Annotated in this window: 37 protein-coding genes; 24 read left to right on the top strand and 13 right to left on the bottom strand. The window is 71.6% G+C overall.

Annotated elements, in window-relative coordinates; all coding sequences use genetic code 11:
- Positions 1–158: 158 nt before the first annotated feature.
- The 3 genes from prfB to ABEA26_RS09665 form a co-directional block, all read right to left on the bottom strand.
- Positions 159–1,265, bottom strand: coding sequence for a peptide chain release factor 2 (prfB, locus tag ABEA26_RS09675; RefSeq protein ID WP_345591061.1), 1,107 nt, complete (start codon positions 1,263–1,265; stop codon positions 159–161).
- Positions 1,266–1,341: 76 nt separating this feature from the next.
- Positions 1,342–2,586, bottom strand: a complete 1,245-nt coding sequence (locus ABEA26_RS09670) for a serine/threonine-protein kinase (RefSeq protein WP_345591059.1) — start codon at positions 2,584–2,586, stop codon at positions 1,342–1,344.
- A gap of 129 nt (positions 2,587–2,715) precedes the next feature.
- Positions 2,716–4,440, bottom strand: a complete 1,725-nt coding sequence (locus tag ABEA26_RS09665) for a serine/threonine-protein kinase (RefSeq protein WP_345591058.1) — start codon at positions 4,438–4,440, stop codon at positions 2,716–2,718.
- A gap of 427 nt (positions 4,441–4,867) precedes the next feature.
- Between ABEA26_RS09665 and ABEA26_RS09660 the strand changes: the two genes are divergently transcribed.
- From ABEA26_RS09660 to ABEA26_RS09605, 12 genes are all read left to right on the top strand, one after another.
- A complete protein-coding gene (locus ABEA26_RS09660) occupies positions 4,868–8,887 on the top strand; it encodes an FHA domain-containing protein (RefSeq protein WP_345591064.1) in 4,020 nt (1,339 codons plus the stop codon).
- Between the two features lie 286 nt (positions 8,888–9,173).
- Complete coding sequence (locus ABEA26_RS09655; protein ID WP_345591055.1) at positions 9,174–13,139, top strand: polymorphic toxin-type HINT domain-containing protein; 3,966 nt, start codon at positions 9,174–9,176, stop codon at positions 13,137–13,139.
- Positions 13,140–13,142: 3 nt separating this feature from the next.
- Complete coding sequence (locus ABEA26_RS09650) at positions 13,143–13,523, top strand: hypothetical protein (RefSeq protein WP_345591053.1); 381 nt, start codon at positions 13,143–13,145, stop codon at positions 13,521–13,523.
- 89 nt (positions 13,524–13,612) lie between these two features.
- Complete coding sequence (locus ABEA26_RS09645) at positions 13,613–13,981, top strand: hypothetical protein (RefSeq protein ID WP_345591051.1); 369 nt, start codon at positions 13,613–13,615, stop codon at positions 13,979–13,981.
- 156 nt (positions 13,982–14,137) lie between these two features.
- Entirely contained in the window at positions 14,138–15,535 is a 1,398-nt protein-coding gene (locus ABEA26_RS09640) for an ABC transporter substrate-binding protein (RefSeq protein WP_345591050.1), read from the top strand.
- A gap of 4 nt (positions 15,536–15,539) precedes the next feature.
- Entirely contained in the window at positions 15,540–16,922 is a 1,383-nt protein-coding gene (locus tag ABEA26_RS09635; protein ID WP_345591048.1) for a carbohydrate ABC transporter permease, read from the top strand.
- Between the two features lie 91 nt (positions 16,923–17,013).
- A complete protein-coding gene (locus ABEA26_RS09630; protein WP_345591046.1) occupies positions 17,014–17,931 on the top strand; it encodes a carbohydrate ABC transporter permease in 918 nt (305 codons plus the stop codon).
- A gap of 183 nt (positions 17,932–18,114) precedes the next feature.
- Positions 18,115–20,376, top strand: a complete 2,262-nt coding sequence (locus tag ABEA26_RS09625) for a bifunctional glycosyltransferase/CDP-glycerol:glycerophosphate glycerophosphotransferase (protein WP_345591045.1) — start codon at positions 18,115–18,117, stop codon at positions 20,374–20,376.
- Between the two features lie 208 nt (positions 20,377–20,584).
- Entirely contained in the window at positions 20,585–22,804 is a 2,220-nt protein-coding gene (locus ABEA26_RS09620) for a bifunctional glycosyltransferase/CDP-glycerol:glycerophosphate glycerophosphotransferase (protein ID WP_345591044.1), read from the top strand.
- A gap of 7 nt (positions 22,805–22,811) precedes the next feature.
- Entirely contained in the window at positions 22,812–25,112 is a 2,301-nt protein-coding gene (locus ABEA26_RS09615; RefSeq protein ID WP_345591043.1) for a bifunctional glycosyltransferase/CDP-glycerol:glycerophosphate glycerophosphotransferase, read from the top strand.
- Positions 25,109–26,416 carry a hypothetical protein gene (locus ABEA26_RS09610; protein ID WP_345591042.1) on the top strand — a complete coding sequence of 436 codons (1,308 nt, stop codon included), beginning with the start codon at positions 25,109–25,111 and terminating at the stop codon, positions 26,414–26,416. Before ABEA26_RS09615 ends, ABEA26_RS09610 begins: the two co-directional genes overlap by 4 nt.
- A gap of 113 nt (positions 26,417–26,529) precedes the next feature.
- A complete protein-coding gene (locus ABEA26_RS09605) occupies positions 26,530–28,095 on the top strand; it encodes a hypothetical protein (protein WP_345591040.1) in 1,566 nt (521 codons plus the stop codon).
- Positions 28,096–28,145: 50 nt separating this feature from the next.
- On the opposite strand, the gene ABEA26_RS09600 is transcribed toward ABEA26_RS09605, so the two are convergent.
- Positions 28,146–28,559, bottom strand: coding sequence for an organic hydroperoxide resistance protein (locus tag ABEA26_RS09600; protein ID WP_345591038.1), 414 nt, complete (start codon positions 28,557–28,559; stop codon positions 28,146–28,148).
- Between the two features lie 125 nt (positions 28,560–28,684).
- Between ABEA26_RS09600 and ABEA26_RS09595 the strand changes: the two genes are divergently transcribed.
- Together ABEA26_RS09595 and galE are read left to right on the top strand one after the other, a co-directional pair.
- Positions 28,685–29,152: a MarR family winged helix-turn-helix transcriptional regulator gene (locus tag ABEA26_RS09595; protein WP_345591036.1), complete on the top strand. Its 468-nt coding sequence runs from the start codon at positions 28,685–28,687 to the stop codon at positions 29,150–29,152.
- A gap of 115 nt (positions 29,153–29,267) precedes the next feature.
- Entirely contained in the window at positions 29,268–30,248 is a 981-nt protein-coding gene (gene galE / locus ABEA26_RS09590; RefSeq protein ID WP_345591034.1) for a UDP-glucose 4-epimerase GalE, read from the top strand.
- A 285-nt stretch (positions 30,249–30,533) separates the two neighbouring features.
- Here galE and ABEA26_RS09585 read toward each other — a convergent pair whose 3' ends face one another.
- The 3 genes from ABEA26_RS09585 to ABEA26_RS09575 form a co-directional block, all read right to left on the bottom strand.
- Positions 30,534–31,097 carry a class I SAM-dependent methyltransferase gene (locus ABEA26_RS09585; protein ID WP_345591033.1) on the bottom strand — a complete coding sequence of 188 codons (564 nt, stop codon included), beginning with the start codon at positions 31,095–31,097 and terminating at the stop codon, positions 30,534–30,536.
- 67 nt (positions 31,098–31,164) lie between these two features.
- Positions 31,165–31,620 carry a glycine-rich domain-containing protein gene (locus tag ABEA26_RS09580; RefSeq protein WP_345591031.1) on the bottom strand — a complete coding sequence of 152 codons (456 nt, stop codon included), beginning with the start codon at positions 31,618–31,620 and terminating at the stop codon, positions 31,165–31,167.
- An 85-nt stretch (positions 31,621–31,705) separates the two neighbouring features.
- The gene (locus ABEA26_RS09575) at positions 31,706–31,864 is read right to left on the bottom strand and encodes a hypothetical protein (RefSeq protein ID WP_345591029.1); all 159 of its coding nucleotides are present in this window, start codon (positions 31,862–31,864) and stop codon (positions 31,706–31,708) included.
- A gap of 272 nt (positions 31,865–32,136) precedes the next feature.
- On the opposite strand from ABEA26_RS09575, the gene ABEA26_RS09570 reads away from it, so the two are divergent.
- The 4 genes from ABEA26_RS09570 to ABEA26_RS09555 all read left to right on the top strand — a co-directional run bounded on the left by ABEA26_RS09570 (position 32,137) and on the right by ABEA26_RS09555 (position 36,622).
- The gene (locus ABEA26_RS09570) at positions 32,137–33,321 is read left to right on the top strand and encodes a helix-turn-helix domain-containing protein (RefSeq protein WP_345591027.1); all 1,185 of its coding nucleotides are present in this window, start codon (positions 32,137–32,139) and stop codon (positions 33,319–33,321) included.
- Between the two features lie 5 nt (positions 33,322–33,326).
- Positions 33,327–34,493, top strand: coding sequence for an ATP-grasp peptide maturase system methyltransferase (gene tgmC / locus ABEA26_RS09565; RefSeq protein WP_345591025.1), 1,167 nt, complete (start codon positions 33,327–33,329; stop codon positions 34,491–34,493).
- Positions 34,494–34,836: 343 nt separating this feature from the next.
- A complete protein-coding gene (locus tag ABEA26_RS09560; RefSeq protein ID WP_345591023.1) occupies positions 34,837–35,994 on the top strand; it encodes an RNA-guided endonuclease InsQ/TnpB family protein in 1,158 nt (385 codons plus the stop codon).
- A gap of 88 nt (positions 35,995–36,082) precedes the next feature.
- On the top strand, positions 36,083–36,622 hold the full coding sequence (locus ABEA26_RS09555; RefSeq protein WP_345591063.1) for a GNAT family N-acetyltransferase: 540 nt from the start codon (positions 36,083–36,085) through the stop codon (positions 36,620–36,622).
- A gap of 194 nt (positions 36,623–36,816) precedes the next feature.
- Here the strand turns inward: ABEA26_RS09555 and ABEA26_RS09550 are convergent, their stop codons facing one another.
- Positions 36,817–37,443 (bottom strand): TetR/AcrR family transcriptional regulator, encoded by a 627-nt coding sequence (locus ABEA26_RS09550; protein WP_345591021.1) that lies wholly within the window; start codon positions 37,441–37,443, stop codon positions 36,817–36,819.
- Positions 37,444–37,619: 176 nt separating this feature from the next.
- On the opposite strand from ABEA26_RS09550, the gene ABEA26_RS09545 reads away from it, so the two are divergent.
- The 4 genes from ABEA26_RS09545 to ABEA26_RS09530 all read left to right on the top strand — a co-directional run bounded on the left by ABEA26_RS09545 (position 37,620) and on the right by ABEA26_RS09530 (position 43,450).
- Positions 37,620–38,552, top strand: a complete 933-nt coding sequence (locus tag ABEA26_RS09545) for an ABC transporter permease (RefSeq protein ID WP_345591020.1) — start codon at positions 37,620–37,622, stop codon at positions 38,550–38,552.
- The gene (locus ABEA26_RS09540) at positions 38,545–39,414 is read left to right on the top strand and encodes an ABC transporter ATP-binding protein (protein WP_345591019.1); all 870 of its coding nucleotides are present in this window, start codon (positions 38,545–38,547) and stop codon (positions 39,412–39,414) included. Before ABEA26_RS09545 ends, ABEA26_RS09540 begins: the two co-directional genes overlap by 8 nt.
- A 137-nt stretch (positions 39,415–39,551) precedes the next feature.
- Positions 39,552–41,765 (top strand): CDP-glycerol glycerophosphotransferase family protein, encoded by a 2,214-nt coding sequence (locus tag ABEA26_RS09535; protein WP_345591017.1) that lies wholly within the window; start codon positions 39,552–39,554, stop codon positions 41,763–41,765.
- Entirely contained in the window at positions 41,765–43,450 is a 1,686-nt protein-coding gene (locus ABEA26_RS09530) for a glycosyltransferase (RefSeq protein WP_345591015.1), read from the top strand. The genes ABEA26_RS09535 and ABEA26_RS09530 overlap by 1 nt, the downstream gene beginning before the upstream one ends.
- Positions 43,451–43,645: 195 nt before the next feature.
- Here ABEA26_RS09530 and ABEA26_RS09525 read toward each other — a convergent pair whose 3' ends face one another.
- The 4 genes from ABEA26_RS09525 to ABEA26_RS09510 form a co-directional block, all read right to left on the bottom strand.
- Positions 43,646–45,109 carry a hypothetical protein gene (locus ABEA26_RS09525; protein ID WP_345591013.1) on the bottom strand — a complete coding sequence of 488 codons (1,464 nt, stop codon included), beginning with the start codon at positions 45,107–45,109 and terminating at the stop codon, positions 43,646–43,648.
- Positions 45,110–45,212: 103 nt separating this feature from the next.
- Positions 45,213–50,162, bottom strand: a complete 4,950-nt coding sequence (locus tag ABEA26_RS09520; RefSeq protein WP_345591012.1) for an NAD-glutamate dehydrogenase — start codon at positions 50,160–50,162, stop codon at positions 45,213–45,215.
- Between the two features lie 511 nt (positions 50,163–50,673).
- A complete protein-coding gene (locus ABEA26_RS09515) occupies positions 50,674–51,345 on the bottom strand; it encodes an HAD family hydrolase (RefSeq protein ID WP_345591010.1) in 672 nt (223 codons plus the stop codon).
- Between the two features lie 170 nt (positions 51,346–51,515).
- Positions 51,516–52,073, bottom strand: a complete 558-nt coding sequence (locus ABEA26_RS09510) for a DUF6912 family protein (protein ID WP_345591008.1) — start codon at positions 52,071–52,073, stop codon at positions 51,516–51,518.
- An 849-nt stretch (positions 52,074–52,922) separates the two neighbouring features.
- On the opposite strand from ABEA26_RS09510, the gene ABEA26_RS36290 reads away from it, so the two are divergent.
- Complete coding sequence (locus ABEA26_RS36290) at positions 52,923–53,192, top strand: Rv3235 family protein (RefSeq protein WP_425587807.1); 270 nt, start codon at positions 52,923–52,925, stop codon at positions 53,190–53,192.
- 188 nt (positions 53,193–53,380) lie between these two features.
- Here ABEA26_RS36290 and secA read toward each other — a convergent pair whose 3' ends face one another.
- On the bottom strand, positions 53,381–56,224 hold the full coding sequence (gene secA / locus ABEA26_RS09500; protein WP_345591004.1) for a preprotein translocase subunit SecA: 2,844 nt from the start codon (positions 56,222–56,224) through the stop codon (positions 53,381–53,383).
- Positions 56,225–56,501: 277 nt separating this feature from the next.
- Here secA and ABEA26_RS09495 point away from each other — a divergent pair, with 277 nt between their 5' ends.
- Complete coding sequence (locus ABEA26_RS09495; RefSeq protein WP_345591002.1) at positions 56,502–57,068, top strand: GNAT family N-acetyltransferase; 567 nt, start codon at positions 56,502–56,504, stop codon at positions 57,066–57,068.
- The last annotated feature ends 145 nt before the right edge of the window (positions 57,069–57,213 follow it).

Genomic DNA, 57,213 nt, shown 5'->3' with positions numbered 1-57,213 from the left:
GTACGCGATGTCCAGGTACGGGACGTATGCCGGACACAATGGGTGTGAGTGTGATGTAAAACCCAGACATCACCGGCGGGGAGAGGGCCGAACAAAAGGCAACCGCCGCCGGAAGGGCGGCAGTTGCCTTGTCGACAAAGCGGCGTCAGCGCCTCGCGCTACTTCTCCTGCTGCTTGCGCCAGCGAATGCCGGCCTCCAGGAAACCGTCGATCTCGCCGTTGAACACGGACTCGGGGTTGCCCACTTCGTGCTCCGTACGCAGGTCCTTGACCATCTGGTACGGGTGCAGCACGTACGAACGCATCTGGTTGCCCCAGGAGTTGCCACCGTCGCCCTTGAGGGCGTTCATCTTGGCCTGCTCCTCCTGGCGGCGCCGCTCCAGGAGCTTGGCCTGGAGGACGTTCATGGCGGTGGCCTTGTTCTGGATCTGGGAGCGTTCGTTCTGGCAGGAGACCACGATGCCGGTGGGGAGGTGGGTGAGCCGCACCGCGGAGTCCGTGGTGTTGACGCCCTGGCCGCCGGGCCCGGACGAGCGGTACACGTCGATCCGCAGCTCGGACTCGTCGATCTCGATGTGGTCGGTCTGCTCCACCACGGGGAGGATCTCGACGCCCGCGAAGGAGGTCTGCCGACGCCCCTGGTTGTCGAAGGGCGAGATGCGCACCAGCCGGTGCGTGCCCTGCTCGACGGAGAGGGTGCCGTAGGCGTACGGCGACTGCACGGCGAAGGTGGTCGACTTGATACCGGCCTCCTCCGCGTACGACGTCTCGTAGATCTCCGTCTTGTAGCCGCGCTGCTCGGCCCAGCGCAAGTACATGCGCTGGAGCTTCTCGGCGAAGTCGGCGGCGTCCACGCCACCGGCCTCGGCGCGGATGTTGACGAGCGCCTCACGGGCGTCGTACTCGCCGGAGAGCAGCGTGCGGACCTCCATCTCGTCCAGCGCCTTCTTGACGGCCGTGAGCTCGGACTCGGCCTCGGCGCGGGTGTCCGGGTCGTCCTCCTCCTCGGCCATCTCGAAGAGCACCCCGAGATCGTCGATCCGGCCGCGCAGGGCCTCGGCCTTCCGCACCTCGGCCTGGAGGTGGGAGAGCTTGCTGGTGATCTTCTGCGCCGCTTCCGGGTCGTCCCAGAGGGACGGCGCGGCCGCCTGCTCCTCGAGCACGGCGATGTCTGCCCTCAGCCTGTCGAGGTCCAGGACGGCCTCGATCGACTCCATGGTCGAGGAGAGGGACTTCAGCTCTTCGGATACATCGACGACTGCCACGCATCCAGCGTAACGGCTCCGCCAACCGGCCTTCGCCGGGTCGTCACCGGACGGCGGTGGTACGGCGCGCCCGGCGTCACGGGGAGGCCGGTGCCGAGTTCCGCGTGTCCTGGGGCCCGGCGCCGCTCTCGTCACCGCTCGTGGCCAGCCACGTGCCGACGCCGATCGCCGCCAGCAGGGCGACCGCGCCCGCGCCGACGGCCAGCCGGCGGCGCCGCGCGGCGGCTCGGTTGCGGGCCGAACCGGGGCGCCGGGCGCCGGACGCGCGGGGGGCCCGGGCGGTGCCGTGGGCGCCGCCGGCCAGCTCGTCGGGGGCCGGTACGCGCATGGAGGTGTGCGTGTCGCGGTTGGAGTCGGCCGGCTTCGGCCCCGGCACCAGCGGCACCGCTCCCCGGCGCCGTACGGGCTCCCCGGCGGGCGCGGGGGACGCCGCGGACTCCTCGGGCGTGTCCTCCTCCTGCTCCGCGTCGGGCTCGTCCACCTCCAGCGGCCCCATGCCGGCCAGCATCGGCAGCAGCTCGCGCAGTCGGGCGCCCAGCTCGGAGGCGCGCAGCCGGGAGGCCGGCGCCTTGGCGAGGCACTGGACGAGCAGCTGCCACAGCTCGTCCGGGATGCCGGGGAGAGGGACGACCGACTCGGTCACATGGCGGCGCAGCACCGCGCCGGGGTGGCCGCCGCCGAACGGCGTGAAGCCGGCGAGCAGCTCGTACAGGACCGTGGCCAGCGCGTAGATGTCCACCGCCGCGCGCGGGGGCAGGCCCTCGACGATCTCCGGGGCCAGGTAGTCCGGGGTGCCGATGATCTTCGTGGCGCGGGTGCGCCGCGGGGTGTCGATGAGCTTGGCCACCCCGAAGTCCGTCAACAGGGCCGGGTGCGAGCCGCCGGGGCCGAGCGGGCCCCGCATGTCGAGCAGCACGTTCTCCGGCTTGACGTCGCGGTGCACGACCCCGGCGGCGTGCGCGGCGGCGAGGCCGTCGGCGACGTCGGCGACGACGGCCACCGCGGCCTCGGGTGCCAGGCGCCGCTCCCGGTCGAGGCGGGTGCGCAGATCCGTACCGCGGATCAGGTCCATGACCAGGGCGAGGTCGTTGCCGTCGACCACCAGGTCCCGCACGGAGACGACGTGCGGGTGCTCCAGGCCGAGCAGGGCGGTGCGCTCCTGCACGAAGCGTGAGACGAGCTCCTGGTCGGACGCCAGGTCCTCGCGCAGCAACTTGATCGCGACGGGTCCCTCGGGGCCCTCGCCCAGCCACACCGTGCCGGCGCTGCCCCGCCCGAGGATCTGGTGGGCGGTGTACCGGCTGCCGATCTTCCGTGCCAAGACTGCTCCTACCGACGCGTGTTGCGCTTAAAAGTACGCGTCCGAGGAGCCGAGCTTGACAGGGGAGGCCGAAATCACCCGCTGGGTGTCGACAAATCTCCAGACTCGGTTACCGGTACATCTCCGGACTCAGCTACCGCTCGACGTCCCGCCGCCCAGGTCCCCGATCCAGTCGGTCGCGGTGGTGAACCAGTCGCTGAGCTGTGCCCAGTAGCCCTGGCCCGTGCCGATCCAGTCCTGCAGCGGGCTCAGCTCCCAGATCAGCCAGCCGGCCACGAACAGGACGACGACCGTGACCAGGCATCCCTTGAGGCAGCCGAGGCCGGGGATGCGCATGGGGTTGGCGCTGCGCTGCCGCGGCGGCCGGGGCTCACGCCGGGGCGGCTGCGGCTCGGGCGTGGGCGGCGGGGCGTAGCGCTGCGGCTGGGGCCGGGGCGGCTGCTGCGGCTGCTGCGGCTGTGGGGCGGCGTACCGCTGCGGCTGCTGCTGCTGCTGCTGCTGATAGCCGTAGCCGGGCTGCTGGGGCGGCGGGCCCTGCGGAGCCTGCCGGGGCGGCTGCTGCGGGCGGGCCACCTGCCGCTGGGGGCGGCGGCGCAGCGGGTCGTCGTTCGGGTCGATGTACTGGACCTGCGTCTGCTCGTTGCGGTCGCGGGCGGCGCGCAGCTGGTTCTGCCAGGGGTGCGGGTCCTCGGCGCCGCCGGACTGCCCGCCCTGCCCCTGCCCCGGGCCGCCCGGCTGTCCCGGTGGCACCGGCGGCATGACGGCGGTCGGGTCGGCCGCGCCGCGGTTCGGGAGTACGGCGGTGGGGTCGGCGGCGCCCGCCGTGGAGCCGGTGTGCGGCAGGACACTCGTCGCGCCGTTCGGGTCGTGGGCGCCGGGCGGGTTCTGCGGCAGGACCTGCGTCGGGTCGGCGGCCCCGGGGTCGCCCGGGACCTGCGCGGGCGCCGGGTCGGGGGCGAGGAGCACGCCGACGCTCTCGGCGGCGCCGATCTGCGCGCTGTTCGCGTGCACGCCGATGCCCTCGGCGACGACACGCAGGCCGCGGGCGAGATTCTCGGCGCTGGGGCGGTCGTCGGGGTTCTTGCGCAGGCAGCGCTCGATGACCGTCCACAGCGGGTCGGGGACGGTGGAGGGGCGGCGCGGTTCGGCGCTCAGGTGCTGGTGCAGCACCTCGAGGGCGGAGCCCCCGCCGAACGGGGGCCGGCCGGTGACCAGCTCGTACAGGAGGATGCCGGCGCCGTAGACGTCGACGGCGGAGGTCTGCGGGCGGCCCTCGGCGGACTCCGGCGCGACGTACGCGGGCGTGCCGACGAACTCGTGGGTGCGGGTGAGGCCGGGTGAGTCCGCGAGACGGGCGATGCCGAAGTCGGTGAGCATCGGATGCATCTCGCCGCCGGTCTGCTTCAGCAGGACGTTGGCCGGCTTCAGGTCGCGGTGGACGACACCGTCGGCATGGCTGGCGGCGAGCGCGTCGGCGACCTGCGCGGTGAGCAGAGCGGCGGCAACCGGGGTGAGCGGCCCGTTTTCGCGCAGGTAGCGGTGCAGGTCCGGACCGTCGATGAGATCCATGACGAGGGCCAGCAACTCGCCCTCGACGACCAGGTCGCGGACCCGGACGATGTTGGGGTGGGTCAGCCGGAGCAGGACGGAGCGCTCCCGCAGGAAGCGCATCACGATGTCGGGATCGCTCGCGAGCTCCTCCTTGAGCACCTTGATCGCGACGGTCTCGCCGGGCTGACCGGCCACGGCCGCCTCGGCGCCCGCGGTCTCCCGCTGGCGGGCGCGCCAGACAGTGCCCGTGGCGCCGCGGCCGAGGGGCTCCTCGAGGAGGTACTTGCTGCCTACCGGCCGCACGTCATGGCTCCCTGTTGCTTGCTGGCTGTTCCGACCCACTGTAGTGCCGTGCTCCCGGCACCGGGCTGTCGTCGTCCTGTGCTTCCCATTGGTCCACCGGTGCGTCTTACGTTCCGCTTCCGGCGCATGTTCGAGGGAAAGACGCTCGACCCGGTCCCATGGTTGTCGGGCCCGGACGTGACCGATCTCAAGAGGACGTCATTCGATCACCGACGCGACACCTGTCAGGCACTTTTGCGGGCAGAGCCGACCAATCAAGATCATTTGATGGCGGGCGACGGGCACATTGTCAGCGGCAGGTGCGAGGATGCGTGCAGTACTGGCCGACGTGCTCGTGTGGCGGTGGGGGAAGTCCGCGGTGGGGGACCGTGGTGAACGGCTTCTGTCCCGGCGCGCGGGTGCCCGCGCGAAGGGACCGCTGACGGCGATGCAGATCCGGCTGACCGTCGTAGACCCGCTGGGCCCGCATGCTTCGGTGGGGGGCCACGCCGCGAGCTGCGACGTGCTGGTCACCGCACCGCCCGGCACGGCCCTGGCCGCGATCGCCTCCGCGCTGGCCGCGGCGCTGCCCGGCGGGGAGAGTCCGGGCTCCGCCCAGGTCGTGCTCTACGCCGGGGCGCAGCGGCTCGACGCCCAGCGCAGCACCCTGGGCGAGCCCCCGCTGACCGACGGCGCGGTGCTCTGCCTGGGCGCCCCGGGCGAGCCCGACCCGCACTCCGAACCGGCCGACGTCCCGGCCCAGCTCCACGTGGTCGCCGGCCCCGACGCGGGCGGCGTCCACCTGCTGCACGGCGGCCAGATCCAGCTCGGCCGCTCCGCCGACGCCGACATCGCGCTCGACGACCCGGACGTCTCCCGCACGCACTGCGCCGTGACCGTCGCCCCCGACGGCCGCGTCTCGGTCGCCGACCTCGGCTCCACCAACGGCACCACCCTGGACGGCACCCGCGTGGGCGACCGCCCGGTCCGCTTCGCGCCGGGGGCGCTGCTGCGGATCGGCGAGTCGGCCCTGCGCCTCGTGCCGGTTCCCCAGGGGGCGGTCGCGCGCGTGGCGACGACACCCGACGGGGAGGGGCACATTCGGCTTTCCGGGCCGGAGACGTCCCGGCCGCGGGGAGCCGGGCCGAGCTCCGGCGCGGACGCCGGGGACGAGGTGGCGCACGCGCGCGTGGCCGACGGGGCGGAGGGCCACGCCCGACTGGGGGGCGAGGCGGGCGGCCCCACAGGCGCGACCAGCAGTACGGACGGCACCGCACACCCGTACGGCGGCGGTACGGACGGTTCCGGACACGCGGCCAGGGGGACGGACCGCCCCTCGTGGACGGCCGGGGCGGCGGACGTCCCCGGCCGCAGGGCCGAGGAATGGGACGGTCTCCCGCGGGGGTCCGGTGCCGGGACGGACCGGAGCGCCCGGTCGGCGGACCGCGACCGCCCCGCCGGGCGAACGCACCACGCCTACGGCGCCGCGGGCCCCCACACCGGCGCGACATCGCCCGAGCCCCCTCACGTCGTCCCCGGGCAGGGCTGCGCACCACGCATCGAGAGCCGCGGCACCGGCCCCACGGCGGGTGCGTCCCGAGCGGCCCCGGCCGGGGGCGAGACCCACGGTGGCCCCACCGGCGCGGGCACCCACGGTGCGGGCGGCCCCTACCGTGCGGGCGCCGCCCATGGCGCCGGCGCGCACGGAGCGGAGGCATACGGAGCAGGCGCACCCGGCACGGGCGCCAACGGTTCGGAGGCGTACGGCACGGACGCGTACAGCACGGACGCATACGGCACGGACGCATACGGCGCGCGGGGCGTGGGCGTATCCGGCGCGGGCGCGCACGAGACCGGCGCGCACGGCGCAGGGACGCACGGCGCGAACATTGCCGGAACCGCCCCCTTCGGTGAGGCCTCCGGCCCCGCCGGCACCTCCGGACCGGACGGCGGCACCCGGCGCAAGGGCACACCCCTGCGCGGGACCGACGTGCCCCCGGGCGTGCGCAGGCGCGGCGGGCTCGGCGCGTGGGCACGGCGGCTGGCCGGAGGCCGCGGCGGCACGCAGGACGCCGCCGATGCCGGTACCCACGCCTACGACCGGGAGCCGGCCGGCCCGGTGCCGACGGCCCCGGGCGGCACCTCCCGCGCTCCGGAGACCTGGCCGGACCCCGCCTCGTTGCTGCTGACCGCGCTCGGACCGGGACCACGACTGTGGGAGCGCGGCCCGGGCCACCCGGAGGCGCTCACCGTGCGGCTCGGCACGGCCGACCGGGTGGCGCCCGGCGGCGACGCGCCACTGCCCGCGGTCCCGGTGACCGCCGGGCTCCGCGAGGTCGGGGCGCTCGGACTGGCGGGCCCGCGCGCGCGGCTGGCCGGGCTGGCCCGCGCGGTACTGGCCCAGCTCGCCGCCCTGCACTCCGCCGACTTCCTGGAGATCGTCCTGATCAGCGCGGACCGCTCCCGTCCGCTCGCCGAGCGGGCCGCCGAGTGGTCCTGGGCGGGCTGGCTGCCGCAGCTGCGCCCGGGGCACGGCCAGGACTGCCGTCTACTGCTCGCCTACGACCGCGAACAGGCCACGGCCCGCGCCAACGAGCTCCTCCGCCGCCTGGAAGACCACCTGACGGACACCCGGACCGGAGGAGCACGGCCACCGGCTCCGGCCGGCACGATCCCGGCCCAGCCGACGGCGCCCGCACGGGACGCACGCCAGATCCCGGCCACGGCTCCGGACACGACCACGCTCCCGGCCACCGCCCGGCAGCCCTCCTGGGCGCGGGCCGACGGCGGCGCCGGCCCGGCAGGCGGCTTCGCCGGGCCGTACACCGTGGTCGTCGTGGACGGGGACCCCGGCGGTGCCGACGTGCGCGAGGCGGTGGCGCGGCTGGCCCTGGAGGGCCCGCGGGCCGGCATCCACGTCCTGTGCCTCGCGGAGACGGCCGCCGCCTCCCCGACGTCCCCGGTGACGGAGACGTACGAGGCGGCCTGCGCGGTGTCGCCGGTGTTCCGGGAGTGCGGTGCCGTGGCACTGCTCAGCGGCGACGTGGCGACGGCCCTGCGACTGCTGCGCGTCGCGCGTACGGGCCCCTCCCAGGGAGCTCCGGCCCCCGGCCCTGCCCTCCCCGCCGTCCCCGCCACGTCCGCCGTCCCCGCCACGCCCGCCGGCCCGGTCGGGCACGGCACCCTCGGTACGGTCGACGCCGTCTCCCTCGCCTGGGCCGAGCGGTTCGCGCGCGCCCTGGCCCCGCTGCGCACCGACGGCGCGGCCGGCGACCGGCACACGCGCGTGTCCGCGCCGCTGCCCCAGGCGGCCCGGCTCCTCGACGAGCTGGGCCTCGCCCGGGCCACCCCGGCCTCCCTGATGGCCCGGTGGGCCGACGCGGCCGACGACAGGGAGGCCCTCGGCGGACGCGCGCACGCCGTGCTGGGCGCCGGACCGCGCGGCCCGGTCACGGCCGACCTCGTCGCGGAGGGACCGCACCTGCTGATCGAGGGCCCGCCCGGCAGCGGCCGTACCGAGCTGCTGCGGGCACTCATCGCCTCGCTCGCCTCCGCCGAACGCCCCGATCGCCTCGGCATCGTCCTGATGGACGGCCGGGACAGCGTGGGCTCGGGCGGCGGCGGGCACGGGGAGGGGCTGCGCGTCTGTACGGACGTACCGCACGTCACCACCCACCTCACCGCCAACGACCCGGTACGCATGCGGGAGTTCGCGCAGTCCCTGAGCGCCGAACTGAAGCGGCGCGCCGAGCTGCTCGGGCGGTCGGACTTCGCCGAGTGGCACACCGGGCGCGAGGTGTCGGGCCGGCTGGTCGCACAGCGCACGCCGACGGGCGGCGGCCCCGGCCGCCCGGCACCCGCGGTCACATCGGACACCGGGGACGTCGACTCCCCGCCCAGCTCCACGATGCGGCTGCGCCCCGGCGCGGCCCGGCGCCGGGTGGGCGCGGTGCCTCCGCTCCCCCGCCTCGTCGTGGTCGTGGACGACCTCGACGCCCTGGTCACGCCCCCGCTCGGCTCCCCCGGGCGGCCCGCGGCGGGGTCGGTGATGCGGGCGCTGGAGGCCGTCGCACGAGAGGGCGAGCGGCTCGGCGTGCATCTGGTGGCCGCCACCGCGCCCGGCGGCCGTACGGCCCAGACGGAACCCGCGCTCCGCGCCACCCTGCGCGTCACCCTCGACACGCCGGCTCCCGGACCGGACGAACCGATGCCGGGACGTGGGCGGCTGGCCGGCCCGGACGGACGGGTCGTGGTGTTCCAGGGCGGCCGGGTCACGGGCCGCATCCCGCGGACGGCGACCCTGCGGCCCACGGTGGTCCCCCTGGAGTGGCACCGCATGGGCGACCCGCCCGCCCGGCGCCCCGTGCGCGAATTGGGCAACGGACCGACGGACCTGGCGCTGCTGGCCAGCGCGTTGGAGCGGGCGGCGCGGGAGGTGTCGGCGGCGGAGGTGCCTTCGCTGCTGTAGTCGGCGCCCGCAGCGTACTACCCACCCATCCCTGAGTACCTTCGGCACTCACGAATTGCATGAGAGGAGCCTGAAATAGACGTGAAAAATAGAACTGACGCTTGATATGTTGTCGCGTTCTTATCAAAGGGATGGCACCTGTGCGCTGAAGCGGGGGACCAAGTATCGGCGTTGGGTCCTCTGACAGCCAAGGAGTCGCATGAGCCGGAAACGACGCTGGTCCCTCGGAAGACGCAGACGAGCCAGACGCGTCTCCTTGGTGACAGCCTCGGTGGTACTGCTCAGCATGCTCGCAGTACCGGTCACTGCCGCTGACGGCGCGGCCGACGGACCAGTGGAGCCGATCCATCGCACGGCCCGCCAGCAAGTGGCGGATCTCTGGGCAATCGGCGGCGACGGAGTCAGAGCCGCTGCGGAATCCGCCCTCCTCGGCGACGGCGATGACATCGCCACCTTCCTCGCCACATACGGAGACCTCCGGACCCAGGACCACAGGGTCGAGGCGGCACAACTCGCAGACCTGGGCGGGGACAACACGCTCGCCGCCGTTCGTCAGGCCCTGACCGGCTCCGACGGAGACCTGGCTCGTCTGGTCAAGGGTGGCTGGCTGGAGCCCTTCGAGCAGGATCAGCGCATTCTCATCGCCCGTGCCATCGACGCCGGTGGCACGGAGGTACAGGCGCGCGGCCGCACAGCGCTCGAGGGCACGGCCGAGGACGTACAGGCTTTCCTGGACACAGGACTGAGTGAGGCTCAGCAGCAGGACGACCGAGTGCTTGTCGCCCAGCTCATCGCCACGGGCGGCCCTCAGGTCCGGGCGGCCGGGCAACTCGCCCTGACAGGTACCTCCGACGACATCCGCGAGTTCGTCAAAGTGGGGCAGTTCATCGCGCGCAGCCGCGATCAGGAACACGCCACCGTCGCGGATCTGGCGAGTCAGGCCGAGCGCGCGGGCAAGTTGGCCGCCAAGGAGACCAAGGCCGCCGAGGACGCCTCCGACGAAGCGGTCAAGGCCGCCGAGCTGGCCAAGGACGCGGCAGAGAGGGCCGCGAAGGAAGCGGCAGCCACCAAGCAGGACTCGGTGGACGCCGCACGCGCCGCGGGCCGGGCCGCGAAGGCCGCCACGTCGGCCGCTGCGGCGGCGCAACGAGCCATCTCGGCCGCGAACGCCGCGAGCCGGTCCGCGCGCGTGGCGGCAACGGCCGCGGCCCAGGCTGCCGCGGCGGCGGTCGGGGCCTCCACAGCCGCCTCCCACGCACGCAGCGCCGCGGCAGCTGCGGCGACCGACGCCACGAAGGCCGACGCGGCGAAGGACGCCGCGGTCAAGGCACGCGCCGCGGCCGAGGGAGCGACCAAAGCAGCCGACGCCGCGGACCAGGCTGTGAAGGCCGCCGGGGCCGCCGTCCAAGCGGCGTCTTCGGCCGCCGGTGCCGGCGCCAACGCTGCCGCGGCGGCTGACGCGGCAGTGCTGGCGGGACAGTACGCCGGCCAGAGCAGTGCCGCGGCACAGCAGGCCCGGAGCGCCGCGGCATCAGCCAATCGTCAGGCCGCCGAGGCCAATCGTGCCGCCGGCGCTGCCAAGTCGTTGGCCGGCCAGGCGGCCGTGGCGGCCACAGAGGCTCGCGACGCCGCCCGTTCCGCCGCCGGCCACGCTCGCAACGCGGCGGACGCAGCGGACGAAGCAGCGGAGCACGCCGGTGAAGCCACCGAGGCGGCCGAGCGATCGACCGAACATGCCAAGGCTGCCACGGCGGCCGCGGACAGCGCCTCCGCTGCCGCGGCGAAGGCGGAGACGGTCTACGCGCTGGCCCGCAAGATCGAGGCAGAGGAGCTTCTCCTCCGTACCAACGCCGGCATCGCCACGGCCCGTGACCTGAAGGCCGAGGAGGAGGCCGCCAAGAGGCGGAACACGGAGCAGGCCGCCGCAATCGAGAAGTCCCGCGACAAGGCGGCGGAGCTTTCGCGTCAGGCCCAGGAAGGTGCCGACGACGGGGAAATAGCCGGTCTGGGTCGGCAGGTCGCCCTGCTCGATCTGAAAAACGGCAGGCCATGGTTGCGGGCCGCCGCACAGACGGCGTTGGGCGCGGACACGGCGGGCGTCGTGGAGTACGTGCGTACCGGCCGTGCCGACGCCCAGGCGCAGGACGACCGCACAGAGGTCGAGCGGCTGGCGGAGGAGAGTGCTGTCAAGGAGGTGCGAGACGCCGCCGAAACCGCCTTGGACGGCGATGCTGCCACGGTGAGCGCCTTCCTGTACGAGGGGCAGTACGCCGCGGGCAACGAGGCGTTCCGTATCGCAGTGGCCCAGGCCGCGGCTGCCGGTGGGCCCGTCGTCAAGGAGCGCGCGCGCCAGGCACTGAACACCGACACCTCGGAGGCCTACCGGACGTTCCTCACCGGAACACTGGAGGAGGCCCAGGAGCAGGACGACCGTGTGCGGGCCGCCCAACTGGTCGAGATCGGCACACCGGAGGTGCGGGCCGCCGCTCGCATCGCTCTGGAAGGACCGGCCTACCTCCTGCACCGGTTCATCGAGTCCGCCCAGTACACCGCCCAGCGCAAGGACCTGCTGGCTCTCACGCACGATCAGCAGGTACAGCAACTCGTCGCCCAAGCCGCCATGGTGGCCGCGGAGGCACAGAGGGACGCGGCAAACGCGAATGCCACCGCGGCCACGGCACGTGACGCGGCCGAGGATGCGCAGGAGTGGGCGGACAAGGCCAAGGACTCGGCCGCCCTGGCGGCGACCTACGCCACGGAGGCGGACCAGCACGCGAAGGACGCGGAGGCATCGGCTCAGCAGGCGGCGGAGTCGGCTCGAACAGCGCGCGCCGCGGCGCAGCGAGCCGACAAGTCGGCGCACTGGGCAGCAGTCTCGGCCGCCGACGCCACGCTGTCCGCCAATCTGGCCCAGACCTCCGCCGGTGAGGCGTGGGCGTCAGCCGCGCAGGCCCGCGTCTCCGCAGAACGCGCCGGCAAGAGTGCGGCCGAGGCGAAGACCGCCTCGATCGGTGCATTCACGGCCGCCGTCACGAAGTACCGCGAAGAGGCGGAGCAGCGTCGTCGCGAGGCCGTGGCCAAGAAGGAGGCCGCGGAAGCACAGGGCATGACGCCTGCGGAGCTGTACCGCTGCAACTTCCTCGGCTGCGAGGCGAAGGAGCGTCCGGCGCGCTACTGCCAGCACAACTGGGTGATCTGTGACCTCGCGGAAATGGGACCGAGTGCCGAGGCTGCCGCCAAGAGGCTCTGGGAGTTCGAAAAGGCCGTCCTCGGGCTCAGCGAACTGGAGAACTGCATACGCAAGGGCGATTTCAATTCCTGCGTACAGTTGCATCAGGACGTACTGATCTCGTCGAAGTTCCGGATGCTGAGCGTGGCGGGCCGGGCCCTGCGCGACCTGACGCGCGGCTGCACCCAGTGTTTCCTGCCCGGCACCCGGGTCCTGATGGCGGACGGAAACAGCACACCGATCGAGAAGGTCCACGCGGGGGACTGGGTCCGGGCCACCGACCCCGTCACCGGCGAGACCGGCGCCCGCCGGGTCGTACAGCAGATCGTCACTCCGGAGGGCGACAAGCACCTCTCCGCGATCAGCATTCGAGGCCCCACCGGGGAACACGGGGAGGTCACGGCCACCGACGACCACCCGTTCTGGAGCCCGAGCCTCCGCTCCTGGGCGGTGACCGGCCATCTGCAACCCGGTGACACGCTGCTCACCGCGGACGGCACCGAGGCGACGGTCGTCACCGCCCGCTCCCTCGAACAGCGGACGAACACCTACAGTCTCACCGTCGAGGGTCTGCACTCCTTCTACGTGCTGGCCGGCGGTACCCCGCTCCTGGCACACAATTCGGAGTGCAAGGTACTGGTGCTGGGAGTCACCGAGCACGTGGAAGCCGAGACCACCCGGCTGGACGGCTACAACTTCATGGACCCCAAGCTGCAGGAAGAGGTTGGCAAGCTCCCTGACGGGACGCCGTACGCCAAGTGGATGGCCGAAGTCGAGAACGTCATGAGAAACAACGGAAAAATTGCCGTGAGCCTCAAGGGCTTCGACCCCCCAGGCGCTTCGTACCAAGAGAAGTTCGACCTAGCCCTGCGACACGTGCAGGAAGGCAACTGGCGTTCCACCGAGTGGGAGATGAGCCGACTCGTCTATCATCACCGACTGGAAAACCTCGACTGGGACAACATCGAATTCTACGATGACAAGGGCATAAAAACCGACATCGACCCACCTGGAGGAAGGTAGAAGATGATCACGAGTGACGTCTTCTCCTCCGACCGCACGTTCACGGTGTGGCAGTACACGATCGCCCACCACTCCCGGGTCCTGCTGCGCAGTCCGCGTCCATCGGAGGCCGACACCCGGATCGACCTTCACGTGGGCGGTGTCACAGCCATGTTCCTGCGCCCTTCTTATGAACGGATCGCAATCCGTTCAGGTACGGAGGACGAGAGGAACAGCATCATCTCACTGACCGGAACCGCACCGTTCGAGCACGGCGAGATCCTTCACATGATCGGACGGGATCGCACGACCGGATTCATCGTGGGTGGCCCGCTCCAGTACCACGAGTCCCACGCGTCGGATGACGAGCCTTCCGGATTCCTGCGTATGCCCCCGACTGAATAGCGACACCGACTGCGCGGCCACGCGGCCCGGTCCGGCGATATGCCGGACCGGGCCGCAGCTTGAACACCTCACAACGACCCTGGAGAGACATGGCAGAGATCTTCCGTTCCGACCGGGTCTTCACGCTGTGGCACTACACGGCGGCACACGGCAACCGCCTGCTCCTCCGAGCCAAGGCCGACGGGACGAGTCCGCGCATCGACTTGCACGTCGACGACGTCGTCGGACTGCTGCTCGAACCGGTGTACCACGGTCTGGTCATCCGGGACGGCACGTCTGCGGAGGCCCAGCGGGTGCGGACCGAGTACGGCATCTCCGTCGAGGGGTCAGTCCGCCTGCAGGTGATCGGCGAAGACCAGATGCGGGGATTCGTCGTGGGCAGTCCACTGCGGTGGCGAGCGGACCAGGGCGGAACCCGGGATCCCTCGCCCTTCGGACCGATTCCCGGAACAGCCTGACGCGGCCCGGGCACTCGGCGCCCCGGCGAGTCACGACGCGGTCACGATCTTCCTCTGGACGCCGGACGCGCTCTTGCCGCCCCCACCCCCCTGGCGTACACCAGAGCCCACGGGACAGCGCCGGACGTTCGACGAGGAACGAAGAACGGGGCAGTGATGCGCACAAGCAGAACCTTCCGATCCCACAGGACCGTCAAGAGGACCACCCGGGCCGCCGCCGCCCTCGCCGCGGGAGCTCTCGCGCTCTCGCTCACCGCGTGCGGCGGTGACGACGACAACGGCAGCGGCGACAACGGCAGTCAGGGCAACGGCGACAAGGAGACGGCCGCCACCGTCACCCTCCCCGACCTGGACGGCGAGAGCCTGGAGGTCGCCGCCGTCTGGACCGGCGCCGAGCAGGAGAACTTCAAGAAGGTCCTCGCCGAGTTCGAGAAGCGCACCGGCGCCAAGGTGACCTTCGTGCCCGCCCAGGACCCGATCATCAACTTCCTCGGCTCGAAGATCGCGGGCGGCGCCCCGCCGGACGTCGTGATGCTTCCCCAGCCCGGCGCCGTCAAGCAGGCCGTCGAGAAGGGCTGGGCCAAGCCGCTGGGCAACGAGGCCCGCGCCGAGCTGGGCCGGAACTACTCACAGGGCTGGCAGGACATCGGCACGGTCGCCGGCAAGCAGTTCGGCGTCTACTACAAGGCCGCCAACAAGTCCCTGATCTGGTACAACGCGCAGGTCTTCGAGAACGCGGGCGCGGCCGAGCCCAAGACGTGGGACGAGCTGCTCACCGCCGCCCAGACGATCTACGACTCCGGCGTCACGCCGTTCTCCGTCGGCGGCGCGGACGGCTGGACCCTCACCGACTGGTTCGAGAACGTCTACCTCTCGCAGGCGGGCCCGGAGAAGTACGACCAGCTGGCCAAGCACGAGATCAAGTGGACCGACCCGTCCGTGAAGGAGGCGCTGACCACCCTCGCCGAGATCTGGGGCAAGAAGGACTACGTCGCGGGCGGCGCGACCGGCGCGCTGCAGACCGAGTTCCCGGCCTCGGTGACGCAGACCTTCACCGGCGGCGACCAGCCCAAGGCGGGCATGGTCTACGAGGGCGACTTCGTGCAGGTCAACATCGCCGAGACGGACGCGAAGGTCGGCACGGACGCGAAGGTCTTCCCGTTCCCGGCCGTCGGCGACACCGCGCCGGTCGTCTCCGGCGGCGACGCGGCCGTGATCCTGGAGGACTCGAAGGCGTCGCAGGCACTGGCCACCTGGCTCGCCTCCTCGGACGCGGCGGAGATCCACGCGAAGCTCGGCGGCTACCTCTCGCCGAACAAGAACGTCGACACGTCGGCGTACCCGAACGACGTGCAGAAGAAGATCGCCGAGGCGCTGGTCGCGGCCGGCGACGACTTCCGCTTCGACATGTCGGACCAGGCCCCGCAGGCCTTCGGCGGCACGCCCGGCAAGGGCGAGTGGAAGGCGCTGCAGGACTTCCTGAAGAACCCCGGCGACGTCGAGGGCGCGCAGCAGCAGCTGGAGGCGGACGCGGCCGCCGCCTACGGAGGCTGACGCGATGGCGGCGACACCGGCGGCGGGGGCCTCACCGGCCCCGGCCGCCCCCAAGTCACCCAAGTCACCCAAGCCACCCACCTCACCCAGGCCGCGCAGGAGCGTGACCGGCACCCGCAGGACCGTGGTGGTCCTGTTCCTGCTGCCCGCCCTGGTGCTGCTCGGCGCGCTCGTGGTGTACCCGATCGGGTACTCGCTGATCCGCAGCTTCTACGACCAGTCCGGCGACGGCTTCGCCGGATTCGACAACTACCAGGCGCTGTTCACCGACGACGGCATCCGCACCGCCCTGAAGAACAACATCATCTGGGTGGTGTTCGCACCCACGGTCGCCACCGCGCTGGGTCTGATCTTCGCGGTGCTGACCGAACGGGTGCGCTGGGGCACGGCGTTCAAGCTGGTCGTCTTCATGCCCATGGCGATCTCGATGCTGGCGGCCGGCATCATCTTCCGCCTGGTGTACGACCAGGACCCGGACAAGGGCGTCGCGAACGCCGTGTGGGTCGGGGTGCACGACACGTTCGCGGAGTCGTCCGCGTTCCCGAAGGCTCACCCGGGGCGTGAGTCGCCGCTGGAGCCGGCCGGCGGCGGCGCGTTCATCACCAAGGAGCCGGTCACTACGAGTGGGACGGTCGTCCTGCCGCTCGTCGGCGTCGCCCCCGACATGATGCCGGACGGCGCGCGGAAGGCCGTACCGGCAGAGCCCGAGGACGGGAAGATCACCGGGACCACCTGGCAGGACTTCACCCGCGGCAAGGGCGTCGGGAAACTCAACGGCGTCGACGCCGCCGAGCTGGGCTACGCCGGGATGAGGATCGAGGCGGTGAAGGACGGCAAGGTCGTCGCGGAGACGACGGCGGCCGGTGACGGCACCTTCACGCTCCCCGCCGCGGCCGACGGGGCGCAGCTCAGACTCCCCGCCGACAACTTCAAGGAGCCCTACAACGGCCTGAACTGGCTCGGTCCCTCGCTCGTCACCCCGGCCATCATCGGGTCGTACGTGTGGATGTGGGCGGGCTTCGCGATGGTGCTGATCGCGGCCGGGCTGGCGGGTGTCCCCCGGGAACTCCTCGAAGCGGCCCGGGTCGACGGCGCCAACGAGTGGCAGGTCCTCAGGCGGGTCACGGTCCCGCTCCTGGCGCCGGTCCTCGCGGTCGTCGCCGTCACCCTGATGATCAACGTGCTGAAGGTCTTCGACCTGGTCTTCATCATCGCTCCCGGCTCCTCCCAGGACGACGCGAACGTGCTGGCCCTGGAGCTGTACCGCAAGGGCTTCGCCACCGACCAGCCGGGCATCGCCAGCGCCATCGCGGTGTTCCTGCTGCTCCTGGTCATCCCGGTGATGTGGTTCAACGTACGGCGGCTCAGGCGGGAGGTCAGGCGATGACATCGCGTCCGCCGTGCGGCGGCCGGGGGTCCGGGGGTCGACCCCCGGGTGGGTACAGCAACGTACGGCGGCTCGGGCGGGAGGTGCGGCGATGACCACGGACGCGGGCTCCCCCACGAAGACGGCGTCGACGCCGCCCGGGTCGGCCGTCAAGGCGAAGCGGTCGCTGGGCTCCCGGCTCGCCGAGAGCGTCAGCGGCGGACTGGTCCAGGTGTTCCTGATCGTCGTGGGCCTGTTCTGGCTGGTCCCGACGATCGGCCTGCTGCTGTCCTCGCTGCGCACGCCGCAGGACATGGCGGCGAGCGGCTGGTGGGAGATCTTCACCAAGCCGTCCCAGCTCACCTTCCAGAGCTACGAGGAGCTGCTGAAGAACGGCGACATCACCTCCTCCCTCCTCAACACCGTGATGATCACGGTCCCGGCGACCGTCCTGGTCGTGATCATCGGATCGCTCGCCGGATACGCCTTCGCGTGGATGGACTTCCCGGGCCGCGACTGGTGGTTCCTGGCCGTCGTCGGACTGCTCGTCGTGCCCGTCCAGGTCGCCCTGATCCCGGTCGCCGAACTCTTCGGCGAAGTCGGCCTGTTCGGCTCGGTCGTCGGCGTGATCCTGTTCCACGTCGGCTTCGGGCTGCCCTTCGCGGTGTTCCTGCTGCGGAACTTCTTCGCGGAGATCCCGCGAGAGCTGCTGGAGGCCGCCCGGCTGGACGGCGCGGGTGAACTGCGGCTGTTCGTCCGGGTGGTGATGCCGCTCGGCGGGCCCGCGATCGCGAGCCTGGGCATCTTCCAGTTCCTGTGGGTGTGGAACGACATGCTGGTCGCGCTGATCTTCTCGGACTCCGGGAGCCAGCCGATCACGGTCGCCCTGCAGACGCAGGTACGGCAGTTCGGCAACAACATCGACGTACTGGCGCCGGGAGCGTTCATCTCCATGGTGATCCCGCTGGCCGTGTTCTTCGCGTTCCAGCGGCAGTTCGTCTCGGGCGTCATGGCGGGCGCCGTCAAGTAGGCGCGACACCAACCATGGGGGGGCGGGCCGAACACCGGCTCGCCCCCTCCTTCGTACGAGCGTTTCCCGGGTGCGCGAAGTCCCCCGAATGCCGCAGGGACCGTAACCAAGTCACTCCACCGGCCGTTCCCGGGCCGAACGCCCGCGCCGACTCCGCCGGCCCCGCCGACCCATGGATGCCCCGTGCCCCGGTTCAGTGTCATCGTCCCCGCGTACCAGGTTCAGGCGTATCTGCACGCGTGCCTGGAGTCGGTGCTGTCCCAGTCGTATCCGGACCTCGAACTGATCGTCGTCGACGACTGCTCACCGGACGCCTGCGGCGCGATCGCCGACGAGTTCACGGCCCGCGACCCGCGCGTACAGGCCGTGCACCTGCCCCTGAACCAGGGCCTGGGTCCCGCGCGCAACGCCGGGATGGAACGGGCGAGCGGCGACTACCTGGTCTTCCTCGACGGCGACGACACCCTCACCCCGGGCGCGCTGCGGGCCGTCGCCGACCGGATCAAGGAGACCGGGGATCCGGACGTCCTGGTCTACGACTACGCGCGTACCCACTGGTCGGGCGAGGCGGTCCGCAACCAGGCCGCCGCACACCTCACCGAAGAGGGCCCGGCGCCCTTCCGGCTCACCGACCGGCCGGGACTGCTGAGGCTCCTGATGGTGGCCTGGAACAAGACGGTGCGGCGGGAGTTCGCCGAGCGCGAGGGCTTCACCTTCCCGCCCGGCTACTACGAGGACACCCCCTGGACGTACCCGGTCCTGATGACGGCTCAGTCCATCGCCACCCTGGACCGGGTCTGCGTCCACTACCGGCAGCGCCGGCGGGGCAGCATCCTGGGCACGCCGAGCGAGCGGCACCTCGACGTGTTCGGGCAGTACGACCGTGTCTTCGCGTTCCTGGAGTCGCACCCGGAGCCGGCCCGCTGGCGGCCGTTGCTCTACCGCCGCATGGCCGACCACCTGACGACGGTGTTCACCCGGCCCGACCGCGTCCCGCGCGCCCTGCGCGGGGAGTTCCTGCGCAGGGCCCGCGCCCACTGCCGCCGCTACCGGGTCCCCGGTGCTCCCGCCCCGCTGCCCGTCCGCCTGCGCCACGCCCTGCTCCGCCTCGGCCTGCGCCGCACCTACGATGCCCTGCGCCTGACGTCGGCCCTGCACCGCCGGACGGTGAAGGGCACCGCCAAACTGCTGCACGCCGTGCGTGCCGCCGTCCTCCGCCTGCACTACCGCGTCCAGCGCCGCCTCCCCCTGCGCGCCGACCGCGCCCTCTTCGCCGCCGACGGGGGTCGGGGGCACGGCGGCGACCCGGGCGCGCTGGAGGAGTCGTTCCGCGAGCTCGTCCCGCACGTGCGGACCGCGTGGGCCGCCGACCCCGCGCACCACCACACGATCCCGACCGGCACACGCCGCCTCGTCCCCGGCACGGCCGCCTACTGGACGGCGCTGGCCCGCTCCCGCTACCTGGTGCACAACGCCGCCTTCGACGCCGGCCTGCTCAAGCGCAAGGGGCAGGTCCTGATCCAGACGCAGGCCGGGACTCCTCTCAAGCACATGGGCCTGGACCTCCAGGAACGCCCGGCCGCGGCGGGCGGCACCGACTTCGCCCGGCTACTGCGCGACGTCGACTCCTGGGACTACGTCGTCTCCGCCAACCGCCACTCCACCCTGGTCTGGGAGCGTGTCCACCCCGGCCGTTACACCACGCTGGAGTACGGCCAGCCCCGCACCGACGTCCTCCAGCGGGCGACGCCGGGGGACGTGGCCCGGCTGCGCGAGAGCCTCGGCATCCCCGGGGGCACGGTCGCGATCCTGTACGCGCCCACCCACCGGGACTACCGGCGCACCCAGCGCGCGGCCCTGGACCTGGAGCGCGTCCTCACCCGCCTCGGTCCCCGCTACATGGTGCTGGCCCGCGCGCACCCCCGGCACTGCGGTCCGCTCGCCGAGTCCGGGGGCCGGATCCTCGACGTCAGCGGCCATCCGAGCGTCCAGTCGCTGTGCCTGGCCTCGGACGCGCTCGTCACCGACTACTCGTCCCTGATGTTCGACTACGCGGGCCTGGACCGGCCGATCGTGATCCACGCGGACGAGCCGGAGGCGTACGAGGCGGCCCGCGGCACCTACTTCGCCCTGAGCGCCGTCCCGCCGGGCGCGATCGCGCGGGACGAGGACGAGTTGATCGACATCTTCGCGGACGGCCACTGGCGCGGAGCCCGGTCCGACCGGCTGAGGGCCGAGTTCCGCGAGCGGTTCTGCCCGTACGACGACGGCCGCGCGGCCGAGCGCGTCGTACGCCGCGTGGTGCTGGGAGAGACGGGCCCTCCTCCGGTCGTGCCGCTCGCCGAACGGCGCCCCGCCCCCTCCGCCGCCGCGGCCCTCGGGCGCACCCCGCTGGCCACGGTGCCGAAACCCGCCGGGCCCCGCACCGTCACCGACAGCCTCTGACCGGCGTTTGACCACTGGGAGTTCGCATGCCCCGCAGTTCGTCGCGGCCCACTCCGACCCGGCCACCCACCTGGCGGCCGACGGGTCGGCCGGGCCGCCGGACGGCAGGAGCGGCGGGGTGCGGCTGCCGAGGGAGCGTCCAACGGACAGGCGGCTCCCACCGGACGGGCGCCTTGCGTGTGACCAGGAGAACGAGAGAAAGAGCAGTATGCCCCGCTTCAGCATCATCGTCCCGTCCCATGGGGTCGCGGGGCGGCTGTCCCTGGCGCTGGACTCGGTCCTCGCGCAGTCCTTCGGCGACTTCGAGCTGATCCCCGTCCACGACGCCCCGGACCGCGCCGAGGCGGAGGTCGTCCAGGAGCGCGCCGAACGGGACTCCCGGGTGGCGCCCGCGCACTCGCCGCCGTCGGCCGGGCTGGCCGGGGCCCGCAACACCGGGATGCGGGCGGCGACCGGCGCGTATCTGCTGTTCCTGGACGGCGACGACGTCCTCGTCCCGGGCGCGCTGGCGGCGCTGGACGCGCGGCTGGCGGACACCGGCGGCGTCGACGTGCTGTACACCGGACACGAGCGCGTGCCCTGGTGGGAGGGCGAGCCGACCAACCCGGCCGCCCCGCTGCTCGCCAAGGCCCCGGACGGCGCGTTCGCCCCCGACCGCGCCCCGCACCTCACCGGTGTGCGGCTGCCCGCGTGGAGCGCGGTCTACCGCCGCACCTTCCTCGCCGAGCGGCGACTGGCCTTCCCCGACGGGCACTTCACGGACGTCGGCTTCGGCGCCCTGGTCGCGGCGCGCGCCGAACGCGTGGCCGTGCTGCGCTCCGTGGTCGTACGGCATCTGGTGCGGCGCCAGGGCAGCCGTCTGAACCTGCCCGGCGAGCACCACGCGGACCTCCTCGACCAGGCCGAGCGGGCGCTCGCGGACGCGGCCGCGCGCAGGCTGCCGGACGAGCGGCGCGGCCCGCTGTTCGAGCAGCTCTTCGCCGCGGTCCTGAAGACCGCCACGCATCCTCGGCGCCTGACGCGCCAGGGGCGCCGCGCCTTCTTCCGCCGGGCGAGTGCTCTGTACCGGCGCCACCGTCCCGCCGGGTTCCGGCCCCCGGGCGGCCGGCTCGGGGTCCAGCACCGGCTGCTGGCGTCGGGGTCGTACGCCGCCTTCCGCGCCCTGCGCGCCACCAACCGGGCGGCGACCGGGGTGCTGCGTCGCCTGCCCCGCCCGCACGGCCTGCGCACCCGCCTGCGCTACCGCCTCGGGCTGCGCCGCCCGCTGGATCCCGACCTCGTCGTGTACTGCGCCTACTGGGGCCGCGGCTACGCCTGCAACCCGGCCGCGATCCACGCCAGGGCCCGCGAACTCGCCCCGCACCTGCGCTCGGTGTTCCTGGTCGAGCCCGGCCAGGAACACACGGTCCCCGAGGACGTCGACCACGCGGTGATCGGCAGCCGCCGCTACTGGGACGTGCTGGCCCGCGCCACGTACCTGGTCAACAACGCCAACTTCGCCGAGGACGTCGTCAAGCGCCCCGGCAGCGTGCACGTGCAGACGCAGCACGGCACCCCACTGAAGACGATGGGCGTCGACCAGTCGACGTACCCCGTGGTGGCCGCGGCCAGCGGCAGCTTCGCCAAGCTGCTGGGCCGTGTGGACCGCTGGGACTACAACCTCTCCGCCAACCGCCACTCCACCCAGATGTGGGAGCGCGCCTTCCCCGGCTCCTACGAGAACCTGGAGTACGGCTATCCGCGCAACGACGTCTACTGCACGGCGACCGCCGACGACGTCGCCCGCGTCCGGCGCGAACTGGGCGTGCCGGAGGGGAGGACGGCCGTCCTGTACGCGCCCACCCACCGGGACTACGCGACCGGTTCCGACACCGGACCGGGCACCGGCGGGCTGGACCTGGAGGCGTTCTGCGAGGCGGCCGGCGAGAACGTGGTGGTGCTGCTGCGCGCGCACTACTTCTACGACCGGGGCGGCGCGCGGAGCGGCGGCCGGGTCATCGACGTCACCGCGCACCGCTCCTCCGAGGACGTGTGCCTGGCCGCCGACGCGCTGGTCACCGACTACTCGTCGATCATGTTCGACTACGCCAACCTGGACCGGCCGATCGTCGTGTACGCCGACGACTGGGACGTCTACCGGGAGACCCGGGGCGTCTACTTCGACCTGATGGCCACGCCGCCCGGCCCGGTGGTACGGACGCCCGACGAACTGGCCCGCGTCTTCCGCGACGGCTCCTACGCCGGCCCCGCCTCGACGGCGTCGCGGGCCGCGTTCCGGGAGCGGTTCTGCGAGTTCGACGACGGCCGGGCCGCCGAGCGCGTCGTACGCCGGGTGCTGCTGGGCGAGCCGCCCGAGGCGCTGCCGCCCGTGATCCCGCTCGCGGAGCGCGTCCCGGCCCCCGCCGCCGCCACCTTCGTGAGGAGCTGATCCCGCAGTGCCCCGCTTCAGCGTCATCATCCCCTGCTTCAAGGTGCAGGGCTTCCTGCGCGAGTGCCTCGACTCGGTCCTGGACCAGTCCTACCGGGACATCGAGGTCGTCGCCGTGGACGACTGCTCGCCGGACGGCTGCGGCGCGATCCTCGACGAGTACGCCGCCCGCGACGAGCGGGTACGCGTGCTGCACCTGGAGGAGAACGTGGGCCTCGGCCGGGCCCGCAACGCCGGGCTGCCGCACGCCACCGGCGACTACCTCCTCTTCCTCGACAGCGACGACACGCTCACCCCGGGCGCCCTGCGCGCGATGGCCGACCGGCTCGCGGAGACGTCCGACCCGGACGTACTGGTCTTCGACTACGCGCGCACCTACTGGTGGGGCGGCACCCGACGCAACGTCCTGGCCCACGTCCTGGCGCAGGCCCCTGCCGGTGACGGCGACGGTGCCCCCGGCGATGGCGACGGTGCCTCTGACGGTGACGGTGACGGGACCTTCACCGCCGCCGGACACCCCGAGATCCTCGACCTGCTGATGGTGGTCTGGAACAAGGCGTACCGGCGCGACTTCGTCGAGCGCGAGGGCTTCACCTTCCCGCCGGGCTACTACGAGGACACGCCCTGGACCTTCCCGGTCATGTTCTCCGCCGGCCGGATCGCCACACTGGACCGCGTCTGCCTGAACTACCGGCAGCGCCGCCAGGGCAACATCCTGTCCACCACCAGCCGCAAGCACTTCGACGTCCACGCGCAGTACGAGCGGGTCTTCGCGTTCCTCGACACCCGCCCGCACCTGGCCCGGTGGCGGCCGTTCCTGCACGCCAAGATGGGTGAGCACTGCCTGGACATCCTGTCCAAGCCGGACCGGCTGCCCCCGTCGGACAAGGCCGAGTTCTTCCGGCGCACCGCCGAGATGTTCCGCGCGTACCGGCCACCGGGCGCCGAGATCCCGGCCGGGCTGCGCGTCCTGGACGGCGGTGCCCTCGGCTACCCGGCCTACCGGCTGCGGCGCCAGTCCGGGCGGGCGGGCCGGGAGCTGGGGCGTCGGGCGCGGCAGGCGCAGGGGGCGGTCGGCGGGCGGCTGGGACGGGTACGGACCGCGGTGAGCTCCCGCCGTCCACTGGATCCCGGCCTCGCCGTCTACTCGGCCTTCTCCCACCGGGGCGTGCTCGGGGACCCCGCGGCGATCCACCGCAAGGCGCTCGAGATCGCCCCGCATTTGCGCGGGGTGTGGGTGGTGCGCGACGAGGAGTACGCGGCGGACACGGCCGCGCTGCCGCCGGGCACGGAGCACGTGATCCTCGGCAGCGCCGCCTGGCGCCGGGTGACCGAGCGGGCCACGTTCTTCGTCAACAACGTCAACTGGCCCGGGACCGTGGCCAAGCGCCCCGGCAGTGTCCACATCCACACCCACCAGGGCACCCCGCTCAAGTACATGGGCGTCGACCTGCTGGGCCGGCCCGGTGCCCGGCACGGCCTGGACGTGCCGCAGATGCTGCGCCGGGCCGACCGCTGGGACCACAGCCTGGTCGCGAGCCGGTACGCGGAGCGGGTGTGGGAGCGTGCGTACCCGTGCCACTTCACGTCGGCGCGCACCGGCAGTCCGCGCAACGACGTGCTGGTGCACGCCGGCCCGGAGGACGGCCGCCGGGTCCGCGAGCGGCTGGGCGTCCCCGACGGCCACACCGTCGTGCTGTACGCGCCGACCCGCCGCGACTACCGGCGGGGCGGGCACGTCGACCGGATCGACCTGGCCCGGCTCGCCGCCGACCTCGGCGACGGCCACACCCTCGTGGTCCGGCTGCACCCGTCCCTCGCCACCGGACCGGCGCGCGGCATGGGCCTGTCCGAGCTGCACCGGCGGGGCGTCCTGGTCGACGCGACCGGCGAACCGCACGTCGAGGACCTGATGCTCGCCTCCGACCTGCTGATCACCGACTATTCCGCACTGACGTTCGACTATGTCCTCCTGGACCGGCCGATCGTGATCCACGCCGACGACTGGGCCGCCTACGCGGCGAGCCGCGGCGCCTACTTCGACATCACCGCCGACGCGCCCGGCCATGTCTCGCACTCCTACCGGGAGCTGGCCTGGCTGCTGGCCTCCGGGGCGTGGCGGGACGAGGAGGCGGCACGGCTGCGGTCCGCGTTCCGGGCGCGGTTCTGCGAGTACGACGACGGGCGGGCCGCCGAGCGGGTGGTCCGGACGCTGATGCTGGGAGAGGCGATGGCAGGCCCGGACCTCCGGGGCGTCCCCGGCGCCCGCGCCGTCCCGGCCGGCCGCGACGCGCTGACCTCGCAGTGAGGCCGCGCACCTGGGTGCTGGTCCTGGCCGCGGTGTTCGCCCTGCTCCAGCTCGCGAACGTCACCGGCCGGGACACGCCCGACACCAAGAACTACCTGTCGTACGCCCTGAGCCTCGGCGGCGGGAGCAAGCGCGAGGTGGCGGCGGCGACCATCGACTACGTGTGCGCGAGCGAGGCGGCGACGGCCCGCCGCGACCAGAGCGTGCACGTGGTCCGGTTCCATCGCCCCGACCCCACCGGGCAGGTGATGTCCGAGTGCCGGGAGCGGGAGTGGCGGGCGGTGGAGCCGCGGCTGGCGGCCGGGCAGACCGGCGGGCACACCGTGCCGTACATGCCGGAGCGCTTCATGCGGATCTTCGAGGCGCGGCCCGGCTATCCGGTGTTCCTGGCGCCGTTCGTCATGGCCTTCGGGGCGACGTGGGGACTGTGGGCGGCGGGCGTCGTCATCGCGTCCGCGGGCGGCGTCCTGGCCTTCCTGATCCTGCGCACGCTGTCCGTGCCGGTACCGCTCGCGCTGGCCGGACAGGCGCTGTACTACGTACTGCCGTGCGGGACGACCGCCATGCGCCCGATGACCGAGGGAATGCTGATGGCGCTGACCCTGGCGGCGGTGTGGGGCTGCGCGCTGGTGGTGCGGGCGGGGCGCACGCGGCCGGGAAGCACGCGGGCGGGAAGCACCCGGGCCGGGCTCGCCCTGGTCGCCGGGTCACTGCTCGCGCTGTTCACGGTCAAGCACTCGCAGGCGCTGTTCCTCGGGCTCTGCCTGGCGGCGGCCGGCGCGCTGATCGCCCTGCGACGGCACCGCCGGGGCCGGCCGCCGGGCCGGGACGCGCTCTCGCTCGCGGCGGTCGGCCTGGCCGGCGTCGTCGGCACGCTGGCCCTGGCGCGGCTGCTGCACCACCCCACCATGACCGACAGCCTGCAGGACCTGCTCACCGACCACTTCGCCCGGCCCGACCGGGAGCGTCCGTGGGCGGAGTTCCGGCAGATGCAGGGCAACTTCTGGGTGGAGTGGCTGCGTCGGCAGGCGCTGGAGCCGCTGTTCGTCGCGGCCCTGGCCGCCGGGGCGTGGGGCGCGCTGCGGCGCGGGCGAGCGGTCGGCGGTTTCCTGGTCGCGGCGGCCTTCACCGGGATCCTCACCCAGGCCGGGCATCCGGACATCAACATCTGGGGCGGGCGGCTGATCGTGCTGGCGTGGCTGCTGCCGGTGGTGGGGGTCCCGCTGCTGCTGGGGCCGGTGGTACGGGAGCGTGTGACGCTGCCCGCACAGGGGCACGCCGAACGGGCCCGCGCGGTCGGCTGAACTTCACCCCGCACGTCACTCGATGAGGTGACTTGAGGTCATGTCGTCGACCTCTGGCGACCCATCGGGAACATACGGCAAATGCCCCGAATGTCCCCCTTCTCGCCTGTCCCGTGAGCACCGGCGTCCTCGTCCGGCGGTCCGTGCGCGGCGCGACGGCGCTGCGCGGCGGCCGCACCTGGCGCCCCACCCCCTATCAGGCCGCGGGCTTCGTCTTCTTCCTCCTGATGACACTGGCGTACTGGGCGGTGCCACTGTGCTGCGACGCCGGCCAGCACGCGGCCGTCGTGGAGCGGCTGAAGGCCGACCTCCTGCACCCCCGCCACCCGATGGCCGACCTCCCCGGCGCGGGGAGCGCCTACTACTCGCCGTACGCGGTGACGCAGGGCCTGTTCGCCCGGCTGACCGGACTCGGCGGCTGGGAGGTGGTGCGGCTCGCCGGACCGGTGAACCTGCTGGTGCTGCTGACCGGGCTGGCCCGCTTCGTGCGGGTACTGACCCCGCGGCCGTGGGCGCCGGTGCTCGCACTGGGCGCGATGACGCTGCTGTGGGGCACCGAGCGGGCCTGGTGGAGCGGCTACCTCGGCCTGATGTCGATGACGGGCAACCTCGGCTACCCGTCGGCGTGCGCGATCGGGCTCACCTTCTGGGCCTGGGCACTGACCGGGGCGCGGGCACGGGACGCGCGCCTGGTGCGGTACGTGGGGCCGAGCGGTCTGCGCGGCCTGCCCGGGTACGCGGGCCTGGGCGCCCTGTACGGCCTGATCCTCCTCGTCCACCCGATCACGGCGGTGGCGGCGGCGCTGGGCGCGGTGGCCCTCGTGGCCGGATGGCAGCACGGGTGGCGGCACGGTCCGCGCGGGGCGATCGCCGGGCGGTGGGCACTGACGGGCGCCGTGGCGGTGGCGACGGCGGCGGTGTGGCCGTACTTCGACGTGTTCTCGCTGGCCGGCGACGACAGCGTGGACGCGATGCACCGGGTCCTGTACCTGCACCTGCCCGGGGAGTTCTGGCTGGCGCTGCTCGGGTTGCCGGCGCTGTGGCTGCGCGGACGCCGGTCGGCGCGGGACCCGCTGGTGCTGATGTTCGCGCTGGACTGCGCGGTGGTGGCGTACGGCTGGTTCAGCGGCCACTACACCTACGGCCGGATCCTCGGGCTCACGCTGGTGCCGCTCCAGTTCGCCCTGGCGGTGGAGCTGGCGGCGCCCCGGCCGTGGGGGAGGTGGCGCAGGGCACTGGGCCGGACGGCGGCCGCGGGAGCCCTGCTGGGGTTCCTGACCGTCCACGCCGGGGCGGTGGTGCCGCGCGCGCTGGACCCGGTCGGCTTCGAGCAGCCGCCGGACTGGCCGACGTACGAGTGGGCGGCCCGGCACATCGGCCCCGGCGAGGTCGTGATCACCGACGGCTACTACGCCGGGCACGCCATCGCCGGATACGGGCCGAATCTCGCGGCGCCCGCCTGGCCGGACGCGTCACTGGACGAGCGGGAGCGCGCGCGGCGGGCGGCCGACGTGAAGGCGTACCTCGCGCCCGGTTCGACCCGCGCCGAGCGCGCCGCCGTCGTCCGCCGCCACCACGTCCGCTGGCTGCTGCTGACCCGCTGGCAGCGGGTGCCCGAGGAGGCGGTGGTGGTGGCGTGGAGCGAGCGGACGGGGGAGGTACTGGCGCGGGTCGGGTGAGCGCCCCGCTCGACTACGGCCACTCGAGGACGAGTCGGTGGCGGCGGCGACTACTCGATGACGAGCTCGACCGGGATGTTGCCGCGGGTGGCGTTGGAGTAGGGGCAGACCTGGTGGGCCTGCTCGACCAGCTTGCGGCCGGTCTCCTCGTCCACCCCCTCGGGCAGCTCGACCCGGAGGGTGACGGCGAGCGCGAAGCCCTCGCCCTGCTTGCCGATGCCGACCTCGGCGGTCACCGCGGCGTCGCTGACGTCGACCTTCGCCTGCCGGCCGACGAGGCCGAGGGCGCTGCCGAAACAGGCGGCGTACCCGGCGGCGAACAGCTGCTCCGGGTTGGTGCCCTGCCCGTTGCCGCCCATCTCGACGGGAACGCCGAGCGCGAGGTCGAGCGTGCCGTCCGAGCTGACGGTGCGGCCGTCGCGGCCGTGGGTGGCGGTGGCGGCGGCGGTGTAAAGAGCGTCCATGGGAGACCGTCCCTCTCGGTTCGAGGAGAAGCGTCGTGGCGACGCCAGACGACAACAAGTAGAGCACGCGATTCAATTGCGCACAACTAAATCGTGGACAAATGCTGTCGGCTACCCTGAAACGCATGACCACGCCCGCAACGGACTGGCTCCGCCTCGACCAGCAGATCTGCTTCTCCCTGAACGCCGCCTCGCGTGCCTTCAACGGCGTCTACCGCCTGGTCCTCAAGGACCTCGGCCTCACCTACCCCCAGTACCTGGTCATGCTGGTGCTGTGGGAGCACGGGGAACTGCCGGTCAAGAAGCTCGGCGAGCATCTGCGGCTCGACTCCGGCACGCTCTCACCGCTGCTCAAGCGGCTGGAGACGGCCGGCCTGGTCCGGCGGGAGCGCAGCGCGCACGACGAACGGTCGGTGGAGGTAAGGCCGACCGCGGAGGGCGTGGCGCTGCGCGAGCGGGCCGTCGGGGTGCCGCGCCGGATCGCCTCGGCGACCGGCCTGGACCTCGCCGAGGTCCAGGACCTGCGCACCCGCCTCGACCGGCTCACGGCGGCCATGGACGCCTACCGCGAGGAGCCTTCCGCCTCCGCGTGAGGGCGGAGTACCCGCGAGGTACCGGATGGCGGATCATGGCCGCAGAGGACCGACCGACGGACTCCACTGACGGACTCTCTACTGACGGACTCCACTGAACGAGGGGACGGCCGCAATGACCTGGCTGATCACCGGCGGCGCCGGATACATCGGGGCGCACGTCGTACGGGCGATGACCGAGGCGGGCGAGAAGGCGGTCGTGTACGACGACCTGACCACCGGGATCGCCGAACGCGTGCCCGACGGCGTCCCCCTGGTGGTGGGCTCGGTCCTGGACGGCGAACGGATCACGCGCGCCCTGACCGACCACGCCGTCACCGGTGTGGTGCACCTGGCCGCCAGGAAGCAGGTCGGCGAGTCGGTGGACCAGCCGCTGCGCTACTACCGGGACAACGTCGAGGGCCTGCGCCTCCTGCTGGAGGCGGTCACGTCGGCCGGCGTCGAGTCCTTCGTCTTCTCCTCCTCCGCTGCCGTCTACGGCATGCCCGACGTGGACCTGGTCACGGAGGAGACCCCCTGCCTGCCCATGTCGCCGTACGGCGAGACCAAGCTGGCCGGTGAGTGGCTGGTCCGCGCGACCGGCCGGGCGACGGGACTGTCCACGGCCTCCCTGCGCTACTTCAACGTGGCGGGCGCCGCGAGCCCGGAGCTGGCCGACACCGGCGTCCACAACCTCGTCCCGATGGTCTTCGAGAAGCTCACGGAGGGCGCCTCCCCGCGCGTCTTCGGCGACGACTACGCGACGCCGGACGGCACCTGCGTCCGCGACTACATCCACGTGGTCGACGTGGCCGAGGCGCACGTCGCCGCGGCCCGCGCCCTGGCGGCCTCCCCCGGACGCTCCCTCACCCTCAACATCGGCCGGGGCGAGGGCGTCTCCGTCCGCGAGATGATCGACCGCATCAACGGCCTCACCGGCCACGGCCACCCCCCGACGGTCACACCCCGCCGCCCCGGCGACCCGGCCCGCGTGGTCGCCTCGGCCGACCGCGCCGCCGCCGAACTGGGCTGGAAGGCCAAGTACGACGTCGAGGACATGATCACGTCCGCGTGGGCAGGGTGGGTACGGCTGCACCCGGGGGCGGCGCGGGACTGAAAACCCGGGACGCGCCCTTCCCGGCCACCCCGAAGGGCGCACGTCTTCTCCTACCGCCTCCGACCGCTACCCGATCACCCGGCCGAGGAGACTTGTTCGCGCGCCCGTGCCGGATCAGGGTGGGACGGAACCGCGAACGGTGTTTGAAAAACGAGCACAAAGCCCCCCTGCCGACGAAGCAGGGAAATTTCTGTGGGGGCTGGAACCTCACGCGCAGGCCCTTACCAGGAGGGTCCCGACGCCTTGACCTTCTGGGGGAGAGATGCCCGCAACGCTGGTGTTCGACTACCCCGAAGAGATCAGCAGGGCCGACCACTCTTCCGGGGTGTAATCCCACCTGGTTACTGCCTTGGCCGCTCTCAGGGTGCCTACCGGCTGGCTGCCGACCATTGGGGGCTTGTGGGAGAAGACCAGCACGCCATCAGGCGAAAGCCTCTTACGGATCAGAGGGAGAAGCTGCTCGGGGTCCGTGAACCAGACGGGCCCGAAGATGGACAGCACCACGTCCAAGGGTCCGTATGTGTGGCTCAGGTAGTCGGTCACCTCTGCCGTGTGGAAGGTGAGGCCGGGGAGGTGGCCCCACCGGGCTACGGCCTTCCTGCGCTGGCTGGGTGAGATGTCCACCCCGACGCAGTTGGCCCCGAGAGTGGAGAGGTGGGCCAGATTGCATCCCGTACCGCAGCCCAGTTCCAGAACGGTCCGGCCTTGAAGCTCTCCGAGGATCGATTCGTCAGGGCCGTGGTCGGGGTACTGAGTCCAGTTCAGCCACGTACGTGCACCGGAAGCATTGGTGTCCCTCCGCGGCGTCCGTCCCTGGGCGTATCGCTCCCAGGCGTCGACGACCTCCATGCAGAACCTCTCTTCATGGGGCAACCCCCCGCACCTCCGAGGGGAGTTGCCCCGGCCAGTTGCAGTGTTACCGCTTCCCGCTGTTGGGGCTGTCCGTGCACCCGGCGTGACACTGGGAGCAATCGGCCGCGTCCTTCATGGTCCACAGCTCCGGGTCGATCTCGAAGCCGGAGGCCTGGATGACCTTGACGGTGTCCCGCAGGGCGGGCGGCTCCTGCGTGTCCTCTCCGGGCAGGTGCGGAACGTGGTGGATGTAGCGTCCCGCGTGCTGGTTGCAGAACTCCGTGTAGTTGATCGAGTCGAGCACGAACGAGTGGACACCCAGGTCCACGGCCTGAGAGGGCCCCATGCGGACCCCGGGGCACTCGGCGGAGGCCACCAGGTAGGCGACGGCCTGACTGAAGATGCGCTCTGCCAGGTCACGCTCCATGGCGTGGTCCCGCATGAGGAGTCGGACTTCCCGGTCCCACACCTGGGTGGGGACGCAGTTCCGGGGGTCTCGAACCTGTACCGCTGTTGCCATCGGTGGTTCCCTTCACGTGGTCGTGCTCGGGTGATGGAGCCCGCCCCGGCCACTCGAACGTGCCTGGGTGATCAGGGCGGGGGTCTCAGTGGGATACGCGCCGCCGCAGCTTCGCCAGCGTCCGGGCCTGCTGGTGGTGCCGAGCCAGGGCAGCAAGCTGGATGCGTTCCCTGTCGTCGACGGGCCGTACGGAAATGGCGCGGGTCTGCCAGCAGAGACCGGAGGGGCGAATCAGGATGAGCATGGGCCCACGTTGGTCTCGGACGACACCCACCATCAGACTGGCGTTGTCGAACACGGCCGCACCGGGCTCGCACACCGTTTCCTGTCTCATGCCCTCCGCCTTTCGCTGCTGACTCCATCCAGTCAACTGCTGTACGTGTGGAGGAACTTGCACACGAGTTGCACAGTGCTCCACCCACTCCGGACGGTGGAGAGTGAAGGAACCTACTACGGCTACTCGTATCGCTTGCGACGATGGCTCCAGCGACCGTCTTCCTGGGCAGGGCTGATCACATGGGCAAGACCACCGAGCCGGCACCGGGCACGAACCTTGCCACGCTCCGGAAGGAACGTGGGCTCACTCAGAGCCGGCTTGCGAGGCTGGCCAACATCAGCGTTTCCCTGCTGTCCAAGATCGAGGTGGGGGACCGCGCTCTGACCCCGGCTGTTGCTGCCGACCTGGGTAAGGCCATGGGGGTGAGCATGGCCGAGGTGCTGGGGAAAGCCTCTGTAGCCCAAGACGGAGAAGAACGCCTGTCGGCTCTTCGCTCTGCTGTACGGGACTACGACCTACCGGGACGTCGAGAGGTTGAGGAAGACACTCTCACGGACTCCTTGGAGACCGCTGGACAGCACAGGGACAAGGCGGAGGTGGACCAGATCCTGGCGATACTCCCCGGCCTTCTGCGGGATGCCACGACGCACGCCCACAGCACCAATACGGTGCAGAGCTGGATGACCCTGGCTGAGGTCTACAGCAGTGTGTACTGGCTGGCAGCCCGGCACAGGTGGATGGACATGGCGGAGTTGGCCGTGACTCGCCAATGGTGGGCTGTCGAGCAGAAGACCAACCCCCTGGGCATGGCGATCGCAGCCCGGGACCGGGCGGGGGCCTACCTGAACGGCGGGGACTTCGAAGGCGGCCTCATGGTCGTGGACCGGGCTGTCAGCCAGGCACAGACCAGCCTGTCAGGACAGGAAAGAGCCTTTGCGGTCGGGCTCCTGAACCTGCGGGGGATGACCTTGGCCGGACGCTTCAAGGACAAGAAGGAAGGCAGGAAGGAAGCCGAGCGGCACATCAAATCGGCTTGGGAAGCCTCCGAGTGGTTCGGCCGGGACTGGAACCGGCACAGCATGATCTTCGGCCCTCAGAACACGACCACACACGTGCTGGCTACTCGGCTCGACCTGGGGCGGCCCCGTGATGCTCTGAGAATGGCTGAGGACCTTGACGCGGCGCTGGAGGGCCTGCCCGCTACTCGTGTGGCTCCGTCCCGTATAAACCTGGCCAGGGCACGGCTGGATGTGGGGGACCGTGACGGGGCTCTGGAATCCCTGTCGGACGCCTGGGCGGCCGCTCCCCAGATGGCCCGGATCCACCCCATGGCGCGGGAGGTTTTCCGGGTCCTGTCGTCCCTGCACCGCCGCAGCAATCCTGAACTTCTGCGCCTGTCCAAGCTGTCCGGTATCCCCGTGTGAACGAAATGACCGACACCACGCCCGAGCGCCGTGCCCTCGCCGACCGGCTGGAGAAGGCCGGCGTCCTCAAGACCCCCCAATGGCGAGCCGCGGTAGAAGCCGTACCGCGCGAGTTGTTCCTCCACCCCGGCGTGTTCCTTCCTGTCGACGGCGGCCGATGGCGGCCGGTCAGCGCGGTCGGAGCCGATCCGGCGGAATGGACGCGCATCACCTATCGCGACGAGTCCCTGACCACACAACTCGACGGACACTTGACCGCTGACCAGACCAGTGACCCGGTGACGGGCGGGCCCACGTCGTCATCCACCACCCCGGTCACGGTGATCGGCATGATCGAGGACCTGGACGTGGAGGAGGGTCATCACGTGTTGGAGATCGGCACGGGCACCGGATACTCCTCGGCGCTGATGTGCCACCGCCTCGGCGAGGACAACGTGACGACCGTCGAGGTGGATCCAGGCGTGGCGGCACGTGCGGACGCGGCGCTGGAGGCGGCCGGATACTCGACGTGGACCGTCACCGGTGACGGCCTCCTCGGTCACCCACGCCGTGCCCCGTACGACCGCGTCATCGCCACCTGTGCCGTCCGCCGCATTCCCCACACCTGGATCAGGCAGACCAAGCCGGGCGGGTTCATCCTGGCCACCCTGGGCGCCTGGCCCTACGGTACCGGCCTGGCGAAGGTCACCGTGGGTGAGGGCGGTATCGCCGAGGGGCGGATCATCGGCCGCTCTTCGTTCATGCAGGCACGCTCTCAGTTCACCGCACCGGTGTCCGGTGACCTGTCCGCGCGGACGGCCTACGCCGACAGCGAGCGGGAGACAAAGCTGCCACCCACGGTGCTGGACGCGTGGGCGCCCGCCTTCCTCACCCAGCTCGCCGCTCCCGGGGCGCAACTCACTCGTGCCATGGCGAGCGACGGCCGACCGCTCCTGTACCTCTTCGACCCGGACCGCGAATCCTTCGCCGAGTTCGTCGCGCACAGCGCTGGGTGGACTGTCCGCCAGGGCGGTCCCGTGGCCCTGTGGGACGACATCGAGCGGACACTCGTCGCATGGCGGGACGCGGGAAGCCCCGACATCAGTGCCGTACGACTTCACATCACCGACAGATCCCACACGTACTGGATCGGCGACAATCCGGTGCTGCACTGGCAACACCGCATCGCCTGACAGCCGTTCGTCTTCGTCTCCGAGCTTGACCACCCGGGCTCTTCCGCATTCCTCCGGCGGGCGGCCCGGGCTCTCTTCAGCCTCCAGCACCCCAGGCAGTGACGATCACAGGGGCTACCGTGACGTGATGATCAACGACTCTCTCTCCGGCCGAACGGTCCGTCTGGTTTCGCCTGTCTCCTTCGAGGATGCCCCGTCCTTTAGGTCGGGGAGGAATCGAAGCTCCTGTGGAGCAGGGCAAGGAGCGGCGATCCGCCGCCAGGGCGGATCGCCGTTGATCTCGGACTGCCCGCAGAGGCCCACGAGTTGACTCGCCGATCAAGGCGTTACTAGTGTCACTTGCGTGAAGATAACCGCGCAGGTGAAGTTGTTGCCTGCGTCCGCGTATGACGCGGACGCACTGGCGGCGACCCTGCGTGCCTGCAACCGGGCCGCGAACGCGGCCTCGCAGGTGGCGTTCGCGAAGGACCTCAAGCGCCGGAACGTGCTGCAAGAGGCCGTGTACCACCGGATCAAGACGGACTTCGATCTCGGGGCACAGGCCGCTGTGCGCACGGTGAAGAAGGTGTGCGACGCCTACGCCACGTTCAAGGCGAACCTTCGGGCCGGGAACTACGGCCCCGAGGGCTCGAAGCGACGGATCAAGGCCGAGTCGAAGCCGATCCGCTTCCGTGAGATGTCGGCGCAACCGTTCGATGACCGGATGCTGACCTGGAACCTGGACACCAGGACGGTGTCGGTCTGGACGGTGGCCGGTCGGCTCAAGGGCATCCCGTTCGTCTGCTCCCCGGAGGCGACGCGGCTCCTCGCGCAGCGCAAGGGCGAGTCCGACCTGGTGATGCGGGACGGCATGTTCTTCCTCATCGCCACCATCGACATCCCCGAACCCGAGGTTTCTGAGCCTGACGGCTTCCTCGGGGTGGACCTCGGGATCGTGAACATCGCCACCACCTCGGACGGCCGGATCATGTCCAGCCGTCAGGTGAACCGGTACCGGCAGCGTAAGCGCGACCTGCGCGGCAAGCTCCAGAAGAAGCGCACCAAAAGCGCGGCTCGTGTCCTCAAGCGCCAGCGGCGCAAGGAAGCCCGGTACGCCACCCAGCGCAACCACATCATCGCCAAGAAGCTCGTGCACACTGCTGAACGCACCTCGCGGGGTATCGGTCTGGAAGACCTGACCGGTATCCGGCAGAGGGTCACGGCCGGGAAAGACCAGCGGGCACGACTGCACTCCTGGGCCTTCGCCCAGCTCGGCGCCTTTGTCGAGTACAAGGCCAAGCGGGCGGGTGTTGCCGTGGTCCATGTGGACCCGCGCAACACCTCCCGCCAGTGCTCCGAGTGCTGGCACACCCACCGCTCGAACCGAGTGGACCAAGCACGGTTCGCCTGCCGGTCCTGCGGGATCGTCCTGCACGCGGACCATAACGGCTCCCGCAACATCGCCCACCGGGCCGATGCTGCGTGGCAGCGGGGCGCAGTCAACCGCCCCAGAACGCCATAGGCGTTCCGGACGCAGGGTTCCATAGGGGAACATCAGCACCACGTTCCTCTCTGCCTGCAAGCCTCACCCTTCAGGGGGAGGTAGTTGACTGTCTGTCGACCACGCCGAGTCGCTCCTGCCCTCTGCCTCAGACCCGGAGGTGTGGCGGTGGACGCCCAGGCGACGTCCTGAGTCCCTCTTACAGATGCGAGCGATGCTCGAACAGATGGTGGAGGATCCGGCCCGACGATGCTTCGCGGTTCAGCGCCTGGCCGACGAGGTGGTGATCGGTTCAACGAGTCTCTACGAGCTCGACCCGGGCCGAGGCCGCGCTGAGATCGGTGCGACGTGGTTCGATCGTTCCTGCTGGGGAGGCCCCTACAACGCCGAGTCCAAGCTCCTGCTCTTCGGATACGCGTTCGGCACCCTGGGCCTCACCAGAGTCGCCTTGCGTACCGACAACCTCAATGAGCGATCGCAGAAGGCTTTGACGCGATTGGGTCTGGTCTACGAAGGAACACTGCGCAGCCATATGGTGCGTCAGGATGGCACGCGCCGCGACTCGCTGTACTACAGCCTGCTCGCGGATGAGTGGCCGTTGGTCCGCGACAAGCCACTGACCAGGATCGCTGCCAAGGCCGACGCTTAGGTCGGGACACACCTTGGCGCGGTTGGCCTTGTTTGCGAAGGCCCCGCCGGACGTTGGGAGCCGCCGTACGACGGGCGACGTTCGATCATCTCGCCACCCGCCTCGGCTGCACCATCACCTGAGCACTACGCGCTACGCGCTACGCAGGCAAGGCTGTCGGACCTGCGGGTTCCGCCGTCGGACCCCTGCCCGCCTCACAGCGCCTTCAGTCCCTCCGCCGTCGCCCGTGCCAGCGCGCCCAGGTACCCCTTCGGCGGCTTCGGGCCGCGGACGACCACCGAGCGCCAGTACAGCGGGCCCGAGATCAGGTCCAGGGCCAGGTCGGTGTCGAGGCCGGCGGCGATCTCACCGCGCTGTTCGGCCGCCGCCAGGATCCTGCTGGCGACGCCGTCCTGGCCCTCTCGCAGGGTCTTCTGCATGGCTTCCGCGATGTCGGGATTGCGGGCCGCCTCCGCCTGGAGGTCGGGGATGATCTGCGAGGCCACCGGGTGGCGCAGGGCACGGGACGTCACCTCGTACAGCAGTCGCAGGTCGCCCTCGAGGGTCCCCGTGTCGGGCGCGGGCAGGCCCTGCACGGCGAGCGCCGAGACGATGTCGAGCACCAGGTGGAGCTTGGAGCGCCAGCGCCGGTAGACGGCCGTCTTGCCGACCCCCGCCCGGCGCGCGATGCCCTCGATGGACATCCGCGCGTAGCCGACCGCCGCGAGCTCCTCGAAGACCGCCGCCCGGATGGCCACCGTCACCTCCTCGCGGAGCACCGCCGCCCCGGCGGGGGCCCGGCGGCGCGGTCGCGGCTGCGGCTCGTCGGCGTTGGTCGTCATGCGAGCCAAGCATAGGGCGTCACGACGAAACGGTTGCGTTCCGGCGTCACCACGCCCTACGCTCACGTCACGACGATACGGTGCCGTCCCGACGTGAATGAACACGCTGGGTCACCCAGGTGAACGACGGGCACCGTCCCTCGCCTCCCCCTCCCTCCGAACCGAAAGCAGCGGATGTGAGCCAGGTCCTCCACACACCGCCCCCGACACCGGCCACGGTCGCCCCCACCGCCGCCGACCACGACCTCGCGGCACTCGCCGCCCGCCACGGGCTGTCGGTCAGCGGCGCCCGCCCCTCCCTGCCCGAGTACGTCCGCCGGCTGTGGGCGCGGCGGCACTTCATCACCGCCTTCTCCACCGCCAAGCTCACCGCCCAGTACAGCCAGGCCAAGCTGGGCCAGGTCTGGCAGGTGATGACGCCCCTGCTCAACGCGGCGGTGTACTACTTCATCTTCGGCATGCTGATGAACACCAGCCGGGGCGTGGAGGACTTCGTTCCGTTCCTGGTCACCGGTGTGTTCGTGTGGACGTTCACGCAGAGCTCGATCATGGCGGGCACCAAGGCCGTCTCCGGCAACCTCGGCCTCGTGCGCGCCCTGCACTTCCCCCGGGCCGCGCTGCCGGTCTCCTTCTGTCTCCAGCAGTTGCAGCAGCTGCTGTTCTCGATGGCCGCCCTGGCCGTGATCCTGCTCGGCTTCGGCGTACCGCCCGCCGCGTCCTGGGTGCTGGCGGTCCCGGCGCTGGTGCTGCAGTTCGTGTTCAACGCGGGCGTGGCGCTGGTCATGGCCCGGGTGGGTTCCAGAATCCCCGACATGGCGCAGCTGATGCCCTTCCTGCTGCGGACCTGGATGTACGCCTCCGGCGTCATGTTCAGCATCGAGCACATGACCGGACCGGACAGCGGCCTGCCGTCCTGGGTCGGCACCGTGCTCCAGCTCAACCCCGCCGTCGTCTACATCGACCTGATGCGCTTCGCCCTGATCGACACCTTCGACGGGAGCGCCCTGCCGCCCCACGTGTGGGCGCTCGCGACGGGCTGGGCGCTGCTCGCCGGGATCGGCGGCTTCATCTACTTCTGGAAGGCCGAGGAGACGTACGGTCGTGGCTGAGAACACCCACAGCGCGCAGGACGGCGAGCGCGTCCCCACCGTCGTCGCCGACGGCGTCGACATCGTCTACCGGGTCAACGGCACCGGCGGCGGCCGCGGCTCCGCGACCGCCGCCCTCAACCGCATCCTGCGCCGCGGGAAAGCCGAGAAGGCGGCGGGCGTACGCCGGGTGCACGCCGTGAGGAACGTGTCGTTCGTGGCGTACCGGGGTGAGGCCATCGGGCTGATCGGCACCAACGGTTCGGGCAAGTCGACCCTGCTGAAGGCGGTCGCGGGCCTGCTCCCGGTGGAGAACGGCCGCATCCACACGGACGGCCAGCCCTCCCTCCTCGGCGTCAACGCGGCCCTGATGAACGATCTCACCGGCGAGCGCAACGTGTACCTCGGCGGTCTGGCGATGGGCATGTCCCGCGCGCAGATCAAGGAGCGCTACCAGGAGATCGTCGACTTCTCCGGGATCAACGACAAGGGCGACTTCATCACCCTGCCGATGCGCACGTACTCCTCCGGCATGGCGGCCCGGCTGCGCTTCTCCATCGCCGCCGCCAAGGACCACGACGTCCTCCTCGTCGACGAGGCCCTGGCCACCGGCGACCGCTCCTTCCAGAAACGCTCCGAGGAACGCATCCGGGAGCTGCGCAAGCACGCCGGCACGGTGTTCCTGGTCAGCCACAGCAACAAGTCCATCCGCGACACCTGCGACCGGGTGCTGTGGCTGGAGCGCGGCGAGCTGCGCATGGACGGGCCGACCGAGGAGGTCCTGAGGGAGTACGAGAAGTTCACGGCCGGACCGGACAAGGCGAAGAAGCCCGCCCCCAAGGCCGCCCCCGACCCCGCGGCCAAGGCGCAGGCGGCCGTGTGAGCGCTCCGCCCCGCCGCACCCCTTCCCTCGGAAGACGTAAGCACGGTTAACCCTTTTGCCCGTTTAGTGGCAATATGACCGAACGGCAACGGCCGAAGGAGTGTGTCGGGAGCGACGACGGCGAAGGAGTCCCCGCGATGTCCGAGACCCCTGAACTCAGCGTCATCGTGCACGGCCCCGACGTCCAGGACCACCTGTCCGCGCTCCTCGACTCCCTGAACGCCCACCCCCTCGCCGGCATCGAGGTGATCGTCGCCGCCGTCGGGGAGTGGGCACGGGAGACGGCGGAGCGGCACGACCCCGCGTTCACCGTGCTGCCCCTGCCGGACGGCGCCGGCGACGCCGCGGCCCGCACGGCCGGAGCGGCCCGGGCCTCGGGCCGGTGGCTGCACTTCGTACTCGCCAAGGACGGGCTGCCCGCCGGCGCACCGCGCACGATCGCCGAGCACGCCGCCGGCCTCCCCGACACCGTGGACGTCCTGCTCTTCGACCACGTCCGCAGCACATGGCGAGCCTCCGGCCTGCCCTCCCCCGACGGCCCCCGCCTCGCCCGCGCGGGTGGCGCAGCCTTCCCCCTCGACGACCGGCCGGCGCTGCTCGGCGTGACCCCGCTGCTCGGAAACCGCGCCGTGCGCGCCGGCTTCTGGCGGGCCCACGAGCACCTCCTCACCACCGACGACGAGGCCTTCGCCGCGTATGCCGCCCTGCTGCTCGCCGACCGCGTCGCCTGCCTGCCCCACCCGGCGTACGAGCACCGCAAACTGCGCCCCGAGAGCCTCCCGCCCCCCACGCCGGAGCAGCGGTACGCCCTGGTCGAGCGCTACGAGGCACTCCTCGACCTGGCCGCCGGCCGCCCGGCCGCCCACGCCGGCCTGTACGAACTGATGGTCCGCGACTGCCTTCGCACCTTCGCCCGTGCCGGGATGCCGGACGACGTGGCACGCGAGTTCTTCCACCGCGCGTCCCTGGCCGCCCGGCGCCACCGCCCCGACGGCCACCCCCGCCGGGCCGGCCTCGACGGCCTACGCCGGTCGCTGCTGGAGGAGGACGCCTGCACCGGATACCGCGCCCTCCAGGCCGCCAACCGCACGCGCCGCAAGACGCGGTCTGCGGTGCGCACCGGCAGGCACCGGGCCGGCACGCGGCTGCGCGCCCTCCAGTACCGCCGGGCTCTCGCCGAGCCGGTCGACCCCCACCTCGCCGTCTTCTCGGCGTACTGGGCCCGCGGCGTGTCCTGCAACCCGGCCGCGATCGCCGCCGGGCTCGCCGAACTCGCGCCGAGCGTCCACCCCGTCTGGGTGGTCACCGCGGCAGGCGCTGCCCTGCTGCCGCCCGGCACCGACCACGTCGTCCCCGGCACCCGCCGCTACTGGGAGGTGCTGGCCCGCGCCAAGTACCTCGTCAACAACGTCAACTTCCCGGACGCGGTCGTCCGACGCCCGGGCACCGTCCACGTCCAGACCCACCACGGGACGCCGCTCAAGCGCATGGGCCTGGACCAGATGCCGTACCCCGCCGCCGCCCGCGGCCTGGACTTCCGGGCGCTGCTGGAGCGCGTCGACAGGTGGGACTTCAGCGTCTCCGCCAACAGCCACTCCACCCGCATGTGGCAGCGGGCCTACCCGTCCCGCCACGTCTCCCTCGACCACGGCTATCCGCGCAACGACGTCTACTACACCGCCGGCGCCGACGACGTCCGCGCGGTCCGTGAGCGCCTCGGTATCCCGCCCGGCCACCGGGCGGTCCTGTACGCGCCCACCCACCGCGACTACGAGGCCGGCTGGACCCCGCGCCTGGACCTCGCCGCCCTCGCCGACCGGCTCGGCGAGGAAACGGTCCTGCTGGTACGCGCCCACTACTTCTACGAGACCGCCGTCTCCCGCTCCTCGCCGCTGACCGGCCTGCGCCGCTCCGGCCGGATCATCGACGTCTCCTCCTACGACCCGGTCGAGGAGCTGTGCCTGGCCGCCGACGCGCTGGTCACGGACTACTCGTCGATCATGTTCGACTACGCCAACCTCGACCGCCCGATCGTGATCCACGCCGACGACTGGGAGACGTACCGCACCACCCGCGGCGTCTACTTCGACCTGATGGCCGAGGCGCCGGGCCCGGTCGCCCGCGACCAGGCCCGGCTGACGGAGATCCTCACCACGGACGCCTGGCGCGACGAACCCGCGGCGAAGGCACGTGCCGCCTTCCGGCGCCGGTTCTGCGAATACGACGACGGCCGCGCCGCCGAACGCGTCGTACGCCGGGTCTTCCTCGGCGAGGACGAGCGCACACTGCCGGCCGTACTGCCGGTGGAGGAGCGCACCCCGGCCCCGAGCCCCGAGGAGGCGACCGCGTGATGAACGGCACGAGCGGGACGAGCACCCCCGACGTCACCGTCACGGTCATCGTCTACAACGACGCCGGACGCCTCCCCCGCGCGGTCGCGTCCGCCCTGCGCCAGACCCACGGGAACATCGAGATCGTCATCAGCGACGACCACTCGACGGACGCCACCGAGGACGTCGCCCGCGAGCTGGCGGCCCACGACCCCCGCGTCGTGTACCTCCGCCTGCCCGAGAACAGCGGCGGCTGCAGCGCCCCGCGCAACCGCGCCCTGGAGATCGCGCGGGCGCCGTACCTGATGTTCCTCGACAGCGACGACGAGCTCCCCGAGCGCGCCGTCGAGGTCCTGCTCGCCGCCCACCGCGAACGCGACCTCGACTTCGCCATGGGCGCGGTGCACCGGATACGCGTGGACGGCGGACGCCGCACCACCTGGATGCCGCACCTGGTCGCCGAGCGCCGCACACTCGACGGCATCGAGGCCGACCCGCGGCTGTTCTTCGAGCACCTGTCGACCAGCAAGATGTACGCCCGCGCCTTCCTCGACCGGCACGACCTGCGCTTCCCCGAGGGCATCCACTACGAGGACCAGCTCTTCTCCGCCCGGGCGTACTGCCTGGCCAAGACGTTCACCGTCGTCCCGGAGCCGGTCTACCGCTGGTACGTCGCCCCGTACGCCGCCTCCGAGACGGCCTCCATATCCAACCAACGGCACAAGCTGACCAACGTCCGCGACCGCGTCCACGTCCAGCGCCTCATCGACGCGTTCCTGGCCGAGAGCGGGCACGAGTCGCTGCGCGGGGACAAGGACTTCAAGTTCCTCAAGCACGACTTCCGGATGTACGCCGGTGACCTGCCGTACCGCGACGACGCCTGGCTCGCGTCCTTCGCGGACATCGTGGGTCCGTACCTCGACACGCTGGCCCCGGGCGCCTACGCCCGTCTTCCCCGCGCCGAACGGGTCGTGCTCCAGCTGATCCGTGACCGCCGTCTGTCCGACGTACGCATCGCTGCCCGAGGCCTCGGCCACGACGTCGCCCCGCGCCGGACCGCACCGGACGCGGCGGACGGCCGCACCTACTGGGGCGAGGAGATCCCGCACTCCGAACAGGCCCGCGGCGAACTGGACCTGACCGACCTGGACCTGCACACCCGCCCCTTCTTCTGCGCCCTGCTCCGCCACGAGATCACGGAGGTCGCGCGAAATGTTGGCGCCTCGATCGACCTCACCGTCCGGACCTACGACCCGGCCCTGCGCCTCCCGGTCGGCCCCCGGCGCGCCACCCTCCTCCTCTCCCCCGGCCGTCGCCGCCTCGCGGTCGCCTTCCGCCTCGACCCCGTCCGCCCCGGCCTCTTCGAGGGCCGCGTACGCCTGGACCTGGCCGCCGCGCGCCTCCCCCTCCAGGGCTTCGAGGGCGTCCGCCATCCCGTACTGCGCCTTCAGCATCAGGGCCAGACCCACACTGGCCTCCTCCTGGCCCCGCTGTCCTTCCCGCTCCTGACCGCCCGCGTGCCGTACTACGCCGGCACCCTCCCCCACCGGGTCACGGCGGAACCGGAGGGGCACGCCCCGGGGCGCCTGCAGATCCGTTGGCAGCCGGTGGGCACAACAGCGACGCTGATCCGCCCGGCAGCGCGCCGCGTGGCCACACCCCGGGTGAAACGAGCGGCCCGCCTGGCAGCGAGCATCCTCCGCTGACGCGGGACGCGGGACGCGGGACACGGGGACACGGGGACACGGGGACACGGGGACACGGGGACACGGTGGGCACGGTGGGCACGGGGCTCTGGGCGTCGCGGGATGCCGGCGTCAGGGCAGACGACAGGGGGATCAGGCGTCAAGCATCAGGCATCGGGCGTCAAGCATCAGGCGTCAGGCGTCGGGCGTCAGGCGTCAGGCAGCAGGCGTCAGGCAGCAGGTCACCGCGTACAGGACCTGCCCGTCCGGCCCCCGGGCCACCTCCCTCAGCCCCTCGGCGTCCCGGAGGCCCGTCCCCCGGTCCACCACCCACCGCACCCCGTACTCCCGCGCGATCCCCCGCCGCACACTCCCGGCCGCTCCCGTCGCGAAGTACCTCCGCACCGCCGCCCTGCGAGCCCCTTCGTCCGGAAGGAAGAAGTCGGGATACCCGGGAGCCACGGTGTACGCCCCGTACGCCGGAATCTGCCGCGAGGGGAACTCCCGCGCCATGACCACGTCCCCGTACCCCACCCACGGCGTGATCCAGTGGTACCCCGCCCACGGCTCCCGGTACTTCGCCTCGACCACTCCCGGCATCACCCCCCGCTCGACCACGTACCCGAGCGTCCCCGCCTGCCCCCACGCCCCCACCACCAGCGCCGCCCCCAGCACGCACGCCCACCCGGCCCGCACCGCCCGCCGCCCGGAGTCCACCACCGCCAACGCCACCGCGAGCTGCGCCGGAATCAGCGCGGCCGGCAGCACCCGCCCCCACGACCAGTGCCCGCTGACTCCGCCCGCCAGGAAGACCACGGCACCGATGACGAAGAACAGCACCAGCGCGTCCCACCGGTCGCGCCACCACCGCACGCCGAGCGCCACCACGCCCACCAGCGCCAGCCAGTACCGGCCGATCAGGTCGCGGTACAGCGACCGGTGCACCGGGTCCATTCCGTCCCCGGCACCCAACAGCGCGAAGAAGTCGTAGTACGGCCAGGCCCACAGCACCACCACCCCCAGAGCCAGTCCCGCCCCGAGCCGCCCCCACCCTCCCCGTCCGACCCGCGCCGTGGTCACGACGGCGAGCGCCCCCACCGAGGCGACGACCCCGGAGAACTGGTGGATGAGCAGGATCACCGCCCACAGCACCCCGCACCCCAGCCAGACCCCCCACCCGGTCGCCCGCGCCAGCCACGTCCACAGATGGAACGCGAGCCCGAGCGCGCACACACTCGGGTACGCCACCGTCAGCGCGAGCGAGTGGAACCCGAGAAAGCCGCTCCAGCTGAACTGCGCCGTGCCCCACAGCAGCACCAGGCACAGCAGCGCGAGCGGGGGCGCCCCCGGATGCGCGCTCAATACCCGTACGTACCGCCACACCCCCGTCACCAGCACTCCGAGCGCCACCAGCGCCCCGATGCGCAGCACCACGAAGACGGAGAATCCGGTCGCCTTCGCCACACAGCCGAGCAGCGCCGTCCACGGCGAGTAGTACGGGCTCGGCGTGTCCGCGTCGACCAGCGGATTGCCGGGGTCGAGGAAACCGTGCCGCAGGCGTTCGACGGTGGCCGCGTGCATGCCGAGGTCACCGGCCCAGGGCAGCCGGACGACGACCAGGAGCAGCAGCAGGAGGAGGACGAGCGCGGCGACGCGTGTCGTCCAGAGGCGCCCAGTCACGCGGTCACCTTATACGGGACATTCGGACAAGCTGGACATGAAGGCGCCCCGGGCCTGTACGGCCCGGGGCGCCCCGCGCGGCTGCGCCGCTACGCCTGCACCGTCACGCGTGCGTGCGCAACAGTGTCCGGATCGTCCTCATCGCCACCGACAGGTTGGACAGGTCGAAGGCGTCCGAGCCGTGGATCTCCTCCAGCGTGGTGCGGGCCCGGCCGAGGATCGCCGCGTTCTTCCGCTCCCACGCCTGGAACCGCTGCTCGGGCGTCGACGTGCCGTTGCCCGCCGCCAGGACGTCGGCGGTGAGCGACGCGTGCGCCGCGTACAGGTCCTCGCGGATCGCCGCGCGGGCCATGGACTGCCAGCGGTCGGTGCGGGGCAGGTCGCTGATCCGGTCCATGAGCTGGGTGACGCTGAGCCGGTCGGCGAGGTCGTAGTACACCTCGGCGACGTCCAGCGGCTCCTTGCCCGTGCGGTCGGCCACCGACACGATGTCCAGCGTCGGGAAGGCCGAGGAGAACCCGGCCACCCGCGTGGCCGGCTCGTCCGGGATCCCGGCGGCGGTCAGCTCGTCATAGAGGTGCTGGTACCACTCCGCGTCCGCGCCGCGCAGCAGCTTGGGCAGCTGCGACCAGACCTGCTCGACACGCTCGGCGAAGAAGTCCACCGTCTCGGCGAGCTCCAGCGGCTGCGGCCGGTTGTTGAGTAGCCAGCGTGTGCCGCGCTCGACCAGGCGGCGCGAGTGCAGCCGGATACGGGTCTGCACGTCGGCCTCGACCCTGGTGTCCAGGGCCTCCACCGCGTCCCACACCGGGGAGGAGCGGAAGATCGCCCGGGCCGCGGTCTGCGCCCGCACGATCTCCTCCAGCGACGCGCCGGTCTCCTCGCGCATCCGGTGCAGATACGTCGTACCGCCCGTGTTGACCGTGTCGTTGACCAGGACGGTCGTGGTGATCTCGCGGCGCAGCGGGTGGCCGTCGATCCGGTCGCCGAACTGCTCGCGCAGCGCCGTCGGGAAGTAGGCGTGCAGCAGGCCCTTGAGGTACGGGTCGTCGGGCAGCGAGGTGTGCAGCAGCTCCTCGGCGACCGTGATCTTCGTGTACGCCAGCAGCACGGCCGTCTCCGGGCCGGTCAGGCCGTGTCCGGTGCTGAGGCGCTCACGGATCTGGCGGTCCGTGGGCAGGAACTCCAGCGCCCGGTTGAGGTGACCCTCCCGGACCAGGTGACGCATGAAGCGCTGCTGGGCGTGGAGCATGTCCTTGGACTGGGCCAGCGCGTTGGCGATCGCCGTGTTCTGCGCGTAGTTGTTGCGCAGGACCAGGGCGCCGACCTCGTCGGTCATCTCGGCGAGCAGCTTGTTGCGCTGCTTGACGGTCATGTCGCCGTCCTTGACGAGACCGTTGAGCAGGATCTTGATGTTCACCTCGTGGTCGGAGGTGTCCACGCCCGCGCTGTTGTCGATGGCGTCGGTGTTGATCCTGCCGCCGTGCAGCGCGAACTCGATCCGGCCCAGCTGGGTCATGCCCAGGTTGCCGCCCTCGCCGACGACCTGGACCCGCAGGCCCCCGCCGTCGACGCGGATGGCGTCGTTGGCCTTGTCGCCGACGTCGCCGTTGGACTCGGTGGACGCCTTGACGTACGTACCGATGCCGCCGTTCCACAGCAGGTCCACCGGGGAGGTGAGGATCGCCTTCATCAGCTCGGCCGGGGTCATCTTGGTGACGCCGGGCTCGATGCCGAGGGCCTCGCGCATGTGTGCGTTGACCGGGATCGACTTGGCCGAGCGCGGGAAGACACCACCGCCCGCCGAGAGCAGCGCGGTGTCGTAGTCCGCCCACGACGAGCGCGGCAGCTCGAACAGGCGGCGCCGCTCGGCGTACGAGGTGGCCGCGTCCGGGGCCGGGTCGACGAAGATGTGCCGGTGGTCGAAGGCGGCGACCAGGCGGATGTGTTCGCTGAGCAGCATGCCGTTGCCGAAGACGTCGCCGGACATGTCGCCGACGCCGACGACGGTGAAGTCCTGGGTCTGGGTGTCCACGCCCAGCTCCCGGAAGTGCCGCTTGACGGACTCCCAGGCGCCGCGGGCGGTGATGCCCATGCCCTTGTGGTCGTAGCCCGCCGAGCCGCCGGAGGCGAAGGCGTCACCGAGCCAGAAGTTGTAGGACTCGGCGACCTCGTTGGCGATGTCCGAGAACTTCGCGGTGCCCTTGTCGGCGGCGACGACGAGGTAGGTGTCGTCCTCGTCGTGCCGGACGACGTCCGCCGGGTGCACGACCTCGCCGGCCACCATGTTGTCGGTGATGTCGAGCAGCGCCGAGATGAAGGTCCGGTAGCTGGCGATGCCCTCGGCCATCCAGGCGTCACGGTCGACGCCCGGGTCGGGCAGCTGCTTGGCGACGAAGCCGCCCTTGGCGCCGACCGGCACGATGACGGTGTTCTTCACCATCTGCGCCTTGACCAGGCCGAGGATCTCGGTCCGGAAGTCCTCCCTCCGGTCCGACCAGCGCAGACCGCCGCGCGCGACCTTGCCGAAGCGCAGGTGCACGCCCTCGACGCGCGGCGAGTACACCCAGATCTCGAACGCCGGACGCGGCGCGGGCAGGTCGGGGATGACCTGCGGGTCGAACTTCATGGAGACGTAGTCGTGCGGCTCGCCGCCGCTGGTCTCCTGGAAGAAGTTCGTCCGCAGCGTCGCCTTGATGACGGTGAGGAAGGAGCGCAGGATGCGGTCCTCGTCGAGGCTCGCGACCTGGTCGAGGGCCGCGTCGACCTCCTCGAGCAGGGCGTCGACGATCTCGTACCCCGCGCGCTGCCGCTCCGGGGCCATCCGCGCCTCGAACAGGGAGACGAGCAGCCGCGTGGTGTGGACGTTGTTGCGGAGGGTGTCCTCCATGTAGTCCTGGCTGAACGTCGAGCCGGCCTGCCGCAGGTACTTGGCGTACGCGCGCAGCACCATCGCCTGCCGCCAGGTCAGCCCGGCGCTGAGCACGAGGGCGTTGAAGCCGTCGTTCTCCGCCTGGCCGGTCCAGGTGGCGGCGAAGGCGTCCTGGACGCGCTCGCGCGCGTCGTCGCCGAGGTACTCGGCGCCGCCCGCCACGGACTTGGGCATGCGCAGCCCGAAGTCGTAGATCCAGGCGGTCGTACGGTCCGAACGGCGCAGCTCGTACGGCCGCTCGTCGGTGACCTCGACCCCGAGGCGGCTGAGCACCGGCAGGACGGCCGACAGAGAGACCTGGCCGCCCTTCTGGTAGATCTTGAAACGCCGTTCCTCGGGCGCGGCACCGACCGGCTCGTACAGACTCAGCGCGAACGTCCGCTCCTCGTCGAGCCGCTCCAGGTGACCGAGGTCGGCGACCGCGGAGCGCGGGCCATGGTCGGCCTTGTAACCCTCGGGGAAGGCACTCCCGTAGTGGCGCAGCAGCTCCGCGGACCGCTCCTCGCCGACCTCGGCGGTCAGCGCCTCGGCGAACCCGTCGGCCCAGGAGCGGGCGGCCTCGACGAGGCGGGCCTCGATGCGCTCCTTGTCGGCGTCGGACAGCTGCGGCAGCTCGGTGCCCTGCGGGACGCGGACCACGAAGTGCAGCCGGGACAGGATCGACTCGGTGTTCCAGGCGGTGAAGTCGACGCTGGTGCCGCCGAGCTCCTCCTTGAGAATGTCGATGATCCGCAGCCGGACACCGGTGGTGTAGCGGTCGCGGGGGAGGTAGACGAGGGCCGAGTAGTAGCGGCCGTAGTCGTCCTGGCGCAGGTAGAGGCGCAGGCGGCGCCGCTCCTGTAGGTAGAGCACGGAGGTGACGATGGCCTGGAGCTCGTCCGGCGGGGTCTGGAAGAGCTCGTCGCGCGGGTAGGTCTCCAGGATCTGGAGCAGGTCCCGCCCGTCGTGGCTGTGGGGCGAGAAGCCGGCCCGCTCCAGCACCTCCTCCACCTTGCGCCGGATGACCGGGACGCGGCGGACGGACTCGGTGTAGGCGGCGGAGGAGAACAGGCCGAGGAAGCGGCGCTCGCCGACCACGTTGCCGTTCTCGTCGAACTTCTTGACGCCGATGTAGTCCAGGTACGACGGCCGGTGCACGGTGGCCCGGCTGTTGGCCTTGGTCAGCACCAGCAGCCGGTGCTCGCGGGCCTTGGCCCGGGCGTCGGCCGGCAGCCGCTCGAAGGACGGGCTGACGGGGTGGCTCTCGTCGGCCGCGTGGTGCGGGTCGGAGCGCAGGATGCCGAGGCCGGTGCCGGCGACGGCGGCGAGGGAGTCGTCGCCGCGCAGCTGGTACTCGCGGTAGCCGAGGAAGGTGAAGTGGTCGTCGGCCAGCCAGCGCAGCAGCTCACGGGCCTCCTCCAGCTCACGCGGGGGGAGGTCGCCGGGGGAGGGCTCCGTCGGCAGCTGCTCCGCGATGCGGACGGCCGCGTCGCGCATCTTGCCCCAGTCCTCGACGGTCTCCCGGACGTCGTTCAGGACGCGCAGCAGGTCGGCGGTGATCTGCTTCAGGTCGCCGCGGTCGGTCTCGCGGTCGAACTCGACGTGGATCCAGGACTCGACGTGCGCGTCGTGCGGCAGGTCGGCGGTGGGCGGACCGGCGAGCACCTCGACGAGCCTGCCGGTGACGTCGCGCCGCACCACGATCTGCGGGTGGACGACGACGTGGATGCCGCGGCCCTGCCGGGTCAGCTCGTTGGTCACGGAGTCGACGAGGAAGGGCATGTCGTCCGTGACCACCTCGACGACGGAGTGGCTGCACGTCCAGCCGTTCTCCTCGACCGTGGGGGTGTGCACCCGCACGTTCGCCGTGCCCTGCGGGCGGTGCTCGGCCAGCCGGTAGTGCGAGACGGCGGCTCCGAAGATGTCGACCGGGTCGCGGTCGGCCAGGTCCTCCGGGGCGGTATGCCGGTAGTAGCGCTGGAGGAACGCGGACACGGATGCGTGGTCCGGGGCCCCGGGAGCGTCCGGTGTGCCCTCGCCCGTCGTCCCAGTCGGTAGGTTCACCCCGACCGGGCTGTTCTCAGCTACCCGCGCAGCCCTTTCGAGCAGCTCGGCCTTGGCTTCGTCCAGCTTGGTCTGCATTGTCCTCTGACTCCTGTCGCGCGCCGTTGCGTGACGTAGAAGGAAGTACGGTCTCCTGCCTTCCGGCATGACGTCGGGACACGGGGTGTCCGGTCCGTTCCGACGCTATGCCGCAGGGCGAGGAGAGCGGGGGCATATCAGCCAATGTCGCCGCGCCCGCCGGGTGTGACATCGCTCTCGCCGTCACCGTCCGGAAAGTGCGCGGCGCCGTACCGGGGGCTTTCGATGCCCCGTCCAGCCCGCGAGGATCAGCGACCGCCGCCCGGACACGGATGTCGTCCGTGCGCACCGGGCGCGGGGCGGGGGCACCAGTGCCCCCGCGAGCTATCGCGCTGATCACGCCACAAGGCTATCGCTCCTTGCCGGGCCCCCGTCACGAGCCGTATGTGTACAAAACCTCGGTCCGAACTTGGACGTTTTGCACAGGACACCGCCGGCTGCACGTCTTCCGCCGACGCCCGCACCGGGCACCGCACCGCACCGCACATTCAACGGCACCACGGCACCACCCTCATGCCGCCAGCCGCGCCGCCTCCGCCACGGCCTCCCCCAACGTGTCCACCACCGGCACCCCGACCTTCTCGAGGCTGGTCCGGCTGTGCGAGCCTCCGGTGTACAGCACCGCTCCCGCCCCCACGTGCCGAGCGGCCACCGCGTCGTCGGCGGCATCTCCGATGACCACTGTGCGAGCGGGCTCCACCCCGGCCAGTGCCAGCTCCGCGAGGTGCCGCACCATGTGCTCGGCCTTGCTGCCCCCGGACGGCCCGGTCCGCCCGTCGACGCGTATGAAGTGCGTCTCGATCCCGAACCCCTTGACCAGCGGAACGAGTTCGTCATGCCCGTACATGCTGAGAATCGACTGGCTGCGCCCCGCCGACCGCCAGCCCGCGAGCAGCTCCGCCGCACCGTCGGTGAGCCCGCACCGCACCCGGTGCTCGGTGTAGTGGCGTTGGAAGGCCGCGTCCATGACCTCCCACTCGGCTTCGGTGGGCAGCCGCCCCATCAGCCGCTCGTAGAACTTCGGCACCGGCACGCAGTACAGCGCCCGGTACTGCTCCAGCGTGATCGACGCCAGACCCAGCTCGGCGAACGCGGCGTTCGTCGCCCTGATGATCGCGTCGTTGTCGTGGAACAGCGTCCCGTTCCAGTCCCAGACGATGTGCGCACATGTCTGCATCCCCATGCCCGAAAACGTACCCGCCGCCACTGACAGCCGGGACGGGAGCCCATGACGGCGGGACGCCGGTGACCGTGCTCGCAGCGACCGGGCCCCTCGGTGACAGGGCCCCTCAGTGACCGGGCCCCTCGGTGATCAGGCCCCTCAGTGACAGGCCCACTCAGTGACCGGGCCCCTCAGTGACCGGGCCCCACCAGGTTCGGGATCTCCTGCGTCGCGTACCAGAGCAGCTCGTGCTCCTCCGCCCCCTCCACGACGGACCGGGCGTCGTGGTCCCCGCCGTCCGCCGCCGCGAGGGCCTCCACCGCCGCGCTCACGTCCGCCTCCGCCTCGGCGGAGTCGACATGTACCGCGGCCGCCTTGGCCAGCCGCAGGGGCCCGGCGAGCAGTACTTCGCCCAGCGACGTCGAGTCGTCCTCGTGCCCCCGGTCCGGGCCGGTCGAGGCCGCGCCGTCGGCCACGTCGGCGGCGACCACGACGCGGCGACGCGCCGCACTGGCACCCGTGCCCGCACCGGCACCGGCACCGGCACCGGCACCGGCCGCCAGCAACCGCAGCGACGCCAGCGCGGCGCGGTTCAGGGCGGCGTACTCCAGCTCCTCGAGGTCGTCCGAGCGGTACCACTCGCGCAGTGCCGGTGTGACGGCGTAGGCGGCGAGCGGCCCGGTCCCCAGCATTCCCGTCCTGTGCGCCTCGGCGAGGCCGTCGAGGGTCAGGGGGACGTAGACGCGCATGAGACTTCCGCTTTCGTGGTCGGGAGCTCCACCGAGGACCACGGATGACCTCGGACAACTCTGCAAGAGCCTTCAGGATACGTGCGGGTGTCCCCTTTCGGGTCCCCGCCCATGACGCCCGACGCGTCCACACCCGGCCCCGGAAGTCACCCGGTACTGCCGCACCACTCCGGGCTCTACGACCGACCCGGTCACTCTGATAGGTGATATTTCCGGCCCTCTCGACACCACCTCCCCCTCCTTGCCCTGCCGCCCCGCCACCCCGTACAAGATCCCCGAACACGAAGTTACTGCCCGGTATCACCCGGGCCGCCGAACGGGGAGCCCCCAATGCGCAAGGTCATGACCCGGAGCCAGCTCCGCCCGAGCAGCACGCCCCTCCCCGCGCCGGGCGGCTCGCTCGTCCCCGCCCCGCCCCGCGGGCCCGGCGGCGATCCCACGTCCCGCCCGCCGGGCGTACCGCCGCTGTACCTCCCCGCCGACCCTCCGTCCCGCGCGGCCGGCGGCGTACCTCCGCACAGGCCCGGCGGAAGCGCCGTGCGGTCCGGGGCGTCCGGTGGCCGGCCGCCGGGCTCCACGGGCAGGGCCCCGCGCGCCCGTACGAGGCCGGCGGACACCCGTCCGCCCACGGCAGGTCCGGGCAGGGGAACCAGGACCGTCCCCCGCACGGCGGTGGGCGCCCCGGTGACCGTCCCCGCCGTACCGGCCGCACACGGGCCCCTTTCCGCCCCGGCAGCGCCTCTCGTCCCCGCCCAGACCCCTCGCCGCCCCGTTCCGCAGCTCCGCCCCACCGACCGCTTCGCCGAATTGCTCCTCGACGTGCTCAGCGGTCGGCGCCCCGTCCACTCGATGCTCCGCCACACTGTCGGCCGCGCCTACGACGATCTGGCCCACCTCGCCGATCACGGCCCTCTGCGCCTGAGGGGCGCCCACCCCGTCGTCCGTGACATCGGCTACTTCGAGCCCCGGCCGGGTGCCTTGGAGGTCTTCGCCCGCATCGGCGCGGGTGACCGGCTGCGCGCCCTGGCCTTCCGGCTGGAGCGGGGCCGCGACCTGCGCTGGCGCTGCACGGCGGTGGAACTGGGCGGCCCCCGCCGCCCGCACACCGACGACGACTGACACCGTCGGCGGCTGCGAACCCGACGACCGACACCGCCCACCGCAGGCCGTCGGCGCACAGGCCGAAGGGCCGGCCACCCGAAGATGACCGGCCCTTCCCACCGCTACGCCGCCCGCGGGCCCCGCAGCGTCACTCCAGAGCCACCACTTCTTGCGGCGTCACTTCTTGGGGCTTCACTTCTGCGACGTCACTTCTTGCGGCGTCGTCCGCCCTTGGCCTGCTTGCGGCGCTCCGCGCGCGTGAGCCCGTCGGACTGGGACTGCGGCTCGCCGTCGGTGGTGAACTCGCCCTCGACGACACCACCCTCGCCGTCCACGGTCGGCGCGGAGAAGTGCAGGTCGCGGCGCTGCGGGGCGTCGAGCCCCTTGGCGCGGATCTCCGGACGAGCGCCCGCCTGGGCCGGGACCGCGTCCTGAGCGCCCTTCTCCAGCGACGGCGCGGCGTCCGCGACCGGGACCTCCTCGACCTGCTGCTCGACCTGGACCTCCAGGTTGAACAGGTAGCCGACGGACTCCTCCTTGATGCCCTCCATCATGGCCTGGAACATGTCGAAGCCCTCGCGCTGGTACTCGACCAGCGGGTCCTTCTGCGCCATCGCGCGCAGGCCGATGCCCTCCTGGAGGTAGTCCATCTCGTAGAGGTGTTCGCGCCACTTGCGGTCCAGGACCGAGAGCACGACCCGGCGCTCCAGCTCACGCATGATCTCGGAGCCGAGCTGCGCCTCACGCGCCTCGTACTGCTGCTGGACGTCGTCCTTGACGGACTCCGCGATGTAGTCGGCGGTCAGCCCGGCCCGGTCGCCGGCCGCCTCCTCCAGCTCCTCGACGGTGACCTTCACCGGGTAGAGCTGCTTGAAGGCGCCCCACAGACGGTCGAGGTCCCAGTCCTCGGGGAAGCCCTCGGCGGTCTCGGCCTGCACGTACGCGTCGATCGTGTCGTTCGTGAAGTGCTGGATCTGCTCCTGCAGATCCTCGCCCTCCAGGACGCGGCGCCGCTCGCCGTAGATGACCTCGCGCTGCCGGTTGAGGACCTCGTCGTACTTCAGGACGTTCTTACGGGTCTCGAAGTTCTGCGTCTCGACCTGCGACTGGGCGGACGCGATCGCGCGCGTGACCATCTTGTTCTCGATCGGCACGTCGTCCGGGACGTTCGCCATCGACATGACGCGCTCGACCATCTGGGCCTTGAACAGCCGCATCAGGTCGTCGCCCAGGGAGAGGTAGAAGCGGGACTCGCCGGGGTCGCCCTGACGGCCTGACCGACCGCGCAGCTGGTTGTCGATACGGCGCGACTCGTGCCGCTCGGTACCCAGCACGTAGAGACCGCCGAGCTCCTTGACCTCGTCGAACTCCGCCTGGACCGCCTGCTCGGCCCGCTCCAGCGCGGCGGGCAGGGCCGCTGCCCACTCCTCGATGTGCTCCTCGGGGTCGAGGCCGCGCTGGCGCAGCTCCGCCTCGGCGAGGTCCTCGGGGTTGCCCCCGAGCTTGATGTCCGTACCACGGCCGGCCATGTTCGTGGCCACCGTCACCGAGCCCTTGCGGCCCGCCTGGGCGACGATCGTCGCCTCCCGGTCGTGCTGCTTGGCGTTCAGCACCTCGTGCTGGACACCACGCTTGCTGAGCTGCTGCGAGAGGTACTCGGACTTCTCGACCGAGGTGGTGCCGACGAGGATCGGCTGCCCCTTGCGGTGCTTCTCCTCGATGTCGTCGACGACCGCCTCGAACTTCGCGACCTCGGTGCGGTAGATCAGGTCCGACTGGTCCATGCGGACCATGGGCCGGTTGGTCGGGATGGGCACCACGCCGAGCTTGTAGATCTGGTGGAACTCGGCGGCCTCCGTCATCGCCGTACCGGTCATGCCGGACAGGCCGGGCTGTTCCTTGCCGTTGTGGTCGTGGCGCTTGTAGAGGCGGAAGAAGTTCTGGAGGGTGATCGTGGCGAGCGTCTGGTTCTCGTCCTTGATGTCCACCCCTTCCTTCGCCTCGATCGCCTGGTGCATGCCCTCGTTGTAGCGGCGACCGGCGAGGATACGGCCGGTGTGCTCGTCGACGATCATGACTTCGCCGTCGATGACGACGTAGTCCTTGTCCTTCTTGAAGAGTTCCTTGGCCTTGATGGCGTTGTTCAGGTAACCGACCAGGGGGGTGTTCACCGACTCGTAGAGGTTGTCGATGCCCAGCCAGTCCTCGACCTTGGCGACGCCCGACTCGTGGATGGCGACGGTGCGCTTCTTCTCGTCGACCTCGTAGTCGCCGGTCTCCTCGATGCCCTTGAGGGTGTTGCCGGCCTCGCCCTTCTTCAGGCGCGTGACCAGCTTGGCGAAGTCGCCGTACCACTTGGTGGCCTGGTCGGCGGGGCCGGAGATGATCAGCGGCGTACGGGCCTCGTCGACGAGGATGGAGTCGACCTCGTCGACGATGGCGAAGTTGTGGCCGCGCTGGACGAGTTCGTCCTTGGACCACGCCATGTTGTCGCGCAGGTAGTCGAAACCGAACTCGTTGTTCGTGCCGTAGGTGATGTCGCAGCCGTACATCTCACGGCGCTGGGCCGGCGTCTGGTTGGCGAGGATGCAGCCGACGTTCAGGCCGAGGAACTTGTGGACGCGGCCCATCATCTCGGAGTCGCGCTCGGCCAGGTAGTCGTTGACCGTGACGATGTGCACGCCCTCGCCGGACAGGGCGTTGAGGTAGGCGGGCAGCGTGCCGACGAGGGTCTTGCCCTCACCGGTCTTCATCTCGGCCACATAGCCCATGTGCAGGGCCGCACCGCCCATCATCTGCACGTCGTAGTGCCGCTGTCCCAGGACGCGCTTGGCGGCCTCGCGGACGGTGGCGAAGGCTTCCGGAAGCAGATCGTCCAGGCTCTCACCATCGGCGTAGCGCTGCTTGTACTCATCGGTGAGGGCCCGCAGCTCGGCGTCGGAGAGGTCGACGAAGTCCTCTTCGATGGAGTTGACCTGGTCCGCGATGCGGTGCAGCTTGCGCAGGATCTTGCCTTCGCCTGCACGCATGATCTTCGAGAGGACGGACACGGGGGTTGGTCTCCTTGCCGGTCGGGCCTGGGACGGTCGTTTTCCTGTGACGGACTGAGCAACGGCCATCGTATGCGAGGACCCCGCCACGCCGGGAGCCCGCTGTAACGGGGACCGTGTGCTCCTTCATCCAGCTTCCGGTCTGCTGTCATCGGGTTCAACGTCCGGGCATCGCGGATGGTGCCGCGCCCGCCGACGAATTGCGCGAAAAGTGACCGCCCGCTCACGCACGGCAAAACGATGGCGCCCGCCACGGACCGCCGCGCAGAATCGGTCGATGGACCCCCTCACCCTCACCACCGACCGCCTCGTCCTGCGCACGGTCGGCCCCCGGGACACCGATTCCGTGTACGCCGCCTGCCAGGATCCCGACATCCAGCGCTGGACCACGATCCCCTCGCCCTACCTTCCGGAACACGCGCGGGGCTTCACGGAGCGGATGGTCCCCGACGGCTGGGCGAACGACTCGATGTTCACCTTCGGCGTCTTCCTCCCCTCCCGTGAACTGGCGGGCATGCTCGGCGTCACGATGGTCTCCCCCGGCGTCGGCGAGATCGGTTTCTGGGGCGCGAAGGAACACCGCGGGCACGGCTACGTCACCGAAGCCGCCGTCGCCGTTTCCCGCTGGTCCTTCACCGACCGGGCGATCGACCGCCTGGAGTGGCGCGCCGAGGTCGGCAACACGGCCTCCCGCGCGGTGGCCCGACGCGCGGGCTTCACCATGGAGGGCACTTTGCGCTCCGCTATCAGCAACAACGGCGTACGCCGCGACTGCTGGATCGGCTCCCTCCTCCCCGCGGACCTCTTCCTCCCCTCGGCGTCCCCGTATCTGCCGGCGCCCTGACCACGGACGGTCGCGCCACGTAGCCGCGGGCAGTCGTGCGCCGCCGCAGCTGCGGGCAGGTACGGGTACCGCCAAGGGCCGCGCCCCGCCCCGGGCCCACACCCGCCCTCCCCACCTCCATGTCCAACCCCCCTGTCAGACCCAC

This window comes from Streptomyces marokkonensis (genome assembly GCF_039539045.1).
GTDB classification, from domain to species: domain Bacteria; phylum Actinomycetota; class Actinomycetes; order Streptomycetales; family Streptomycetaceae; genus Streptomyces; species Streptomyces marokkonensis.
Note: the sequence above shows the minus strand (reverse complement) of the source record. Positions and strands in the feature narration are given on the sequence as shown.

Bases quoted from the DNA above. Each gene is read 5' to 3' on its own strand.
- ABEA26_RS09660 (WP_345591064.1), top strand. From the start codon at position 4,868: ATGCAGATCCGGCTGACCGTCGTAGACCCGCTGGGCCCGCATGCTTCG.
- ABEA26_RS09655 (WP_345591055.1), top strand. From the start codon at position 9,174: ATGCTCGCAGTACCGGTCACTGCCGCTGACGGCGCGGCCGACGGACCA.
- ABEA26_RS09650 (WP_345591053.1), top strand. From the start codon at position 13,143: ATGATCACGAGTGACGTCTTCTCCTCCGACCGCACGTTCACGGTGTGG.
- ABEA26_RS09645 (WP_345591051.1), top strand. From the start codon at position 13,613: ATGGCAGAGATCTTCCGTTCCGACCGGGTCTTCACGCTGTGGCACTAC.
- ABEA26_RS09640 (WP_345591050.1), top strand. From the start codon at position 14,138: ATGCGCACAAGCAGAACCTTCCGATCCCACAGGACCGTCAAGAGGACC.
- ABEA26_RS09635 (WP_345591048.1), top strand. From the start codon at position 15,540: ATGGCGGCGACACCGGCGGCGGGGGCCTCACCGGCCCCGGCCGCCCCC.
- ABEA26_RS09630 (WP_345591046.1), top strand. From the start codon at position 17,014: ATGACCACGGACGCGGGCTCCCCCACGAAGACGGCGTCGACGCCGCCC.
- ABEA26_RS09620 (WP_345591044.1), top strand. From the start codon at position 20,585: ATGCCCCGCTTCAGCATCATCGTCCCGTCCCATGGGGTCGCGGGGCGG.
- ABEA26_RS09600 (WP_345591038.1), bottom strand. From the start codon at position 28,559: ATGGACGCTCTTTACACCGCCGCCGCCACCGCCACCCACGGCCGCGAC.
- ABEA26_RS09595 (WP_345591036.1), top strand. From the start codon at position 28,685: ATGACCACGCCCGCAACGGACTGGCTCCGCCTCGACCAGCAGATCTGC.
- galE (WP_345591034.1), top strand. From the start codon at position 29,268: ATGACCTGGCTGATCACCGGCGGCGCCGGATACATCGGGGCGCACGTC.
- ABEA26_RS09585 (WP_345591033.1), bottom strand. From the start codon at position 31,097: ATGGAGGTCGTCGACGCCTGGGAGCGATACGCCCAGGGACGGACGCCG.
- ABEA26_RS09580 (WP_345591031.1), bottom strand. From the start codon at position 31,620: ATGGCAACAGCGGTACAGGTTCGAGACCCCCGGAACTGCGTCCCCACC.
- ABEA26_RS09575 (WP_345591029.1), bottom strand. From the start codon at position 31,864: ATGCTCATCCTGATTCGCCCCTCCGGTCTCTGCTGGCAGACCCGCGCC.
- ABEA26_RS09570 (WP_345591027.1), top strand. From the start codon at position 32,137: ATGGGCAAGACCACCGAGCCGGCACCGGGCACGAACCTTGCCACGCTC.
- tgmC (WP_345591025.1), top strand. From the start codon at position 33,327: ATGACCGACACCACGCCCGAGCGCCGTGCCCTCGCCGACCGGCTGGAG.
- ABEA26_RS09550 (WP_345591021.1), bottom strand. From the start codon at position 37,443: ATGACGACCAACGCCGACGAGCCGCAGCCGCGACCGCGCCGCCGGGCC.
- ABEA26_RS09535 (WP_345591017.1), top strand. From the start codon at position 39,552: ATGTCCGAGACCCCTGAACTCAGCGTCATCGTGCACGGCCCCGACGTC.
- ABEA26_RS09530 (WP_345591015.1), top strand. From the start codon at position 41,765: ATGAACGGCACGAGCGGGACGAGCACCCCCGACGTCACCGTCACGGTC.
- ABEA26_RS09520 (WP_345591012.1), bottom strand. From the start codon at position 50,162: ATGCAGACCAAGCTGGACGAAGCCAAGGCCGAGCTGCTCGAAAGGGCT.
- ABEA26_RS09515 (WP_345591010.1), bottom strand. From the start codon at position 51,345: ATGGGGATGCAGACATGTGCGCACATCGTCTGGGACTGGAACGGGACG.
- ABEA26_RS09510 (WP_345591008.1), bottom strand. From the start codon at position 52,073: ATGCGCGTCTACGTCCCCCTGACCCTCGACGGCCTCGCCGAGGCGCAC.
- ABEA26_RS36290 (WP_425587807.1), top strand. From the start codon at position 52,923: ATGCTCCGCCACACTGTCGGCCGCGCCTACGACGATCTGGCCCACCTC.
- ABEA26_RS09495 (WP_345591002.1), top strand. From the start codon at position 56,502: ATGGACCCCCTCACCCTCACCACCGACCGCCTCGTCCTGCGCACGGTC.